This window comes from Lelliottia sp. SL45, assembly GCF_026672535.1.
Taxonomy (GTDB): Bacteria; Pseudomonadota; Gammaproteobacteria; order Enterobacterales; family Enterobacteriaceae; genus Enterobacter; species Enterobacter nimipressuralis.
The window spans coordinates 921,219-978,889 of record NZ_JAPPRH010000003.1; the positions used below are offsets into that span (position 1 = coordinate 921,219).

Here is a 57,671-nt window from a genome sequence, read left to right on the forward strand (position 1 = left end):
TAGGAAAATTATTATTTCTCATGTAGGTTGGGATGCTGCCGGACAATGGCAAGCAGTGTGGAAGATTTCAGAAGTCTATCTCAGTGTAATGACGATGGCTTTGGGGATTTATTTTTTACCACAGCTAGCGAAACTCAAATCGTACAATGATATACGAGCTGAGATTAATAATACTGCCATAATAATTATACCAATTGTTATTCTAATGGCTGTCGGTGTGTATTTGTTTCGCGACCTGGCGATCACTATTCTTTTTACTGAAAAATTTCGCGCTGCGCGAGAGCTCTTTGCTATCCAGCTTGTAGGCGATGTTCTGAAGATCACAAGTTGGCTTTATGCTTATCCGATGATATCCCGCGGTGCCACAAAATGGTTTGTAAGTAGTGAGGTGTTTTTTGCTGGGTCATTAGTGCTATTAACTTCTGCTTTGGTTCCTCATTTTGAAACAAATGGTGCTAATATTGCGTATGCAATAAATTACATCATCTATTTAGTTTTTGTTTTTTTTGCCATGAAATATATTATCCGGGATAAAAAAGATAGTTATGAATCTACCTAAAGTAAGCGTATTGATACCATGCTATAACCATGAAAAATATATTGCAAAATGTCTTGACGGTGTTAGAGCGTCGTATTCCGGGGAAATTGAAGTTATCATCTGCGATGATAAGTCAAAAGATCACTCCGTTAAAATAATTGATAACTACATTAACATTCATAATAATAGTCATATTTCTTTTATTTTTATTAAAAACCATGTAAACTTGGGGGTTACAAAAACATTAAATATTTGTGCTGGTTATGCTACTTCTGAGTATATTTATGTAATTGCCAGCGATGATTACCTCCTTGAAGGTGGCTTAACTCAGGCTATGAAGTTGTTGCTTAAAGCATGTGCAGATGCAGTTATAAGCGATTGCATCGTGGTGGATGGAGATAATGCGGTAATCTGTCAAAGTGCTTTTTTTGGATATCGGAATGCATCCATAAAAAGGCTGAAAAAAAATATAGCGGAAGAGCTAGTTTTCAATTGGGTTGTTCCTGGGCCTGCATTATTGCAAAAAAAATCCACATATGTTGAATTGAGTGGATACAATGAGACATTAAGAGCAGAGGACCGGGATTATTTTCTTAGATTATTAGCAGATAAAAAAGTTATTTTCAATAAACGGTGCATTGCTGGATATCGGGTGCATTTGCATAATGCTAGCCGCAGTGGTGACTATCTAAAAGTAGCTAATGCAGAATTTAATAAAGTAAACTATTCTGCAAGTGTTTTATATAATGGCCTTGCAAGAATATATCTTAAAACTTATTGGCTTGATTTGAAAAAATATCCTGTGTTTATAACCTCTAAAATCCGTAAGATTATTAAGATGTTATATATTCTACGAGGTTTATATGGATAAGGCTACTTTCGCGGATTTATATGCGAGTCATCTTGGTTTTGGTTTACCTATTACATTAATAACAATATTTTCTGTTTATTTCTTATTAAGAAAACAAATTTATAGCTTATTTGATCCAATAAATTTTCTGATCATTGCTGGTGGTTCAGGGTATTCAGTTGTCTTCTTTTTGTACTCTCTTGGTTATATTTCCGATTACTATTTCTATTCTTTCCTTGCCACTCAGATCGCTTTCTTTTTTGGAGTATTATCGAATAGAAAAATTCCAGCGAAAAAAATTCGATCTTCTCAATTAGCTCCACTGCCTACGTATTCTGGATTTATAACAGTAATTTATCCACTCTCCGTTATATTATTCATCGTTTGTCAATTTGTTGTGTACTATACCAGTGGTATTCCGTTATTAATGGCTTCTCGGCTAGAAATATTTTCTGGTGGTGGTGGGTTTGGCATGGTGAACCGTGTGATACAGGTAACACAAGTCATTGCTATAGCCGTCGCATTCTATCGACTCCTTTTTATTAATAAAGGAGTTTTGTATAAAATGACTGATTTCATTGTAATTATGTTTGGTTTACTTGTTGCTGTTTTAAGTGGATCAAAAGCTGCAGTACTCTTTATAATATTCAGTCTAAGCTACGTTGCAATTTTTTCACATAGGTTCGCAGTATCACCGCGAGTATTCAAAAAAATAAATACAATTTCATTTGTCTTATTCATTCTTGGTTTTTTTGGTGGTGTAATTACTATCATATATCAAACAGGGAACTCTGATCTAAACACAGCTGTTTCTGTACTTGCAATGAGATTTATTAATACGGGGGATATATATTATATGTCCTATCCGTATGGGCAAATTGAAAACATGGAATCTGGTAACTTTTTCCTGGCATTATTTAAGGATTTTTTTGGAGCTTTCAGGATATTAGATTGGGATAAACTGCCAGTTAACCTCGGGTTACAGGTGTTTTGGAGTCATTATAATACTGACATGGTTTCCGGGCCGAATCCAAGACATAATGTTTTTGGATTATTTTATTTAGGTCCTGTATTGTCTGTTTTTTATTCTTTTGTAATTGGATATCTCTTTAGTTTTATTCGGAATAAAATTTTATTGAAAACAAAGCCCGATTTTTTGGGGCTAATATTTTATGTTTTGCTCGCTTCGAATACTATTTACATGGAGCAGGATATGACCTATGCAATAGGGCAATTAATATCAATTATGATGGTGTATTTGCCCCTGTATGGAATTTCACGATTCATGGCATTTGCTAGTCAAAAACCGAGAGCTATTAATGGATAAGGTATTTTCTTTAATTACTACATATCAACCGGAAATTGAAAGTCTGAGAGTTTTAGTTGATAATTTATTAAGGCAAACTGATTTTGTAGTTATTTCAAATAATTCAAATTTTGATATTTCAGTGGATGAAATTAATACAAGCTTATCACTGCATATTATCAACTTCGGTAAAAATCTCGGTATTGCTGAGGCTCAGACTATTGGGATGAAATGGGCATTTGAAAACGGCGCTAATTTTGTTTTACAAATGGATCAAGACAGTACACCGCATGAAAATATGGTTCAAGAACTGATTAACTGTTATAACGAAATGGTTTCTGCAGGTGAAAATCCCGGTTTGGTTGGTGTACAAGATTATGATAAAATAACAGGGCAAGTGAATCAGGCTCGAGTAAAAAAAGGTACCCCTATCACTGATAGCTATTTCGATGTTGATAGTACGCTAAGTTCAGGTAGTCTTATACCAAAAAAAGCTTGGGAAGTTATTGGTGGCATGCGCGACGATCTCTTCATAGATGCGGTGGACCATGAGTACTGTTGGAGACTTAGGTATGCCGGTTTCAAGGTAATTCGTAATAAAAATGCGTTACTTGCACATCGATTAGGTGATGGCCGTTTTAAAATAATGAATGTAGTATCCGTTGGTATGCCAAGTCCTTTCAGACATTACTATGCTACACGTAATATTTTCCTTTTATTAAATGAAAAGCATGTGCCATTTTTTTGGAAAATTTCAAGTCTAATTAAGCTTTCTGGGAAAGTTATATTTTATCCAATGTTCTTACCAAAAGGCAAAGAACGCTTAAAATTTTTCATCAAAGGAATATCTGATGGTATTGCTGGGCGTAGTGGAATAATGAAATGAGTCTAGTGACAGAACAATTTTCAGTATTAATCAGCATCTACAAAGATGATGAACCTCGCTATCTTGAGGTTGCGTTAAGATCAATTTATGACATTCAAACTCGTAAGCCTGAGCAAATTGTTATTGTTGCAGACGGGCAGCTAGCGCAAGCACAAATTGATGTGATTGAAAGTTTTGGGAAAGAGGTATCAGAAAGGCTTATTACTTTTGTGCAACTTCCACAAAACGTTGGTTTAGCTGCTGCTCTGAATGCTGGCCTCCACTGTTGCCGTAATGAGTATGTTGCGCGAATGGACGCAGATGATATTTCACTGCCTGCTCGTTTTGAAAGACAAATTGATTTTTTTCAACATCATCCAGACATAGATGTATGTGGAACCTATATTGATGAAATAGATACCACTTCTGAAGAATATATTTCAACACGCAAGGTCCCTTTGAGTCATAAAGATATTGTTATCTTTGCCAAAAAGAGAAGTGCCGTTAGTCATCCGTCAGTCATGTTTAAAAAAAGTACAGTACTTTCAGTTGGGGGTTATCCATCCTTTCGAAAATCTCAGGATTTTGCGTTGTGGAGTCTATTGCTCGTCAATAATGCTAAATTTGCTAATATCCCGGAAGTATTGCTTAAGATGAGATCCGGACGTGATCTGATGGCTCGCCGTGGAATTTCCTATCTGAAATATGAGCTTCAGGTTATGAGTTTCCAGCGAAACATTAACTTTATTACAACAGCGCAATTTTTGAAATTCGCATTATTGCGAACAGTTTTCCGTATCATCCCTGGAAGAATGAAAAAAGCTTTGTATCAGATTGTTAGAAACCGTCAAGGCTAGTTTATTCGCAGATGTTGGACGATTTTTATCCACCAAATCATTAATGGCACAGTGGGTTAAACACGCTACTATCCAAAATCGAGTTTCCTGAGTTAACATCAGGCATACATTTCAAGCCGCGCATACCTTGCGCGGTGACCACACCTGACAGGAGTATGTAATGTCCAAACAACAGATCGGCGTTGTCGGTATGGCAGTGATGGGGCGCAACCTGGCGCTCAACATCGAAAGCCGTGGTTATACCGTCTCCGTTTTCAACCGTTCCCGTGAAAAAACCGAAGAAGTGATTGCCGAGAACCCAGGCAAGAAGCTGGTTCCCTTCTATACGGTGCAGGAGTTTGTTGAATCCCTGGAAACGCCGCGTCGTATCCTGTTAATGGTGAAAGCTGGCGCGGGTACTGATGCTGCTATCGACTCCCTGAAGCCTTATCTGGATAAAGGCGACATCATCATCGATGGCGGTAATACCTTCTTCCACGACACCATTCGTCGTAATCGTGAGCTTTCTGCGGAAGGTTTCAACTTCATCGGTACCGGCGTATCTGGCGGTGAAGAGGGCGCCCTGAAAGGCCCATCTATCATGCCTGGCGGTCAGAAAGAAGCGTATGAGCTGGTCGCGCCTATTTTGACTAAAATTGCCGCTGTTGCAGAAGATGGCGAACCGTGCGTGACCTATATCGGTCCAGACGGTGCGGGTCACTATGTGAAAATGGTTCACAACGGTATCGAATACGGCGACATGCAGCTGATTGCTGAAGCCTACTCGTTGCTGAAAGGCGGCCTGAATCTGTCTAACGAAGAGCTGGCGCAGACTTTCACTGAGTGGAATACCGGCGAGCTGAACAGCTACCTGATCGACATCACCAAAGACATCTTCACTAAGAAAGACGAAGAGGGTAAATACCTGGTTGATGTGATTCTGGACGAAGCGGCGAACAAAGGTACCGGTAAATGGACCAGCCAGAGCTCTCTGGATCTCGGTGAGCCACTGTCTCTCATTACTGAGTCCGTGTTTGCACGTTATATCTCTTCTCTGAAAGAGCAGCGCGTTGCAGCCTCTAAAGTGCTGTCTGGCCCACAGGCTAAACCTGCCGCTGACAAAGTTGAGTTCATCGAGAAAGTTCGTCGTGCTCTGTACCTGGGCAAAATCGTCTCTTACGCACAGGGCTTCTCTCAGCTGCGTGCTGCATCTGACGAGAATAACTGGGATCTGAACTACGGTGAGATCGCCAAGATCTTCCGCGCCGGTTGCATCATCCGCGCCCAGTTCCTGCAGAAAATCACCGATGCTTACGCGGAAAACGCAGGCATTGCTAACCTGCTGCTGGCACCGTACTTCAAGAAAATTGCTGACGACTACCAGCAAGCACTGCGTGATGTTGTTGCATACGCGGTCCAGAACGGTATTCCGGTTCCGACTTTCTCAGCTGCAGTTGCGTACTACGACAGCTACCGTGCAGCGGTGTTGCCTGCGAACCTGATTCAGGCGCAGCGTGACTACTTCGGTGCACACACGTATAAGCGCACTGACAAAGAAGGTGTGTTCCATACCGAATGGCTGGATTAATCTGATTTAACTCAGTCTGATAGCAAGGCCCGGTTATCGTTACCGGGCTTTTTTATTGTTCCTTTCCCCGTGTCTCCTCGCTTTCCACAGTCTCATGCGAAAATTGGCGAATAATTGACACTGTTATCCCGCTACGGTAGCAAGGTCTTTGCCTTGACAGTGCATAAACATAAGAGGTAAAAACCTCAACAGTTGTTTACAGCGGTGGCATTGTAGATGCCTCCTGACACTCATACTTGAAGAAGTTGAACGAATGAAAATTACAATCTCCGGAACAGGCTATGTCGGTCTATCTAACGGTATTCTGATCGCACAAAATCATGAAGTGGTGGCGCTGGATATCGTGCAGGCCAAAGTGGATATGCTTAACCAGAAGATCTCCCCGATTGCTGACAAAGAAATCGAGGAATACCTGGCTAACAAGCCGCTCAACTTCCGCGCAACAACCGATAAAGAAGACGCATACCGCGGTGCAGATTATGTGATTATCGCCACTCCAACGGATTATGATCCTAAGACCAACTACTTCAACACCTCCAGCGTAGAAGCAGTGATTAAAGATGTAGTGGCATTGAATCCTGAAGCCGTGATGATCATCAAATCGACAATACCTGTCGGGTTCACCCAGTCAATTAAAGAGAAACTGGGCATCGATAACGTGATCTTCTCTCCAGAATTTCTGCGTGAAGGCAAGGCTCTTTACGACAACCTCTATCCATCGCGTATTGTTATTGGTGAGCGTTCCGCACGTGCCGAGCGCTTTGCGGCGCTGTTGCAGGAGGGGGCGATCAAGAAAGATATTGATGTGCTGTTCACCGACACCACTGAAGCTGAGGCTATCAAGCTTTTCGCCAACACCTACCTTGCGATGCGTGTTGCCTTCTTCAACGAGCTGGACAGCTACGCGGAAAGCCTGGGCCTGAACACCAAACAGATCATTGAAGGTGTCTGTCTGGACCCGCGCATTGGCAACCACTACAACAATCCGTCATTCGGTTACGGCGGTTACTGTCTGCCAAAAGATACCAAGCAGCTGCTCGCAAACTACCAGACGGTGCCAAACAACCTGATTTCCGCGATTGTGGAAGCAAACCGTACGCGTAAAGATTTCATCTCTGACTCCATTCTGGCGCGTCAGCCGAAAGTGGTGGGGGTGTATCGTCTGATCATGAAGAGCGGGTCGGATAACTTCCGCGCATCCTCCATCCAGGGGATCATGAAGCGTATTAAGGCGAAAGGCGTGCAAGTGATTATTTATGAACCGGCGATGAAAGAAGACGAGTTCTTCCATTCACGGGTCATTCGCGATCTGGACGCATTCAAGAAAGATGCCGATGTAATTATTTCAAACCGTATGGCAGAAGAGCTGGCGGATGTGGCGGATAAAGTCTATACCCGCGATCTGTTCGGAAGTGATTAATCTTTGTTGCTAAACGCATCGAGAAAATGCCCGGCACTGCCGGGCATTGTTGTTTTTAATCCTTGTAGAAGTCACGGTACCAGTCGACGAAATTCTTCACGCCTTCTTTGACCGACGTCTGAGGTTTAAAGCCAATCACCTCGTAGAGCGCTTTGGTATCCGCACTGGTTTCCAGAACATCACCCGGCTGAATCGGCATCATATTCTTATCTGCTTCAATGCCTAACGCTTCTTCCAGCGCTGTAATGTAATCCATCAGTTCAACAGGCGAGCTATTACCGATGTTGTAGACGCGATAGGGAGCGGAGCTGGTTGCTGGCGTGCCTGCTTCAACGGTCCAGTTTTCATCCGCCTGTGGAATAACATCCTGCAGACGAATAATGGCTTCGGCAATGTCGTCAATGTATGTGAAATCACGCTTCATCTTGCCGTAGTTGTATACGTCGATGCTTTTGCCTTCGAGCATGGCTTTAGTGAACTTAAACAGCGCCATATCCGGACGGCCCCACGGCCCGTACACCGTAAAGAAGCGCAGGCCGGTGGTAGGCAAGTTATAGAGATGCGAATAGGTATGCGACATCAGCTCGTTGGCTTTCTTGGTCGCTGCGTAAAGGGATACCGGATGGTCTACCGAATCATCGGTCGAGAAGGGCATTTTACGGTTAAGGCCATAAACCGAACTTGAGGAGGCGTACAGCAGGTGCTGAACCTTATTATGGCGACAACCTTCCAGTACGTTCAGGTGGCCGGTCAGGTTGGCATCTGCATACGCATGCGGGTTTTCCAGCGAGTAACGCACGCCAGCCTGAGCGGCAAGATGGATGACGCGGTCAAACTTCTCGTTGGCAAACAGGGCTGCCATTCCTTCGCGGTCGGCCAGATCGAGTTTGTGAAAGCTGAAATTCCCGGATGTCAGCAGATCCAGGCGCGCCTGCTTCAGGTTGACATCGTAGTAGTCGTTGAGATTGTCGATACCGACAACCTGATGCCCTGCGTCTAAAAGACGCTTACTGACGTGTGAGCCGATAAAACCCGCTGCACCAGTGATCAGAAATTTCATATCCATCCTCTTTGCTATCAAAAACAGCTATCTGTTAAGCGTAAAACTTATGACGCACATCATACCTCTAAGCGTGGAGTAAGCAAAACTTCACCAGTCGACAGATTCTCATCGGATTCTTATAGAAAAATTGCCAGCAAGCGATACACTATCTAGATAATATTTTTTGTGATTTTATTGTTGAAGGATTTTATGTCCCAGAATAGCCATAACGAGGTCATTAACCGAAATGACCCGGATCAGATTGATTTCATTGATTTAGTAATGCAGCTTTGGCGTGGGAAGTGGACGATTGCTGCATTTATCGCTGTCGCTATTGTTCTCGCTGGCGTTTACTTGACCTTTGCAAAGGAGAAATGGACCTCTACTGCGATTATCACTCAGCCCGATGCCGCTCAAATTGCTACCTACACCACTGCTCTTAACATTCTTTACGGTAATGCGGCGCCGTCGATGCTGGAATCCCAACTGCGTGTAGTAGCACGTTTCAACTCAGCATTTTCTGCATTGGCACAATCTCTGGACAATCAACAAGAACCGGAAAAGTTAACTATTGATTCAGCAGTAAAGGGACAGTCTTTGCCCTTGGTTGTTACCTATGCAGGGGAAACTGCTGAAGCCGCGCAGAAACAACTGGCTCAATACATTCAGCAGGTCGATGAACAGACCGCGAAAGAGCTTGATATTGATCTTAAAGACAATATTAAACTACAAATAATTACACTGAATGATTCTCTACAAAACCAGGAAAAAGTATCTCAGGAACAAAAAGATCTACGTATCAAACAGATAAGCGAAGCTTTGAAGTTCGCTCAGGCGGCTAAAATTACTGCTCCGCAGGTTCAGCAAACCCAAGATGTTACGCAGGAAACGATGTTCCTTTTAGGTAGTGAGGCACTTAACTCTATGATTCAACATGAGTCTACACGCCCACTGGTATTCTCTTCAACCTATTATCAGACCAAACAGAATCTTCTGGACATCCAGAATCTAAATGTTGATCCCGCGACCATTCATGTTTATCGTTATGTAATGAAACCAGATCTACCTATTCGCCGCGATAGCCCTAAACGTACTATTATAATGATTCTTTCTATTTTACTCGGTGGTGCCATTGGCGCGGGATTTGTATTGGGACGTAACGCACTTCGCAATTACAGTACGAAGTCCTGACTGGTAAGTGAAGACTTTATTTAACTGAGGGATTTTGTCCAATCCCTCAGTTATAATTTATTCCCAATGAATGAAAACAGTATTAGCCAGGGATGTTGCAAGGAACATCTGGGAGACCAATTTCTTTCGTTATCTGTAATGATAAGCCAACTTAGCTTAATTCGTTGATTAGCTTCTCCAAGATCTCGCTTATATTATGTTCTGATAAGAACCAACTTGCATATGAATCTCTTCCAGTATGCCCTGAAATGAACCGTGTGGTCAGATTAAGGTTAATGAGCCCTTATGCCGTAAAGTCCCAAGCATCCAATGTAATATGATCGCACCATGACAAGCTATATTATGAATGAAATACCGTGTTATACTCAGCGAGAGTAAACTGGCTATATTCTTATTTTAGTTTACGGTGTCCAGAAGTTTGATAATATTTGAGTTAAATGATTTTAAAAAAATAAATATATAATGCCCATTTCGCTGGGCGTTATATATAACTTAGTTAAGTGAGACCGTTATACCTTTTTATGTAATATATGAAAATGTTATTTTCTTGATTACATAGCCTATTAATATTGAAATGATAATTGATCCAAACAGGTATATAGGAAAGGTATAATTATCTTGGAAATGAGAGGTTATGGCAGGTGCTTCTGGTTGCTTATATACATTAAAGATAATAAAGAAAATATCAATCATAGTAAATGAAAGCATATGGAATGTCATAATGTCTTTGCTTTTCCCACCTATTAATCCAAGTGTCTTACTATAAGTTGATGATGATAAAATACTTGATATACTGAATACAATAGCTATCCCGAGCATCGCTCCAATAGTGTGCACTATAAATCCATACGGATATCGACTGAATGACATACCCATCTCTGAAATTATTCGCATATTACTTAATGTAAAGAATGTCAAAAGAAGAAAAAGAAGAATGGATATATTGTTTAATTTAAATATTTTTTCTTTTATTATTGAGCCTAGTAAATAAAAAAAGCTCCCAACAATTATTTGACATAATATATTTAGTGAAAAGCTTTGTGTTGATAAAGCTTCTTTAGAAAGATAATTCATCGCAAAAAATGATGCGAGGGAAGGAATGGCAATAAAGACAATGACTGACACATTTTTTATAAATATTTTGTGATAAATATTGCTTATTAATATAACCAGCGGGTAACACAGAAGAAACCATCCAAAAATAAATAATGGATTATTATTGAATTTATTATCTTTAATTATTTGAATGGTTTCTAATGTTGATGATCCAAAAGGATTTCTGGCTAAAGTACCAAAGTAATGATTGAGTAACAATGCAATGAGCCCTGTTATTACATAACAGAATACGAGGTATGTAAAATATTTAATAACTGTATTTTTAACTATGTCATATAAATTTTTTGGTCTGAACACCATTCCGCCGATGAAAAAGAAAAGAGGCATGTGATAAATGTAAGGCCTGAAAATATCAGATGCTAAATTATTAAAGTGACCAATCACTACCAATATGATTCCTAGAGCCTTTGCATAATCAATACTTACTCTTTCTTGCTCTGTATACTTTATCATTAAAGCCTCAACATTCTAGATACCAATGATTTTTAATAGAAATTGATGTTAGCTGTATTTTTTGATTTTTGTCGCATGAAAGCCGTTCATCGAGCACCCAATTCATAGTGCTAGCCTGAGTTAGAGGTGATGAAACGTTATGCAAATCAGTTGATTGAGTTAACTTCCAAGTTTACCACGTCGTGAAGTCTTGGGCGACCCTCATATTTTAATGCAGCATTAGACTCTGTGATCTTTATATCACTATAGTAAACTTTAATGTCGCCTTTGTCACATCTATGAAGTAAATCTTGTAGGGTAGCTTAACTTAGCACCGAGATATTCATCTGCAAATAGATAAAGTTTAACTACTACTCAGCAATAATAAACCCAACGCGTGGACTAAGCGTCAGTGATAAGAATCAAAATGCTGTGAGAATAATTATTATAATTTACTAAATATTTGGTGAGAGTCCAAATAGGATCCCTATTTCCTGCGGATGGCTTTGAAGAAGAACGGCTTAAACCTAACAAGTTCTATTTAGTTGAAATTAACTGCAAGTTATTTGGAATGTTCTCATGCTGGGCGATAACAAATTCATCACTGAAGCCCGAGCCAGGTGAGTTTGGTTTTCCTACGTCTTGTGGGCTAAACCATTTTGATAAACGAATGGAGAATTATTGCTGCGGACATCAAGGAGACAGAAGATTATGCAGGAGATAAAAGTTGCGATTCACGGTATGATGACAATGTATAAATTATCTCTTTATAGTGAAACATAGACCTGAAATAAGAATGATGCAAATATTGAATCTTTTATTAATTTATTTTCCTTTCCGTGACCGCGGAAGCACTCAACAATAAACTCTTTCTGAGTAAATGTATATAAAACTGAGATGCAACGATCAATATTATTTCTAAATGTTAGTATCGTGTCTGCATGATTATTGATTTTCAATTAAAAATTGGTGTGTTGTTAGCAGCCTAGAAATGCAAGATTAATTTCTGTGGCAAGAACAAGGGGCCACATATTTGAATTTCCAAGTTAGTGCCTTTGGTGAAAGGTGTTACTACGCCGCCGATGATGAAATTGGATCAAGGAATAATTAAGAATAGCATACTCCCTCAGAACCCTAAAATAACAGGCTGCATACAACTAACAGCATTCGCCTCTAACATTCAACCTGCCAATTTTGAACAAGAAATGGCCAAAAAATGAAATGGGGAAGAAGATGAAACGATTAATGGTACGCCAAGAGTATCTTAAAGCTCCCTTATTTCTTTGAGGTTATCTGAATATAATTAACTAAATTTGAAAAGCTAAGGGGCAACCCTAATTAGGGCCTTGGTCGATTTTGGTCAAAAATGCAAATGAATATAGTCCAGTAACTGGAGTGATTTTTTTTGATTTTTTATCTAGTGATGCTGGTTACTCAGGTAACCAGCACAAAGATATCCCCGGTCTTTTTTTATTTATGCCGTTTTCGCAAATTCTCAATCACTGCCGTTAAATCCAGCTCCTGATCCTGGAGCAACACCAGCAGGTGATACATCAAATCTGAGGCCTCGTTGGTGAGCTCATCGCGATCGTTTACAGTTGCGGCCAGTGCCGTTTCAACGCCTTCTTCACCCACCTTCTGCGCGATACGCTTGGTTCCGCTCGCGTAAAGTTTTGCCGTATACGAGCTTTCCGGATCGGCGGTTTTACGCGCGGCGAGCAGTTGTTCGAGCTGATACAGGAACAGCCACTGGTGGCTGGCATCGCCGAAACAGCTGCTGGTGCCCAGATGGCAGGTTGGCCCGATAGGATTTGCCAGTACCAGCAGGGTGTCGTTATCGCAGTCAGGGGTAATGCTCACCACATTGAGGAAATGACCGGAGGATTCGCCTTTGGTCCACAGACGCTGTTTAGTGCGCGAGAAAAAGGTGACTTTCCCGCTCTCAAGCGTCGTGCTCAGCGCATCCTGGTTCATATAGCCCAGCATCAGGACTTCGCCTGACACGGCGTGCTGCACAACCACCGGCAATAATCCGTCCGTTTTTTCCCAGTCCAGCTGAGCCCGTTGTTGTTCAGTTAACATACCCTAATCTCCACGCCCTGGTTAATCAGGAACGTTTTTAACTCGCCAATATTGATAATCTGCTTATGGAACACCGATGCCGCAAGCGCGCCGTCGACATCCGCATCGCGGAAGGCTTCCAGAAAGTGTTCCATCGTTCCAGCACCACCAGAGGCAATCATCGGCACGCGGCACACGGCACGCACTTTTTTGAGTTGCTCCAGGTCATAGCCGTTACGCACGCCATCCTGGTTCATCATGTTCAGTACGATTTCACCCGCGCCGCGTTTTTGCACTTCCTGCACCCAGTCCAGCGTTTCCCATTGCGTCATACGGGTGCGGTTTTCATCGCCCGTATATTGATTCACGTGATACTTGCCGGTTACCGCGTCAAACCAGGTATCAATCCCCACCACGATACACTGTACGCCAAAGCGATCCGCCAGCCGGGTAATCAGCTCTGGATCTGCCAGGGCAGGGGAGTTGATGGAAATTTTGTCTGCGCCGAAGGAGAGGATCTGCGCAGCGTCTTCCGCCGATTTAATTCCACCCGCCACGCAAAACGGAATATCGATCACTTCCGCTACGCGCTCGACCCAGCTTTTGTCCACCACACGGCCATCGCTGGAGGCGGTGATATCGTAAAAGACCAGTTCGTCTGCGCCTTCGTCAGCATAGCGTTTTGCGAGGGGGACGATGTCGCCGATGATTTCGTGATTGCGGAATTGCACGCCTTTCACCACCTGGCCATCACGCACGTCCAGACACGGGATTATCCGTTTTGCCAGCATTGAATCGCCTCCGTCACAGTAAACTTCTCTTCCAGTAAAGCGCGTCCCACGATGACGCCGCGTACGCCGGTGCCGCGCAGAGCGGCGACATCCGCTAAATCGCCAATACCGCCCGATGACTGGAAAGCCACCTGCGGATAGCGGGCGCACACTTCCTGATACAGCGAGACGTTAGAACCAGCCAGCGTCCCGTCGCGGGAGATATCCGTGCAAAGGACATGTTTCAGCCCTACGGGGAGATAAATTTCAACCAGCTCTTCCAGCGTCACGCCGGAATTTTCCTGCCAGCCGCTGACCGCTACCTGCTTGTTACCCTGCTCATCAATGCGCACATCCAGCGCCAGCACCAGCGCGTCGGGGCCAAAGCGGCGGAACCAGCCTTTAACCTGCTCCGGGTTTTTGACCGCCGTCGAGCCGACCACCACCCGCGCCACACCGGCTTCGAGCAGGGCGGCAACATCCTCTTCAGAACGCACACCACCGCCCACCTGCACGGGAACGTTAACGCCCGCGACCAGGGTTTTCAGCAGTGCGATCTGACGTTTCGCCGGATCTTTTGCGCCCGTGAGATCGACCAGGTGCAGCACTTCTGCGCCCTGCGCCGCATAATCCTGCAAACGCGGCAGGGGATCGTTGCCATAGTCGCGCTGCTGGCCGTAATCGCCCTGATGGAGACGGACAACGGTGCCGTCAATTAAATCTAATGCGGGAATAATCATCACATCTCCAGGAAGTTTTTCAGCAACTGCGCACCCGCAGCACCCGAACGTTCCGGGTGGAACTGCACGCCAAAGAAATTATCTTTGTTGACCGCTGCCGTGAATGGCTCGCCGTAATTGCACTGGGCGATGGTGTACGGGTTCAGCGGCATGGCGTAGCTGTGCACAAAGTAGAAATAGGCCCCGTCTTCGATACCGCGAAACAGCCGGTCACCCGCTTTCGGGTAAACGCGGTTCCAGCCCATATGCGGTAGCGGCAGGCCAAAATCGGTCATCTTTGGCACATCTTCTTCGATGATGCCCAGCAGGTCCACGCCATTGCTCTCTTCGCTGCGACGCCCCAGGATCTGCATCCCCAGGCAAATGCCCAGCACCGGCTGTGTGCAGGCTTTAATCAACTCGACCAGCTCACGCTCGTGGATCTGATCCATCGCCGCCTGCGCGGTTCCGACGCCCGGTAAAAAGAGTTTGTCGGCGCGCAGCACGACGTCCGGATCGCGGCTGACCACCGGATCATAGCCGTGGCGCGCGATGGCTGATTTCACCGAGTTGAGATTCGCGCAACCGGTATCCAGAATAACCACGTTCATCACAACACCCCTTTCGATGAAGGCAGCGTATCGCCCTCCACGCGGATCGCCTGGCGCAGCGTGCGGCCAAAGACTTTAAACAGGCTCTCGACGCGGTGGTGATCGTTTTTGCCTTTGGTTTTCAGGTGCAGCGTCACGCCCATGGTGTACGAGAGCGAGCGGAAGAAGTGCTCAACCATCTCGGTACTCAGATCGCCGACGCGCTGATAGGTAAAGTCGGCTTTATATTCCAGGTGTGGACGGCCGGAGATATCTAGCGCGCAGCGGGCCAGACATTCGTCCATCGGCAGTACAAAACCAAAACGGTTAATGCCGCGCTTATCGCCGAGCGCCAGCTTCAGGGCTTCGCCCAATGCCAGGCCGGTATCTTCAACGGTGTGGTGATCGTCGATGTACAGATCGCCCTTCACGTTGATCTCCATGCGAAATCCGCCATGGGTCGAAATCTGATCCAGCATGTGATCGAAGAAACCGACGCCGGTGTGAATTTTGCTGCCGCCTTCGCGGTCCAGCCACACTTTTACGTCAATCTGCGTCTCTTTCGTGTTGCGCTCGACGTGGGAGTAACGGTCACGCTTGGTGAGCTGATCGCCAATCGTCGCCCAGTCCAGCTCATTGCGATTAAAACGCAGCCCCTGAATGCCCATGTTTTCGGCAAGCTGGATATCGGTTGCGCGATCGCCAATCACATAGCTGTTTGCTTTATCCAGCACGCCATCAGCAAGATAGCGCTCAACCAGCTTTACTTTCGGTTTGCGGCAGTCGCAATTATCCGCTGGCAGGTGCGGGCAGATCAGCACGTCATCGAAGGTAATACCCTGCGAGGTGAGGATCTGCATCATCAGGTTGTGCGGGCCATCGAAATCGGCCTGCGGGAAGCTGTCGGTGCCCAGTCCGTCCTGGTTGGTGATCATCACCAGCTTATAGCCCGCTTTCTGCAGCTTAAGCAGAACCGGGATCACGTCAGCTTCAAAAGCCAGTTTGTCGAATCGATCGACCTGATAATCACTTGGTGGCTCAGCAATAATAGTGCCGTCGCGATCGATAAAAAGGGTCTTCTGGCTCATACTTTCTCCGCTTTCAGGGCGTCAATCACGCGCTGACTCTCTTCCCGGGTGCCCACGGTAATGCGCAGACAGCCGCTCAGGGAGGGTTGTTTGTTTTGGTCTCGTAAGATAATGCCCTGATCCCACAAAGATTTAAATATGGCGCTGGAGGCAGTGAAGCGCACCAGGATGTAATTGGTTTCCGAGTCAAAAACCTGCTCCACGCAGGGCAACGTTTTCAGGGCAGCGACGAGATACTGACGCTCCACCAGAATCTGCGCTACGCGCTCACGCATGGCGTTGATGCCCTGGGGTGCCAGCGCCTGCGCGGCGATATCGGCGACCGGCGTTGACAGCGGGTAAGGGGCGATCACTTTCATCAGCAGATCGATGACCTCTTTATTCGCCAGCGTAAATCCGCAGCGCAGACCGGCCAGTGCGAAGGCTTTCGACAGCGTACGCAGCACCACCAGATTTGGATACTCTTCCAGCCAGCCCGCCAGCGTCGCCTGAGGACAAAATTCGATATAGGCCTCATCGGCAACAACCAGCGCTTTGCCGCGCGTCATCTCAAGCAGGGTGCGGATATCCTGCGGATTAATGAGTTGGCCGGTCGGGTTATTCGGGCTGCAGACGAAAATCACTTTCACGCCGTCAAGATTCTCGGCGATGGTCGGGAGATCAAGCTGCCAGTCATCCAGCGCCAGCACGTTGCGACACGCCACGCCAAACGTTTCGGCGCTTACGCTGTACATGCCGTAAGTCGGCTGGCAATAGAGCACCGCGTCTTTGCCCGGCTCGCAGAAGGCGCGGATCAGCAGTTCGATACCTTCATCAGCCCCACGGCTGACCAGCACCTGCTCCGGCTTCACGCCCGCGTACTGCGCGTAATTCTCAATTACCGCCTTTGGCTGGCACTCCGGATAACGGTTCAGCGTCTGCTGGGAAAGCTCGAACGCGACTGCCGTCGGGAATTCATTGGCATTTAGCCAGACATCACCATTCCCCCCCAGGCGACGAGCAGATTGATAGGGTGTCAGTCGACGAACGTTTTCGCGGGCTAATTCTTCAATGCTCATGCTTGCTCCTTCAGGGCGGCAACGCGCAGCGTCACGGCGTTTTTGTGGGCGGTCAGGCGCTCGGCGGCGGCCAGCGTTTCAATCGTGGAGGCGAGGGCGGCAAAACCTTCACGGGACAACTCCTGCACGGTCATGCGTTTCTGGAAATCAGCCAGCCCCAGGCTTGAACAGGTTGCTGTGTAGCCGTAGGTTGGCAGCACGTGGTTAGTGCCAGAGGCGTAATCGCCTGCGGATTCAGGCGACCAGTCACCGAGGAACACGGAACCGGCGCTGGTGATGCCATCGACCAGAGAACGGGCGTCGCGGGTTTGAATAATCAGGTGCTCCGGGCCGTACTGGTTAGAGATGGCGATGCACTGCTCGAGCGAATTCGCCACGATCAGGCGGCTGGCAGAGAGCGCCTGGCGTGCCGTGTCGGCTCGCGGCAGTTCTGCCAGTTGGCGTTCTACCGCTTCGCCCACGCGCTGTGCCATGTCGGCGTCCGGCGTCAGCAAAATCACCTGGGAATCGGGACCGTGTTCGGCCTGAGAGAGCAGGTCAGAGGCCACAAAGTCCGGCGTCGCGCCGCTGTCGGCAATCACCAGCACTTCCGACGGGCCCGCAGGCATGTCAATCGCCGCACCGTCCAGACGCTGGCTGACCTGGCGTTTGGCTTCAGTGACGTAGGCATTCCCCGGCCCAAAAATCTTATCGACTTTCGGCACGGATTCGGTGCCAAACGCGAGGGCGGAGATGGCCTGCGCCCCGCCTGCTTTAAAGACGTCCTGCACGCCGCACAGTTTTGCCGCGTAGAGGATCTCATCGGCAATCGGCGGTGGCGAGCAGAGCACCACTTTCTGACAACCGGCGATACGCGCCGGCGTGGCGAGCATCAAGACGGTGGAAAACAGCGGGGCGGAGCCACCGGGAATGTAGAGTCCGACGGAGGCCACCGGGCGCGTCACCTGTTGGCAGCGCACGCCCGGCAGGGTTTCGACGTCCACCACCTGCAGTTTCTGCGCGGTGTGGAAGGTGTCGATGTTTTTGACCGCCACGGCCATCGCCTGTTTGATGTCATCGCCAAGACGGTTGCAGGCGTCATCAATTTCTTGCGCCGTCACTTTCAGCGCACCGACGTCGGTTTTGTCAAACCTGGCGCTGTATTCACGCAGTGCGTCGTCGCCGCGGGCTTTCACGTTATCCAGGATTTCCGCCACGGTGCGGGTAATGCTGTCCGAAGCCGAAATGGCCGGGCGCGTCAGCAGTTCACGCTGTTGTTCAGTGCTGCAGGTATTCCAGTCGATGATTGTATTAAAGCTCATATCACTTTCCTTTTGCCGGATGCGCGAACGCTGACCGGGCACTGTTCGCGGAATTATTCCATCATCTTCTCAATCGGCAGCACCAGAATGGAGCTGGCACCCAGGGCTTTCAGTTTTTCCATGGTTTCCCAGAACAGGGTTTCGCTGCTGACCATATGCATCGCTACGCGCTGCTGATCGCCCGCCAGCGGCAGAATGGTTGGGCGTTCCGCGCCTGGCAGCAGAGCAATCACTTCATCCAGACGTTCGGTTGGCGCATGCATCATGATGTATTTCGATTCGCGAGCCTGAATCACACCCTGAATACGGGTCAGCAGACGGTCAATCAGCTGCTGCTTGGCATCCGGCATGTCGCCATCGCGCTGGATCAGGCAGGCTTTCGAGCGGTAAATCACTTCCACTTCGCGCAGGCCGTTTGCTTCGAGGGTCGCGCCGGTAGAGACCAGGTCACAAATGGCGTCCGCCAGCCCGGCGCGTGGGGCCACTTCGACGGAACCGTTCAACAGACAGGATTTAAACTGCACGCCTTTCTGATCGAGGTAGCGTTTCAGCAGGTGAGGGTAAGAGGTGGCAATGCGCTTGCCGTTCAGCCCAGCCGGGCCGTCCCAGGCTTCATCCACTGCGGTGGCGAGGGAGAGACGGCAACCGCCAAAGTCCAGACGACGCAGGGTGAAATAGCGCGGGTCTTCGCCCTGCGCGCGGCGGGTCAGCAGCTCTTCTTCCAGCACGTTTTCGCCGATGATGCCAAGATCAACCACGCCATCCATCACCAGGCCCGGAATATCGTCATCGCGAACGCGCAGGATATCGATCGGCATATTTTCAGCGAGGGCAATCAGGCGCTGCGTATGCAGGTTAATTTTAATCCCGCAGCGGGAGAGTAATTCGCGTGAATCGTCGCTCAGGCGGCCTGATTTTTGAATAGCTATGCGTAAACGTGAGTTATCTAACATTCTGTTGTCCTTATTACCCTGTCTGGATACGGTCCAAAAAAAAGCCCCCGGAAGATGATCTTCCGGGGGCTCTCTCTTGCGTTCTCGCACCACTGGAAGATCTGAATGTCTTCCAGCACACATCGCCTGAAAGACTAGTCAGGATGATGGTGATGATGGTGGTTTTTAAAAGGAACGCGTGTCATATAAATTCTCTGTGAATGCTTATGCATCTGATGTCTTTTAACCTAAACCACATTCACGGTGTAAAGCAAGGGCTTTTTTTAATCATTAATTCATTTCATATTGATGCTATGAATTGTCAGTTCCTCAGCGCTGGCGTAGCCTTAAGTCAGACGCGTGCAAGCCAGGAGAAAACGCATGAAAAAGGTCGCAATTGTCGGTTTAGGATGGTTAGGCATGCCGCTGGCGATGTCGTTAACGGCGCGAGGCTGGCAGGTGACCGGCAGCAAAACCACGGTGGACGGCGTTGAAGCCGCGCGAATGTGCGGCATCGAGGGCGTCGAGTTACGCCTGGAACCGGAGCTGGTGTGCGATACGGACGATCTCGACAGCTTGATGAATGTGGATGCGCTGGTGATAACATTGCCCGCACGCCGCAGCGGGCCGGGCGAGGAGTTTTATCATCAGGCCGTGCAGGAGATTGTCGACAGCGCCCTGGCGCATCACATTCCGCGCATTATTTTCACCAGCTCGACGTCGGTGTACGGCGATGTGGAAGGCACGGTAAAAGAGAGTACCGAGCGCAAGCCCGTCACCGCCAGTGGGCGCGTGCTGAAAGAGCTGGAAGACTGGCTGCACAATTTACCGGGTACCCAGGTGGACATTTTACGCCTCGCCGGTTTAGTTGGGCCAGAACGTCATCCGGGGCGCTTCTTTGCCGGGAAAACGGCACCGAACGGGCAACATGGCGTCAATCTTGTTCATCTTGAAGACGTGATCGGCGCAATTACGCTCCTGTTACAGGCCCCGAAGGGCGGTCACATCTATAATATATGTGCGCCCTCTCATCCGGCGCGAAGTCAGTTTTATCCCGTGATGGCCCGACAGCTTGGGCTTGAGCCGCCGCAATTTCGCGACGCATCTGGGGAAGGGCAAGGCAAAGTGATTGATGGCAATCGTATTTGTCGTGAACTGGGATTTGAGTATCAATATCCCGATCCGCTGGTGATGCCAATGGAATAACCCTGCCAGCGGGTTTGATCGCACACCGTTTTGGGGGCGACATGAAACCGCTGCTGGATGTTCTCATTATCCTCGATGCACTCGAAAAAGAGGGGAGTTTTGCTGCCGCGTCAGCGAAGCTCTTCAAAACTCCCTCGGCGTTAAGCTACACCGTCCATAAGCTCGAAAGTGACCTTAATATTCAGCTGCTCGATCGCAGCGGTCACCGCGCGCGTTTCACCCGAACAGGGCAGATGCTGCTCGAGAAGGGGCGCGAGGTACTTCACACGGTGCGCGAGCTGGAAAAACAGGCGATCAAGCTTCATCAGGGCTGGGAAAATGAGCTTATCATCGGCGTGGATGATACGTTTCCCTTCTCATTACTCTCTCCCCTGATCGAAGCGTTTTATCAGCGTCACAGCGTCACCCGACTCAAATTTATCAACGGTGTGCTGGGCGGCTCCTGGGAGGCACTTACTCAGGGGAGGGCGGATATCATCGTCGGTGCCCTTCGCGATCCACCCCAGTCGAGCGATTTTGGGTTTGCGCGTATCGGTACCCTTGAACAGGTTTTCGTGGTCGCTCCGCATCATCCTCTTGCTCAGGAGCCAGAGCCGATTCCGCGACGCGTCATTAAAGGCTGTCGCGCAATCGTCGTGGGCGACAGCTCGCTGCCCGAGTGCGCCGCCTCTTCGCAACTGCTCGACGATCAGGAAGCAATTACCGTTTTCGACTTTAAAACCAAGCTGGAGCTGCAAATCAGCGGCCTGGGCTGCGGGTATTTACCGCGTTATCTCGCCCAGCGATTCATTGAAAGTGGAGCGCTGGTTGAGAAGCAAGTGCTGGCGCAAACCAACAGCGAATCGGTGTGGGTGGGGTGGAATGAACAGACGGCTGGGCTTGCCAGCGCATGGTGGCGGGATGAGATTTTAGCAAATAGTGCTATCGCTGCCGTTTACACTTTACCTGAGGGCGGAATATCAACCGCTTAGTAAAAAGAAAATCGCGAAGGGGTTCTGAATCTATTGCCTTTTATGCCAAAGATGGGGCAAAATGCGCCGCTGCAAAAAAATGAGATTAACCGACGATATAAAAGGCGTCGGTTATTTTTTTTGCATGTAACAAACGCCATTTAAAAACAAAGAGGCCGGGCTTCGTACCGGATAGATACTTACTAAAATCCGACAGTTGTTGTCGCTGAGGAATCCAGAAAATGGGGCAATCTTTTGCTTACGTGGCGGTTTTCACCGTAAAGGAGAATAACCATGTCGCATAACGCTACTCCAAAAACCTCTCGCGTGGAATTACGTAAAACACTTACGTTGATTCCGGTTGTCATGATGGGCCTCGCCTATATGCAGCCGATGACGCTGTTCGATACGTTTGGTATCGTTTCAGGCCTCACTGACGGTCACGTTGCAACGGCTTACGCCTTTGCGCTGGTCGCTATTCTCTTTACTGCGTTGAGCTACGGTAAACTGGTCCGCCGTTTCCCGTCCGCTGGCTCTGCGTACACCTATGCTCAGAAATCCATTAGCCCGGCTGTTGGCTTTATGGTGGGTTGGTCATCTCTGCTGGACTACCTGTTCATGCCGATGATCAACATTCTGCTGGCAAAAATTTACTTTGAAGCGCTGGTGCCTTCCGTACCGTCGTGGATCTTCGTTGTCGCGCTGGTGGCCTTTATGACCATCTCTAACCTGCGCAGCATCAAGACCGTGGCCAACTTCAATACCCTGATTGTTATTCTGCAGATGGGTATCGTGGCCGTTATCGTCGGCATGATCATCTACGGTGTGGCACACGGTGAAGGCGCAGGTACGCTGACCAGCACCCGTCCGTTCTGGTCTGAAGGCGCACACGTGGTGCCGATGATTACTGGCGCGACAATTCTGTGCTTCTCGTTCCTCGGCTTTGACGGCATCTCTTCTCTGTCTGAAGAGACCAAAGACGCAGAGCGTGTCATTCCGCGCGCGATTCTGCTGACTGCGCTGCTGGGCGGCATGGTGTTTATCGGTGCCTCTTACTTCCTGCAGCTGTACTTCCCGGATATCTCTCGCTTTAAAGATCCGGACGCGTCTCAGCCTGAAATCATGCTGTACGTGGCGGGTAAAACTTTCCAGTGGGGCGTGCTGATCTTCTCAAGCGTCACCGTACTGGCCTCCGGCATGGCCGCTCACGCAGGCGTTTCTCGTCTGATGTACGTGATGGGTCGCGACGGCGTGTTCCCGACTCGCTTCTTCGGCTACATTCATCCGAAATGGCGTACCCCGGCATGGAACGTGCTGCTGGTAGGCGCTATCGCGCTGCTGGCGATTAAATTTGACCTGGTAACCGCAACGGCGCTGATTAACTTCGGTGCGCTGGTGGCCTTTACCTTTGTTAACCTCTCCGTGATCTCTCAGTTCTGGATCCGTGAGAAGCGCAACAAAACGCTGAAAGACCACTTCAACTACCTGTTCCTGCCGATGTGTGGTGCGATGACGGTGGGTGCGCTGTGGATTAACCTGGAAGAAAGCTCAATGATTCTGGGCCTGATCTGGGGTGGTATCGGCCTGGTGTACCTGGCTTGCGTGACCAAAAGCTTCCGCAACCCGGTTCCACAGTACGAAGATATCGCCTGATCCTGAGCGATGACGAAAAAAAAACCGGAGCATATGTCTCCGGTTTTTTTATGCCTGAAACCCTCAGACAATCTCTTGCGCGTACTGGTACAGCGCTTTAAGCAGCGCCTGTTTCTCCGCGTTCCCTTCATACTGCGTATACAGCATTTCCAGCTCATCGGCGTACTGCTGCAAAAACTCCGGCGTAAAGACGTTACGACGGTGCTGCAACCAGCGCTCCTGCTCGGCTTCATCGAGGGTGCCAGGGAAGTTACGTGCCCGATAGTTAAACATCAGCTTCTCGATACGCTTATCGGCAAAGGTGATATCCAGCGCCGGTAAATTTTGTGGATCTGTCTGCAATACGATATTCATGGCAGCGCGGTCGGCATCGCTGAAAAAACCGTTATAGAGCTGCGCATCGACGTTATCCGACGGCACAAAAGGCTCGGCTTCAGCAAAGATCGCCACGACTTTTTCACGCACTTGCGGGTTGTCGCGCAGCACTTTCAGGTTATCGAGGCAACGCTGGCGGTTCACACCCAGCCTGTCGGCATCTTCCGGGCGCAGCGTATTCGCCTGCGCCAGCACCGGGCATTTGTTGATATGCACCAGCTTAACCGGAACGGCGGCGTTATCGCCCAGCTCACTCTTCGGCGTATATAAACGCTCGCGCAAGGCGTCGCTGTCCAGTTCAAGCAGGGGGGAAATATCGCCCGCCAGATCGACCATAATCACCGCATTGCGGTTATCAGGGTGCCACGCCAGCGGCGCGACCCAACTGGTATTACCACGCCATGCGCCGAACATGCCGGAGATATGCACCAGCGGTTTCATCTGCGGGACGTCAATCAGGGTCATCAGTTTCTGTTTGCTGCGATGGCTGAGCAAATAGTCGAACAGTTTAGGTTGCGCGGTTTTTACCAGCTTCGCCATGGCGATGGTAGCGTACACATCGGCCATTGCATCGTGCGCATTGCTGTGCTCAATGCCGTTGGCGCGGGTCAAATGCTCAAGACGGAAGCTGGGTAACCCGTCGTCATTCTCAGGCCAGTTGATCCCCTCAGGGCGCAAAGCGTAGCAGGCGCGCATCACGTCCAGCAGGTCCCAGCGCGAATTGCGGTTCTGCCAGCTCCAGGCGTACGGATCGTAGAAATTGCGGTAGAGGATATTGCGGGTAACTTCATCATCGAAACGGATGTTGTTATAGCCCACCACGCAGGTATTTGGCACGGTAAACAGGTCATGAACGCGACGGGCAAACTCGGCTTCGTTCACGCCTTTCTCACGCGCTTCCTGTGGCGTAATGCCGGTCACCATCACGGCACCGGGCTGGGGCAGATAGTCGTCGGGAGGCTTACAGTAAAAAACGTCCGGCTCGCCAATGATGTTGAAATCAGCGTCGGTGCGGATCGCCGCGAACTGCGAAGGCCTGTCCAGCGACGGGCTGGTGCCAAAGGTTTCGTAATCGTGAAAGAGAAATGTGGGAAGCGCGGCGGAATCAGACACCAGTAATACCATCCTGTTAAAAAGTGACACTGCTATGGTAAACGATCGGCGGCGACACGCCGAATAAAAAGCGTTTTTCAGTGCCAGAATTGCGCGCGGCCTTCCGCTAAATCTCTGCGTTACGTCACATTTTTTTGCAATTTAAACAGGTAATGGAGCGAGAACTTCCGTAAAAAGGGCAACGATTTTAAATGACCTGAGGAAATTTCGTTGAAACGCCGTCTGTTTATTGCTGTTTCTTTACTCGCTTCGAGTATTACGTCTGCCCTGGCTGCCGATCCCATGGACTACTCGCCGCAGCCGCCGGCCATTCAGGCAGGCTCCTGGGTGCTGATGGATTACACTACTGGTCAAATTTTAACAGCGGGCAACGAGCACCAACAGCGCAATCCGGCCAGCCTTACCAAGCTAATGACGGGCTACGTGGTCGACCGCGCGATCGACAGCCATCGTATTACCCCCGATGACATCGTGACCGTCGGGCGCGACGCGTGGGCGAAAGGCAATCCGGTGTTCGACGGGTCGTCGCTGATGTTCCTGAAAGCGGGGGATCGCGTCACCGTTCGCGACCTGAGCCGTGGCCTGATTGTGGATTCCGGTAACGACGCCTGTGTCGCCTTAGCCGACCACGTTGCAGGCGGCCAGCCGCAGTTTGTCAACATGATGAACGACTACGTGCAAAAGCTGAACCTGCGTGATACGCACTTTGAAACCGTGCACGGCCTGGACGCTCCGGGTCAGCACAGTTCGGCTTACGATCTGGCGGTGCTGTCGCGGGCGATTATTCACGGCGAGCCGGACTTCTACCACATGTACAGTGAAAAGAGTCTTACGTGGAACGGGATCACCCAGCAAAACCGTAACGGGCTGCTGTGGGATAAAACCATGAATGTCGACGGGCTGAAGACCGGGCACACTTCCGGGGCGGGCTTTAACCTGATTGCGTCGGCGGTGGACGGTCAGCGTCGCCTGATTGCTGTAGTGATGGGGGCGGACAGCCCGAAAGGGCGCGAAGATCAGGCCCGCAAGCTGCTCCACTGGGGTCAGCAAAACTTCGATACCGTGCAGATTCTGCGCAGTGGAAAACAGGTCGGCACGGAGCGCATCTGGTACGGCGATAAAGAGCAAATTTCCCTCGGTACGGATCAGGATTTCTGGCTGGCGCTGCCAAAATCAGAAGTGGCGAACATTAAAGCCAAATATGTACTCGATAAAAAAGAGCTGGAGGCGCCTATCGCCGCGCATCAGCGCGTGGGTGAAATTGAGCTGTATGACCGCGATAAAGTCGTTGCACACTGGCCGCTGGTGACGCTGGAGAAGGTCAACAAGGGCGGTCTTTTCTCACGTCTGAGCGACTATCTGCACCACAAAGCCTGACGGCCCAAAGAGCAGACTGGCACTCCTGCGAGTCTGCTCACATAATAAACATCTCGCATTTGCCGGACATAACGAATCTGCTTTATAGTGTATAAATATACAGTAATAAACGGAGGCAGTATGGACTACAGCATCAAGCAGCAACCGAAACGTAAAATCGCTGGTTTTCATATGGTTGGCCCTTGGGAGCAAACGGTCAAACAGGGTTTTGAACAGCTGGCGATGTGGGTCGATGGCAACCACATCCAGCCCCTCGAATGGGTGGCGGTCTATTACGACAATCCCGATGAAGTCCCCGCCGAAAAACTGCGCTGCGATACGGCGGTGACGGTCCCGGAAGATTTTCAGATCCCCGCGAACAGTGAAGGGGTGATCCTCACGGAAATCGCTGCGGGCGACTATGCCGTCGCCGTTGCGCGTGTCGAAAACCACGATTTTGCCACGCCGTGGTATAGCTTCTTCAACAGTCTTCTTGAAGATCACCATTACCAGATCGCTCCCAAGCCGTGCTTTGAGCGCTACCTGAACGATGGCAATGTCGATGGTTACTGGGATATCGAAATGTACGTCGCGGTGCAAAATAAAGTGGGTTGAGCAGCAATCCTGTTATTTGTGTGGTTTTTCTGTCGGACGTGATGCGTCCGGCAGAAAACACAGTACAATTGTGATTTGCCGTGTAGCTGGAGAGCGGGTGTGCGTCCCGACAAATCATTAACTCCTTTTGAAATCCGTTTATACCGACACTATCGCGTTGTGCATGGTTGTCGTATCGCGCTGGCGTTTATTCTCACTTTCCTGCTGGTGAGACTGCTGCACATCCCTGAAGGGACCTGGCCGTTAATCACGCTGGTGGTGATCATGGGGCCAATCTCTTTTTGGGGAAACGTGGTTCCGCGCGCCTTTGAGCGTATTGGCGGCACCATTTTTGGCTCCGCGCTTGGGTTGATTGCATTAAAACTGGAGCTGATTTCACTTCCCGTGATGTTGCTGTGGTGCGCAGGGGCGATGTTCCTGTGCGGCTGGCTGGCGCTCGGTAAAAAGCCCTATCAGGCGCTGTTGATTGGGATTACCCTTTCGGTGGTCGTTGGCGCCCCGGCGGGGGATATGGCCACTGCGCTCTGGCGAAGCGGCGACGTCATCCTGGGATCGCTTCTGGCGATGCTCTTCACCGGCATCTGGCCGCAGCGTGCATTCCTGCACTGGCGTATTCAGATGGCGAACTACGTGACCGCCGTCAACCGTGTCTATCAGGCGGGATTTTCCCCGAATCTGGTGGAACGCCCACGCCTCGAAAAGCATCTGCAAAAAATTCTCAACGATATCGTCAAAATGCGCGGAATTATTGCCCCCGCCAGCAAAGAGACGCATATTCAAAAGTCTATCTTTGAGGCGATTCAGACGGTCAGTCGTAATCTGGTGTGTATGCTCGAATTGCAGATCAATGCCCACTGGGCGTCGCGCGCCAGCCACTTTGTGCTGCTGAATGCCCATACGCTCAAGGAAACGCAGCAGATGACGCAGCAAACGCTGCTGACTATTGCTCACGCGCTGTATGAGGGGAACCCGCAGCCGATTCTCGCCAACAGCGAGCGGCTGAATGAGATCACCGCCGAGTTAAGAGAGCTGATTAACGAACATCAGGGCGACGGCGTGGCGGAAACGCCTATCCACGGCTATGTATGGTTGAGCATGGAAATGGCGCGGCAACTGGAGCTTTTGTCGCATCTTATCTGCCGGGCGCTGCGCAAATAAAAAGCAGCTATCTCCCGTTGTGACGCCTGCTGCTTCGATTCAGCAGCGATTGGGGTTATGATAGGATCAAACGATATAGTCATTGTCATTCGCAGCGGCTGTCAGTAAGGTTATCTGCACAGTGGTTGCTTAAACGAATCCGAATCTTACATTAGCAGGGGTATCAAAATGGAAACTACTAAGCCTTCGTTCCAGGATGTTCTGGAATTCGTCCGCCTGTTCCGCCGCAAAAACAAACTGCAGCGTGAAATCCAGGACGTTGAGAAGAAGATCCGTGACAACCAGAAACGCGTTCTGCTGCTTGATAACCTGAGCGACTACATCAAGCCAGGTATGAGCGTTGAAGCCATTCAGGGCATTATCGCCAGCATGAAAACCGACTACGAAGATCGCGTAGACGACTACATCATCAAAAATGCTGAGCTGTCCAAAGAGCGTCGTGACATCTCCAAGAAGCTGAAAGTGATTGGCGAAATCAAAAACGGCGAAGCGAAAAGCGAGTAACTGTCGCGAAGATTGATACGGCCTCTCTGCGAAAGCAGGGGGGCTTTTTTTTGGGTATTTTACAGACCCAGAAAAGCAAAAAGCCTGCTTTAAAAGCAGGCTTTTCAAATTTGGCTCCTCTGACTGGACTCGAACCAGTGACATACGGATTAACAGTCCGCCGTTCTACCGACTGAACTACAGAGGAATCGGTTAGGAGGCTTATCTTAGCGGCGAAAAAACTTTTGTCAAACCTGATCTTACACTCAATGGCTCAACTGCTGATTCTGTCGACAGTTTGTCGTCATTCTCTACAATTTTTTGTGGAAAATACTTTGCAGGATTAGCGTTTCTCCCTCATTATTTGAAATGGAGTTTCAACTTTCTCTCGTTAAGGTCCATTTTGAACGTCACTTCCGCTCTGCGCCATGCCGTCATGCGTACGCCCTGGTATGCCAAACGTAAAAGCTATCGTGTTCTGTTCTGGCGTGAAATCACCCCTCTTGCTGTGCCTATCTTTTTGGAAAACACCTGCGTCCTGCTGATGGGCGTTCTCAGCACGTTCCTCGTGAGCTGGCTGGGTAAAGAGGCGATGGCGGGCGTGGGGCTGGCGGACAGTTTTAACATGGTCGTGATGTCTTTCTTTGCGGCCATCGATCTCGGTACCACGGTGGTGGTGGCCTTTAGTCTCGGTAAACTCGACCCGAAACGCGCGCGCGAGGCGGCGAGACAATCCCTGATGATCATGACCATTTTCTCGATCATCCTGGCGGCGGTGATCCACTATTTCGGTAAAGAGATTATCGATATCGTGGCGGGGGAGGCGACCAGTGAAGTGAAAGGCCTGGCGCTGACGTACCTCGAAATGACGGTGCTGAGCTATCCGGCGGCGGCCATTACGCTCATTGGCAGCGGCGCGCTGCGCGGTGCGGGCAATACCAAAATTCCTCTGCTCATTAACGGCGGGATGAACATCCTCAATATCATCATCAGCAGCATTTTGATTTACGGGCTTTTCTCCTGGGATGGTATGGGATTTGTGGGTGCCGGGCTGGGGCTGACTATCTCCCGCTACATCGGTGCGGCTGCGATTGTTGCGGTGCTGATGATTGGTCTCAATCCCGCGCTGCGTATTTCATTGAAAAGCTACTTCCGCCCGCTGAATTTCGCCATTATCTGGGAAGTGATGGGAATCGGTATTCCTGCCAGCATTGAGTCGGTGCTGTTTAACGGCGGGAAACTGCTGACCCAGATGTTTGTCGCCGGAATGGGCACCGATGTCATCGCCGGTAACTTCATCGCGTTTTCAATCGCCTCGCTGATTAACCTGCCGGGGAACGCCCTCGGTTCGGCCTCCACAATCATCACCGGCAAACGGCTCGGCAAAGGGCAGATTGCCCAGGCGGAGCGTCAGCTGCGCCATGTGTTCTGGCTGTCAACGATTGGCCTGACGATTATCGCCTGGGGAACCGCGCCGTTCGCAGGGCTGATGGCCTCGTTCTATACCCATGAGGATGACGTTAAAGAGGTGGTTAAAATCCTCATCTGGCTGAACGCGGCCTTTATGCCGATTTGGGCGGCCTCCTGGGTGCTTCCTGCGGGGCTGAAAGGGGCGCGTGATGCGCGCTTTGCGATGTGGGTGTCGATGCTGGGCATGTGGGGCTGTCGCGTGGTGGCGGGCTATGGACTCGGGATTATGCTCGGGATGGGCGTGGTGGGCGTCTGGCTGGGGATGTTCCTCGACTGGGCGGTGCGCGGCGCACTGTTCTACTGGCGAATGGTCAGCGGCCGCTGGCTATGGAAATATCCACGCAACAAGACCACGAATGCTGCTCCTGACGTGTCAGAACGGATGACAAATGTGCGAACTGAGGAATAAAGCAGCAATCGAACGATTTTCTGCAATCTGTCTTTGACAACGAAAGGTGGCGTCGATAATATGCGCCCCGTTCACACGATTCCTCTGTAGTTCAGTCGGTAGAACGGCGGACTGTTAATCCGTATGTCACTGGTTCGAGTCCAGTCAGAGGAGCCAAATTTGAAAAGCCTGCTTTTACAGCAGGCTTTTTGCTTTTCTGCGTTCAGGGAAATTGCCCGATAGCGACTTCGCTTACCGGGCAACACGCCACGCTATCGGTTCACGCGAATCGGAGCCGTTGCTTCAAACAGCCACGGACGCGCATCGCTGTTCACCCGTGGCGATAACACATCCCGCACCTGCTGATGGTAATCATCCAGCCACTGCTTCTCTTGCTCGGTCAGGAGCGCGAGTTCCACCTGGCTCAAATCAATCGGGATCAGTGTCAGCGAGGCAAACTTGCAGAAGCCCGGCATGCTCTCCACGATCTCCACCTGATTCTCAATGCGAATACCGTGGCTGTCGGCCTGATAATATCCTGGCTCGATGGTAATGATATTCCCGGCCACCAGCGGCCACGGATTCACTTTTTTGGCGATACGCTGTGGATTTTCATGGATCAGTAGCTGATGCCCTACGCCATGGCCGGTACCGTGATCGTAATCCAGCCCCAGCTCCCACAGCGGACGGCGGGCGAACGCATCGAGCTGATGCCCCTGCGTGCCCGACGGGAACTGCAGTGAAATCAGGGATAAAAAGCCTTTCAACACGGCGGTATAGTGCAGGCGCTGCTGCGGGTCCAGCTTGCTGTACGCGAGCGTGCGGGTCGCATCGGTGGTGCCGTTCTGATACTGACCACCCGAATCATTGAGGTAGAAATGCCCGCTGGTGATCGCTTTGTTCGATGCTGCGCTGGAGTGGTAGTGACACATCGCGGCGTTACTGGCGGAGGCCGAAATCGTCTCGAAGCTCTGCTCGATAAAACCAGGCTGCTGTTCGCGGAAGACCAGCTGCTGCGCCTGCGCTTCCAGCTCGGTCAGCGGCTTGCCTGCGGCCTCGCGCTGAGGGACTTCATGAGACAGCCAGGCGAGGAAATTCACCCAGGCGGCACCGTCCTGCTGGTGGCATTCGCGATAGCCTTCCAGCTCGACCGGATTCTTATTCGCCTTCATCAGCGTCACCGGATCGGCCTGCCAGAGGATCTCTCCCTGCGGCTCAATCGCAAAACGCAGCGCGACAGGCGCGGAATCCGCATCCAGCCACACGCGCTTGCCTTCACCCAGCTGCTTGCAGCGAGGCACAAAATCATCCTGCGGCGAGACGACAATCCCCTCCAGGGCAGAGGCGGGGAGATCGCGGATTTTGTCCCCATTAACGAACCATTCCACGTCGCCCGTGCGGCTCAACAACGCAAACGAAAGCGGCACCGGGCTGGTGGGGATGTCGCAGCCACGCACGTTCAACAGCCAGGCGATGTTATCCGGCATGGTTACTGCCAGATAATCCGCGCCGTTATCCTGTAGCAACTGCGCCACACGACGACGTTTGTCGGCGCTGCTTTCACCGCTGATTGCCACCGGCATTTCGCGGATCAAGCCTGCCGGGGCGGCAGGGCGATCGGTCCAGAGCGTGTCGAAAGGCGATGTCTCAAGCGGGACAAATTCACAGGCGGTGGCGGCAAGCTGCTGATACTCGTTGTGGGTCATCAGCAGAGGATCAAAGGCGATGCGCACGCCTGCGCTCGCGTTGTTTTCCAGCCACTGGGCCAGCGGTTCGTTGTGCAGATGATGGATCGCAAAATCATCCATATTGACCTGCACACGGGCCTGCACCTGATAGCGGCCATCGACGAACAGCAGGGCGCGATCTTTAAGGACCAGCGCCAGCCCCGCAGAGCCGTCAAAGCCGGTCAGCCACGCCAGTTTTTCGAAATGTGGTGCGCAGTATTCGCTCTGCCACGCATCCGTGCGCGGCACGATCATGCCGTCGAGGCTGTTTTCCTGTAGCCACTGGCGAAGCGCCGTAAGGGGTGATGAGGTGTGCATGAGAAATCCTTGTTTTTAGCGGAACGGCGGCTCGTTAAAGGTACGCAGTTTGCGCGAATGCAGCTTGTCGCCTTCCGCACGCAGTAAATCAATCGCGCGGATACCGATCTGCAGATGTTCGGAAATCGCCCCCTCGTAGAAGCGGTTAGCCTGGCCCGGAAGTTTAATCTCACCGTGCAGCGGTTTATCGGAAACGCACAGCAGCGTGCCGTAGGGAACGCGGAAACGGTAGCCCTGGGCGGCAATGGTGGCGCTTTCCATGTCGATCGCCACCGCGCGGCTTAAGTTAAAGCGCAGGGAGGAGGCGGAGTAACGCAACTCCCAGTTACGGTCATCGGTCGTCACCACGGTGCCGGTGCGCAGGCGTTGTTTGACCTCTTCACCCGGCATTCCGCTCACCTGTTTGGTGGCGTCGTACAGGGCGCGCTGGACTTCGGCGATGCTTGGAATGGGGATATCTGGCGGCAGCACAGCGTCGAGAACATGATCGTCACGCAGATACGCGTGTGCCAGCACGTAGTCGCCAATCAGCTGGCTTTCACGCAGCCCACCGCAGTGGCCGATCATCAGCCACACGTCCGGGCGCAGCACCGCCAGATGGTCGCAAATGGTTTTAGCATTTGACGGGCCGACGCCGATGTTGATCAGGGTAATCCCCTGGCCGTCAGCGGTGATCAGGTGCCAGGCGGGCATCTGGTGCTTTTTCCACGCCAGATCGGAAATCGCCATTTCAGGCGCTTCGGTCTCGGCGGTGATCCAGATCCCACCCGCGCAGGAGAGCGCCACGTACGGGCTGTCCGGGTCGAGGATCTGGCTGCAGCCCCAGCGCACAAACTCATCTACATAGCGGGTGTAGTTGGTGAACAGCACAAAGGGCTGGAAATGTTCAACCGGGGTCCCGGTGTAGTGACGCAGGCGTGCCAGGGAGAAATCGACGCGTCGGGCATCGAAGTGCGACAGCGGAGAAAACTCCGCAGGATGGTAAATCCCATCGGCGGTCTCATCGCCAATCTGCGACAGCTCAGTGGTTGGGAAATGGCGCGTCAGCCCGGCGCTCATGGAACGGTCCAGCGTCAGCGCTGAGCCGTCGATGACGTACGGGTAAGGAATTTCATGCAGCGACGGCTCTACGGCGATATGGGCGCCGTAATCCTGATACAGCAGCGTCAGTTGCTCTTCCAGATAAGGGCGGAACAGGGAAGGGCGGGTAACGGTGGTGGAGTAGCATCCAGAATGGGTAAAGCGTGCGTAGGCGCGGGTTTTTGGCGTGGTGGTGGTGCCGCCGTCCCAGGTCACCGAAAGCGAGGGATAAACAAAAAGGCCATCGATTCTGGCCTTTTCATCAGGAAGCGTTCCGTTCTCAATATACTCGCTAATGGCGTTGCGCAGGGCGTTAACCGATTGATCGTACAACGCCTCCAGCTTTTCCAGAGCCTGAGCAGGTGTCAGGCTTAAGCCCTTATTATTCATGTCTGTCTCCTTGATCCACAGATGTGCGACGTCACTCGATAGTATGTCACCCACATGTGAAAAAAAAGTCAGGACATCATTCGTGAGACTCTTTCATCAGCAGCGCCGTCATCGCGGAGATCAGGCAGCCCGCCAGCAGATAGACCGCCACGCTCTGCCAGTTTCCGCCGGAGAAGGTCACGAGGGCGGCGGCGATAAATGGCGTAAATCCGCCGCCCACCACGCTCGCCACCTGATAGCCGACGCCCGCACCGCTGTAGCGATAGCTTGCGCCAAACATCTCAGTAAACATCGGCTGCTGCACGCACACCACCATGTCATGGGCGACATTGGCCAGCATAATGGCGAAGAACACAATCCAGAACATTGACTGGGCTTCCAGCGCCATAAAGAACGGCCAGGCGCTGAGGCTGCCAATCAGCGCCCCGGTGATGTACACGCGGCGACGACCAAAGCGATCCGCCAGCCAGGCAAAACAGGGGATCGTCAGACAGCTGATTCCGCCGACCAGCAGACCAATATTCAGAAAAAGCTCACGCGGCAGGCCGAGGTTTTGTGTCGAATAATTGAGGGCAAAGGCGGTGACGATATACATCGTCAGCAGTTCGCACAGGCGCAGGGCGATAATTTTCATGAAGGCGCCGGGATGCTGCAGCAACGCTTCCATCACCGGCAGGCGTTTTTTCGCCACCGGCGGTTCGCTCTTCTGCTTTTCAAATTCGGCGGACTCTTCCATGCCGTTGCGGATCCACAGGGCGGCCAGCACCAGCACAATGCTGAACAGGAACGGAATGCGCCAGCCCCAGCTCAGGAACTGCTCGTCGGTGGTGAGCGAACTGATGAGTGACACCAGCCCTGTTGAGAGCAACAGGCCAACGCCATACCCCACCTGCACGCCGCTGCTGTAAAAGGCTTTTTTATGTTTCGGCGCGCTTTCGACGGACAACAGCGCCGCACCGCCCCATTCGCCGCCCACGGCAAAGCCCTGAATCGCGCGCAGGGTCACCAGCAACACCGGTGCCCACCAGCCGATGGTGTCGAAGGAGGGCAGAATGCCGATCAGTGCGGTGGCGATGCCCATCATCCAGACCGTGAGCATTAACATCCGTTTGCGGCCCAGTTTGTCACCGAAGTGGCCGAAAATCACACCGCCTAACGGACGGAACAGGAAGCCGACGCCAAAGGTGGCAAACGCGGCGAGCGTGCCCATCGCCGGGCTGACCTGGGGGAAAAATTCGCGGTTAAACACCAGAGCGGCAGTGATGCCGTAGAGCAGAAAGTCATACCAGTCGACGACGGCACCGGCAAAGCTACCAAGAGCAGCGCGTCGGGCGCGGTTAAGCGATGGTGTCTCCTCGTTGGGGCGTTCGGAGATGAGGGTGGAGTCCATTTTTTGTCCTGTCAGTACCAAATTTCTAATTATTAGTATGCTAAAAGGTTGCTCACATCGTCCCCGTCAGAGAGACGGGAACAATGAGACTACCCCGACAGGCAGCAGGCGAAAACAATTTTATCCGTACTGGGCGGTAAAATTTCCAAAACGCGGCGAAGGAGTTTCCAGAAAGGGGTTACAGTAATACTTATCGCAGAACGATTTTGCTGAGGGAATGATGATGCACCCGATTCGGATTGTCTTACTCATTATGCTGATGTGGTTTGTGGCTCCCCTGTATGCTGAACCGGGCGTTTACGGGGAACAGCGCATTACCGGCTGGTGGAACAATCTTACCAGCGATGTCTCCCAGACGTGGAACGACCCGCAAAACTACGATCTCTATCTGCCCTTTTTGAGCTGGCACGCGCGCTTTATGTACGATAAAGAGAAAACCGATAAATACAATGAAATGCCGTGGGGCGGTGGGTTTGGCGTGTCCCGTTATAACGAAGCGGGGAACTGGAGTTCCCTCTACGCGATGATGTTTAAAGACTCTCATAACGAATGGCAGCCGATTATCGGCTACGGCTGGGAGAAGGGCTGGTATCTCGATAATGCGCGCGATTTTCGCCTCGGACTGGGCGTGACGGCGGGGATCACCGCCCGCCAGGACTTTGCCAACTATGTGCCGCTGCCGATTATTTTGCCGCTGTTCTCGGCCGGGTATAAACGGCTAAACGTGCAGTTCACCTATATTCCCGGTACCTATAACAACGGCAACGTGCTGTTTGCCTGGTTGCGCTACGGGTTTTAGGTGCGAGGCGCAGCGCCACCTCGCATTAAAGGGTGATGATCTTTTTCACCACCGAGTTTGACAGGGCCAGCATCGAAATCAGCACCGAGGCGATAAACGTCAGCGCAATCAGCAGCAGTTTGGTGGTGAGCGACGTCACCGGGATCAGCGAGGTGAGCAGATGAAACACGGAGTAGTGAAGAATATACACCCCGGTCATCGTTTTGCTGACGGCGGCTAAAATGGCCTCTTTGAATTCGATATTTTTCCGAAAACGCACGCCGTTGGCGGCAATCACCAGCGCCACAATCAGGATATAAATCTGGGAGCCGGTCAGAATGAACGCGTTTCGATCCGCCTTGAACAGGGCGAAAAAGAAGTGCCGCTCATAAAACCAGGTGAACAGATAAATCACCGGAATAGCCGCAATGGCCGTTTTCACGACCTTACCCTTGCTGATCCAGGCAGAAATAACCGGGTCGAAGAAGATCTGGCCGGTGAGATAGAACAGCAGCCAGGTCCAGAGCCGGTACTGCGGGGCCAGCGAGAGCAAATGTTTGTTCGGGTAGAGTGCCGACAGCAAATCATAGCTATAGGCAAAGATCAGCAGCGCGAAGGCCACGCCAATCAACAGGTTGCGCCGCTGGCTTAGCCACTCGATCAGCGGATGGAAGGTGTAAATCACGATAAAGGTGAAAACAAACCACGGCTGGATTAAATACCCGCGCTGATACGGCTCCCACAGGTAATAGACCGTCATCCAGAACAGAAAAACCATCACCACGGCTTTGATTTTATCGAGCTGCCAGCGCGAGCCGTGGCGCGACTGGGCATCCAGATATCCCGCAACCACAAAAAACAGCGGGGTGGCGATGGTCGAGATAAAGGTGAGAAAGCCAAGGATCCAGTGGTAATCGTAATCGTAGCGATCCCAGGTGTGGTACAGCGTGAAAAACGTTACCGCCGTCATGCATCCCAGCGTTTTAATGATGTTCAGCCCTGTGGGGTTCATTGGGGTCGTTCCCTCTCCGTGGGGTGGAAGCAGGCATAAATAACCGGAAGGACCAGCAGGGTCAAGACGGTTGCAAAGCCCAGGCCGAACATAATCACCACCGCCATGCTCTGGAAGAAGACATCGCGCAGCAGCGGAGCGAGGCCCAGCACCGTGGTGAAGGCGGTGAGCAGGATAGGGCGCAAACGTGACGTAGCGGCATCAACAATCGCCTGGTACTGCGCTTTGTGCTCTTTCTGCTGCTCGATCTCTTCCACCAGCACGATGCCGTTACGAATGAGCATCCCGCTCAGACTCAGCAGCCCAATGAGCGCCATAAAGCCAAAGGGAATGCCGGTGAGTAAAAAGCCCGGCGTCACGCCAATCAGCGCCAGCGGCACCGTCAGCCAGATCGCCACCGCGTTTTTCACCGAGCTAAACATCAGAATGGTGATGATAAACATCACCAGGAAACCCAGCGGCAGCGTGGTAAAAATACCCTGCTGCGCCTCGCTGGAGTTTTCCGCGTCGCCGCCCCACTCGATGCTGTAGCCGTGCGGCAACGGCAGGGCGTCAATGTCAGGTTTGACCCGCGCCAGAATATCGCCGGAGGTCTCCTGACTGAGCGGATCGGGATCGGTCTGCACCGTCAGCACCCGGCTGCGGTCCCGGCGCAGGATCAGCGGATCTTCCCACTCAAGGGCAAAGCCGCTCACCACGTTGCTCAGGGGAATATACTGCTGACGGTTTTGACTCCAGACCAGCACGTTATTCAGATGGTTTGCGTCCTGGCGCTCGCTTTCCGGCGGGCGCACGATGACCGGCAGCAGATCGGAGCCTTCCCGATACAGCCCGACGCGGCTGCCGGAGAAATTCATCTCCAGTGCGCTGTCGATATCCTGTTTATCCACCCCCAGCTCGCGCCCGGATGCCGCAACGTACTGCGGGCGAATCACTTTGCTGCGGTTTTGCCAATCATTGCGCACGCTGTCGGTAGCCGGATCGCGGGCGAGAATCGCATCCACCTGGCTTGCGATCAGGCGCAGCCGGTCCGGGTCCGGCCCTTTGATGCGCACTTCGATGGCGCTGTCGCCGGACGGGCCAAACATCACCCGTTTGGTACTGGCGTTAATTTCGGGATAGTGCCGGGCAATATCGTCGTCAACGTGGCGCGTGAGGGCGGCGATATTTCTCTGATCGTCCATGCGCACCATGATCTGCGCGTAATTGCTGTACTGGCGCTGGCCGCTGTAGGTCAGAATAAAACGCATGCTCCCCTGACCAATCGTTGAGACGGTGGTCACCACGCCGGGCTGGCCATTGATCGAGTTTTCAATCTCGCTGGTGATCTTTTCGGTCTGCGCGATATCTGTGCCGTAGGGCAGCCACAGGTCGACAAAGAAGATGGGCGTATTCGACGACGGGAAGAAGTTTTGCCGGACCGCGCCAAACCCCCAGATAGCGGCCGCCAGCAGGACCACCATCAGCGCCAGAGTGATGGCTTTGCGCTGCAGCAGGGCGTTGAGCATATGCTGATACAGGCGGTAAAACCGCTGATTATAGGGATCGGCATCCGCAGGGGCGTCAGCGGTTTTCTGCCCCTTAAACAGCCACCACTTGATCATCACCGGCGTGATGGTGAGCGCCGAGAACCAGCTCAGCAGCAGGGAGATCAGCAGCACCTGGAACAGGGATTTACAGTATTCGCCTGTTGAATCCTGGGATAAGCCAATCGGCGCAAAGGCGAGAATGGCGATCACCGTCGCGCCCAGCAGGGGTAGGGCCGAGCGGCGAATGACGTAGTTAATCGCGGTCATCAGCGTGGAGCCGCGCTGGCGTGCAATCAGCACCCCTTCGACGATCACAATCGCATTATCGACCAGCATACTCAGGGCAATAATCAGCGCGCCCAGGGAAATTCGCTGTAGCTCAATACCCCAGAGGTACATGATCAGCAACGTCCCCAGCACGTTCAGGGCCAGCGAGAGGGCGATAATGATGCCGCTGCGTAATCCCATAAAAATCAGCAGCACGCCGATCACGATTGCCAGCGCCATCAGAAAGTTAATGATAAAACCGTTCACCGAGTGGCCCACTTCGGCGGCCTGATCGTAAAACAGATCGATGTTGATGCCCGCCGGTTTTTCCGCTGACATCTGCTGCAGTTTGGCCTCCAGCGCGTGGCCCACGTCGATCACATTGACGCCCGGAATGAAGGAAACGCCCATGGTCACGGCCTGGCGGCCATTGGCATGGTAAATACTCGACGGCGAAACCGTCAGCCCGCGAGAAAGAGTGGCGATATCGCGCAGACGCGTCGCGGCCCCGACGCCGGGCGGGGTGATAATCATGTCGCCGAGTTCGTCGAGATTTTCAAATTCGCCCGTCGGGTGCAGGCGAATGGATTCGCTGCCGGAAATGATCTCCCCGGCGTTGGCGACGCTGTTTACCCGCCCCAGCAGAGTTGAAATCTGCCCGAGAGTGATCCCGCGCCCCGCCATTTTGGGGAGCGAAATGTCGACGTTAATCTGCTGCGGAACCGCACCGCCAATCGCCACTTTCCCGACGCCGGGGATGAGCACCAGCTCGCGGCGCAGCTGATCGGCATACTGGGCCAGCTCAGGGTTGGTAAAATTGTCGCCGGAGAGGGCAAAGAAAAAACCAAACACATCGCCGAAGTCGTCATTCACGAACGGTGTCACCACGCCCGGTGGAAACTGACGCGAGGCGTCGCCCACTCGGCGGCGCAGCTCATCCCAGATTTGCGGCAGTTCGTTGGAGTGGTAGCGCGAGGCGATATTCACGGTGATCTGCGACAGCCCGTTTGACGAGATCGAACTGATGTTATCGAGGTAGGGCAGCTGTTGCAGGGCATTTTCCAGCGGAAGCGTGACCTCTTCTTCCACCTGCTGGGCCGAGGCGCCGGGATAGTGGGTAATGACAACCGCCGTTTTAATAGCAAACGTGGGATCTTCGAGGCGACCAATGTTCAGCAGCGCAAAAATACCGCCGACGCCCAGCAGCAGAACCGTCAGCCAGACGCGAATGGGGTTATCGATAAACTGGCGAGAGATATCCATTACAGGCCTCGCTCGCGGGTCCAGATCCGCACCGGCTGTTGGGCGTGAAGTTCGCCGACGCCCGCAGCCACCACGCGCTCTCCGGCGCTCAGCCCTTCGGTAATGATAACCCCCTGAGCGGTAACTTGTCCGACCGCGACTTTGCGGTCTTCCAGCTGCAACGTATCACCCTCGCCTTTGACCACCCACACGTGCGGCTCGTTGCGCGGGCTGTTATCCGGATTGAACACCGCTTCCACCGGCACAACCAGCGCATTGCGCCCCGCGCCCGCCGGAAGATTCGCCAGATTGACCGTTACGGTGCCGCTAACGCCGCCGACAGCCGGGAAATCATCCGGGCGCGGCATGGTTAAAATCACCTGCCAGGTGAGGGTATTACTGTCACTGCTGCCCGTATGCTCTTTGTAAACCGCGCTGAATTCGCGCCCCGGCAGGGCGTTAATTTTCACCAGTGGGCGGTAATCAGCGTTACGGATATCCAGGGTTTTGAACAGGTTTTCGGGAATGCTAAACACCACATCGAGCAGATCCGTTCGGGTCAGGGTCACGATCGGCTGCCCGGCAGCAACCACCTGATGATTACGTACCTGAACGCTTGCCGCGGTGCCTGCAAAAGGGGCGGTGAGCGTCATCTGACTCAGCTCTTCCTGGGCGATTTTTAGGGCGGCATTGGCGGAATCACGGGTGGCGCGCTGCACGTCCATCTCGGCTTTGGAGATCGCCTGGCGTCCGGCCAGCGTCTGAAAACGATCGAACTGGCGCTGGGCAAGCGTGGCCGAGGTCTGTCGGTCTCTTACCCGCTGCTGGGCTTCGCGCGCATTGAGGCTCGCCAGCTGCTGGCCCTGTTTCACCGGGGTGCCCTGGCGGATATCGAGCGTTTCAATCTGTCCGCCGCGCTTAAAGGAGAGGTCGGTGGCATCGCCGGACTCAATTCTTGCCGGAAAGACGCGCTGTTGCGCCTGGCCTGCATCCATCACCGTGGCGACTTTCACCATTCTCGGCTGAGGCGGAACATCTGGTGCTTTTTGATCGCAGGCGGTAATACCAAGAATAAGGACCGGTATAAGCGAAACGTAACGATTCACACTATTCCCCTAATAAATAAAAACGCCATTTATTACGAATACTTACCTTGAACGGTTTTATTCGGCGAAGGCGGATACCATTAGATACGTAAAGAGTCCTACCGCGGCACTGGACACAATGGCCAGCACAATAAACAACGCGAGGCGAATCAGGCTATATCCAAACATCATTCCTCCCAGGATCTCAACGCCGGTGAGCCAGGGCGGCTCATGCAGCGTCAGTCGCAGATGTTTAAGCAAAGCATAGCCTGTGAAGCGGGAAAAGGTTAAACAGCGCCTAAAATTGGCAGGCAGATGAAATTGCTACCTTTGAATGAGATATGCGAAAGAACTCAACGTTAATTTATTATTTTTCATGAGATTAGTCAGTCGTCAGAAAATACCGAGTGTCCTGTGCTACGTTTAATAGCATCCCGTTCATTTCTTTGTACCCGGTTGTGGTGCTTATTCCCCTGTGTGTCATGACCCGTAGCGTTATTCATTACATATTCTGTTGGTAATTAAAGGATGCTCACTATGTACAGAAATATTCTGGTCCCGGTCGATGTCTATGAAATCGGGCTGGCCGATAAGGCGCTGGCTCACGCACAGTTTCTCGCCGAGGCGGCTTCCGCTGATATCCATTTACTGCATGTGATTCCAAAATTCTCGCCGGAACTGACGCGCGGGTTTATTTCCGACGCGCGAAAGATGGACGACTATATGATTAATAACGCAAAAGAAAAACTCACTGTTCTGGCGCAGAAAACCGCTTTCGCAGCCGATCGGCTCCATTTTCACGTGCGCAGCGGCAACGTGCGCGATGAGGTCACCAAACTCGCCGACGAGCTGATGGCAGAGGTGATCATTATCGGTTCGCGCAACCCGAATATTCAGACCCATTTGCTCGGCTCGGATGCGGCCAATATTGTTCGCTATGCCCACGTTCCGGTTTTTGTCGTGCGCTGAGAGCGAAAGTGACAGTGTGCGTTTTTCGTTGCAGGACTTGAGGACGGAAGAATGAATACAGAAAAACCGGTCCAGCCCTTTTACCGGCTCTCCGTAGAAGAAACCCTGGCACAAACAAACAGTACCCCAGACGGCATCAGCGGGGCGGACGCAACGGCGCGCCTGTCGCAGTACGGTGAAAATGCCCTGCCGCAGAAACCCGGCAAACCCGCCTGGCTGCGCTTTTTAGCGCACTTTAAAGATGTCCTGATCTATGTCCTGCTGGCGGCGGCGCTGCTGACCGCCGTAATGGGGCATTGGGTTGATACGCTGGTGATTCTGGGCGTGGCGGTAATCAACGCCCTCATCGGTCACATTCAGGAAAGTAATGCGGAAAAATCCCTGCAGAGCATTCGCAATATGCTCTCCAGCGAAGCGGTGGTGGTTCGTCACGGCAATCATGAAACGGTCCCGACCACCGCGCTGGTGCCGGGGGATATCGTGGTGATCCGCGCGGGTGATCGAATTCCTGCCGATTTAAGGCTGCTTGAAGCGCACAACCTGCGGGTGGAGGAGGCGATTCTGACGGGGGAATCTACCGTCGTGGAAAAAAGCACCGAGAGACTGGAAGGGGAGCTGCCGCTGGGGGATCGCACCAATCTGCTGTTCTCCGGGACCACGGTCAGTGCCGGTGGCGGCAAAGGCATTGTGGTGGCGACGGGCGGCGACACGGAGCTGGGCCATATCAACCAGATGATGGCAGATATTGAACAGCACCGCACGCCGCTGCTGGTGCAGATGGATAAGCTCGGCAAAGCCATTTTCATTATTATCCTGGTGATGATGGCGGCGCTGTTCGTCTTCAGCCTGCTGTTCCGCGATATGCCGGTTTCCGAACTCATGCTGTCGCTCATCAGTCTGGCGGTGGCGTCGGTCCCGGAAGGTTTGCCTGCGATTATCTCGATTATTCTCTCCCTGGGCGTGCAGACCATGGCGCGGCAGAAAGCCATTATCCGCAAACTGCCGACGGTCGAAACCCTGGGGGCGATGACGGTAATCTGCTCAGATAAAACCGGCACCCTGACCATGAATGAGATGACGGTGAAAGCGGTGATCACGGCGGAGAAAATCTATCGCGTCGAAGGCGATAGCTATGAGCCGATGGGGAATATTCACCCGATTGACGATCCGACACCGGTGGCGGTGACTCATGGCTCGCTGCTTGAGCGCTATCTGCGCACGATCGATCTCTGCAATGACAGCCAGCTGATGAAAGACGAACAGGGGCTGTGGAAAATCACCGGTGGCCCAACGGAAGGGGCGCTGAAGGTGCTGGCCGCTAAAGTGCCGCTGCCGCCTTTGCAGACAGAGCTGCGCAGCAAAATCCCGTTTGATTCCCAGTATAAATACATGTCGACCCTCCATCGCATCGGCGATGAAGAGATGATCCTGATTACCGGTGCGCCGGACGTGCTGTTCAGGCTGTGCCAGCATCAGCAGACGGAAAGCGGGCTGCAACCGCTGAATCAACCTTACTGGGAAGCGCAGATTGAAGAGTATGCGCGGGAAGGTTTACGTATGGTGGCGGCAGCCTGGAAGACCGCAGGTGTTGATCAAACGACGCTGGACCATCCGGATTTGCAGCAGGGGGTGATTCTGCTCGGTATTGCCGGAATGATGGACCCGCCGCGTCCGGAAGCCATTACCGCTATTGGCGAATGCCTGCAGGCGGGCATTCGCGTGAAAATGATCACCGGCGACCACCCGCAAACGGCAATGAGCATCGGCAAAATGCTGGGAATTGGCAATGCCGGGAACGCGATTACCGGACGTGAGCTGGAGGTCATGGATGATCAGCAGCTGAGCGAAGCGGCGCAGAGCTATGATATTTTTGCCCGTACCAGCCCGGAGGATAAATTCCGCCTGGTGCAGGCGCTGCAAAGTAAGAAAGAGGTGGTCGGGATGACCGGCGATGGGGTTAACGATGCGCCTGCGCTGAAACAGGCTGACGTCGGTATCGCTATGGGTATCAAAGGGACGGAGGTGACCAAAGAGGCGGCGGATATGGTGCTCACGGATGATAACTTCGCCACCATCGCCAGCGCGGTTCGCGAAGGCCGTCGGGTTTACGATAACCTGAAAAAAACCATTCTCTTTATTATGCCCACTAACCTGGCGCAGGGCTTACTGATTATCATCGCTCTGCTTGCCGGGAACTTAATTCCGCTGACGCCGGTACTGATCCTGTGGATGAACATGGCGACATCCGCCACGCTGTCGTTTGGCCTGGCGTTTGAGGCGGGCGAGCGGAATATCATGAAACGCCCACCGCGTAACCCAAACCTGCATGTCATGGACGGGTTTGCTATCTGGCGCGTGGTATTTGTCGGCTCGATGATCGCCGTGAGTGCCTTTGTGCTGGAAGCCTGGCTACAACCGCGCGGCTATTCACCGGAGTTTATTCGCACCGTCCTGTTGCAGACCCTGGTGACCGCCCAATGGTTCTACATGCTGAACTGCCGTGTCTCCGACGGCTTCTCCCTGAGTAAAGGCCTGCTGGCCAATCGCGGGATCTGGATAGTCAGCGGGGTGCTGCTGGTACTTCAACTGCTGATTATCTACGCGCCGTTTATGCAGATGCTGTTCGGCACCGAGTCACTTCCGTTCCGCTATTGGGTCATTACCTTTATTATCGGCTTCGCGATGTTCCTGATTGTCGAAATCGAAAAACCGTTGACCCGTAGATGGCGGGTGGATGCGACAGGTTAGCCCTGTGGTCGGGTAAGGTGCAGCCGCCGCCCGGTAATTTCCCTGAACGCAGAAAAGCAAAAAGCCTGCTTTAAAAGCAGGCTTTTCAAATTTGGCTCCTCTGACTGGACTCGAACCAGTGACATACGGATTAACAGTCCGCCGTTCTACCGACTGAACTACAGAGGAATCGTGTGAACGGGGCGCATATTATCGACCCCAATAACGCTTGTCAAAGGGGAGATCGATCCCTTGTGATCGTTTGCTGACAAAATCAGCAAAGTGCTTTCTTTCCCGGCAAAATGCACACTTCTGGTGCAGGCTTACCCCTTATGGGGCAGATCGTAAACCGCTGTTTCAGTAATAAAACGGAGCAGGGTGATTAGATTTCCTTATTTTCAGCCGCTTAGCGCACTCATCCGTCCTCTTTTAAAAACTGGCATCCATATTGCAAAAACTCTTTCAACAATGAGCGCCAGTACCGGCACTGTATTTTAACAGGGGGCAAAATGAACTTAAGACGACTGAAATACTTCGTAAAAATCGTCGATATCGGTAGCCTGACCCAGGCCGCGGAAGTGTTGCATATCGCGCAGCCTGCGCTGAGCCAGCAGGTGGCCACTCTGGAAGGTGAACTGGACCAGCAGCTGTTGATCCGCACCAAGCGTGGCGTGACGCCAACGGAAGCCGGTAAGATTCTTTACACCCATGCGCGCACTATTCTGCGCCAGTGCGAACAAGCGCAGCTGGCCGTATGTAACGTCGGACACACCCTGAGCGGACAGGTGTCGATTGGTCTTGCGCCAGGCACTGCCGCGTCTTCCATTACCATGCCGCTGCTGCAGGCCGTTCGCGCCGAGCTGCCGGAGGTGCTGGTCTATCTGCATGAAAATAGCGGGTCGGTCCTTAACGATAAACTGCTCAACGGTCAGCTCGACATGGCGGTCCTGTACGATCGCTCACCGATTGCGGGGATCACCAGCCAGCCGTTGCTGAAAGAAGATCTCTATCTCGTAGGGACGCGCGATTGTCCGGGCCAGAGCATTGATTTAACCGCTGTGGCAGAGATGAATCTGTTCCTGCCGCGCGATTACAGCGCCGTGCGCCTGCGCGTCGACGAAGCTTTCTCTCTGCGTCGCCTGACGGCAAAAATCATCGGTGAGATCGACTCTATCTCGACGCTGACCGCCGCGATTGCCAGCGGAATGGGCGTCACGGTGCTGCCGGAATCCGCCGCGCGTTCTCTTTGCAGCGCCGCGAACGGCTGGATGGCGCGGATCACCACGCCATCCATGAGCCTGCCGCTGTCTCTGAATATGTCTGCCCGCGGCTCTCTGTCGCCACAGGCGCAGGCGGTGAAAGAGATCCTGATGTCGCTGGTCAGCCGTCCATCGCTGGAGAATCGTGAACTGCAGCTCGTGAGCTGATATTCCATAAAGGAATAAGATGCTGGTTTTTATTATTTGTTCTGCAGGTCTGCTGACTCTAACAATAGGGCTATGTCAGATGCGCCGGAGTGAATCGTGAATTTCCAGCAACTTAAAATTATCCGTGAGGCGGCCAGGCGGGACTACAACCTGACCGAAGTCGCCAACATGCTTTATACCTCTCAGTCAGGCGTCAGCCGCCACATACGCGAGCTGGAAGAAGAGCTGGGCATTGAGATTTTCATCCGCCGCGGCAAACGCCTGCTGGGGATGACGGAGCCAGGTAAAGCGTTACTGACCATCGCTGAGCGAATACTCAACGAAGCCAGCAACGTTCGACGCCTGGCAGATCTCTTTACTAACGACGCGTCCGGGGTGCTGACAATCGCCACCACCCATACGCAGGCGCGCTACAGTTTACCGCCGGTGATCAAGGCATTTCGTGAGCTATTTCCGGACGTCCGGCTGGAGCTGATTCAGGGCACTCCGCAGGAGATCGAAGTGTTGCTGCAAAACGGCGGGGCGGATATCGGTATCGCCAGTGAACGCCTGAGTAACGATCCACTGCTGGTGGCGTTCCCCTGGTTCCGCTGGCATCACAGCCTGCTATTGCCCGTCGACCATCCACTTCATCAGGTTTCGCCCCTCACGCTCGAAGATATTGTCAAATGGCCGCTGATTACCTATCGGCAGGGTATTACCGGCCGTTCGCGTATCGACGAAGCCTTTAATCGCAAAGGGCTGACGCCGGATATCGTGCTGAGTGCACAGGATTCGGATGTGATCAAAACCTATGTAGAGCTGGGGCTTGGCATCGGCCTGGTGGCGGAACAGTCCGGCGGCGAGCGCGAACTGGGAGATTTGGTGCGCCTGGATACCCGCCATCTGTTTGATGCCAACACCGTCTGGCTGGGGCTTAAGCGCGGACAGCTGCAACGCAACTATGTCTGGCGCTTTATCGAGCTGTGCAATGCCGGTTTGTCGGTGGATGAAATTAAGCGCCAGGTAATGGAAACGGAAGAAGTGGCGATTGATTATCAGATTTGAGGGTGAAATGCGGAAAAGCAAAAAGCCTGCTGTAAAAGCAGGCTTTTCAAATTTGGCTCCTCTGACTGGACTCGAACCAGTGACATACGGATTAACAGTCCGCCGTTCTACCGACTGAACTACAGAGGAATCGTGTGAACGAGGCGCATGTTAATGGCCTCGCTATTTTGTGTCAACTCTAAATTCAACTTGCTGATTCAAATGATTAATTAAGAGCCAACCTGCTGTTTTAGTGTACTTGGGAGGACGAATGTCCACCTGGTCCCGCATTTTCACGTAGACGCTGCAGGGGATCTTGCTGGTAAAAATAGCAAAAACGCTGCCACAGCGCCGGGAAGCGGGGTGCGAACAGTTCGGGTGCGCTGAAGAAATATTCCGACAACACCGCAAAACACTCTGCCGGATCGGTCGCTGCGTAGGCATCAATGCTGGCTGCGCTTTCACCCACCAGATCGATCTCATCCTGGATATTGTTCATTGCCGCATGGAGATCGTGCTCCCAGCTCGCAACTTCCCGCAGAGGGATAAATGGCACGCCGCTGGCGCGATCGCCGTTGCGGGTATCCAGCTTATGGGCGACTTCGTGAATAATCAGATTAAAACCGGAGGCGTCAAAGGAGTCCTGAATATCCAGCCAGTTGAGGATAATCGGGCCTTGCTGCCAGCTTTGTCCGGACTGCACGACGCGCTGATTATGCACCAGCCCAATGTCATCTTCCCATTCGTCGTCCACCACGAAAGGCGCCGGGTAGATCAGCACTTCATGGAAGCCGTCGAGCCACTCAAAGCCCAACTCCAGCACAGGCAAACAGAAGAGCAGGGCGATACGCGCGCTTTTAAGGGCGTCCAGCTCAAAACCCTGAAGCGGGACGAGGCGTTTTTGCTGTAAAAAACGATCGGCTAACTGAACCAGTCGGGTTTGCTCATCGGGGTCGAGACTGGCGAGTACCGGAATAGCCAGCGCCTCTTCCCACGGAAAAGTCGTGTTCGGTGCGGTTTCGTTCGATTTCCAGGGCCACTTAATCATCGCTTCGCTCGCAAACTCATCACTTGAACAAAAATGCAGGATAAGGATCTGTTAAAATGCCAAATTACCTGGCATCATGGCAACCACTATAACGGAGAGATGCCGGAGCGGCTGAACGGACTAGTCTCGAAAACTAGAGTAGGGGCAACTCTACCGGGGGTTCAAATCCCCCTCTCTCCGCCACTTCACTGCTTTAGCGTCATCATTTCTCATCGGACACCTTCCAGCGCCCTCATTCTGACTGAGGTCAGCATCAAGATGCACCTGAAGTTCGCAGGAGTCTAGCCTTAGTGCTTTTTCAAGTCATTGATGTTTTATGCAACTTGAGAGAGATATCTCGCTCTTAGCGCTTTTCCCCCTTTCAAACTGCCCGTTTATCATACTGATGCCGACATAGCGTCCCGACATTGCGGTTGTTGCTTTTCGCGCCAGTATGCAGATAAAGCGGTTTTGCCTCATGTACCCAAAAGCTGTCACCTGCCTGCATTTGTTGATTAAAAATCGTTGCCTCTGGATACAGATCGCGTAACCGACCGCTGCTAAGACCAAACCACTGCCGCGATAGGGTTCTGAACTCCTGCGTGCTCAGGAGCTTGCCGCCAAGACGTGCGCAGTGCTCGCGCGCGCGGGCAAAATTTTTATCCAGTTCGCCATCACCCGTAAGCCAGGTTTCGACGAAAAAGTCATGGCGCTGCGTATTGCCGGTCTTGAGGTTTTTCAGCGTCAGCGTCATGGCTCTCTCCTCTGCACGCGGTTGCCTGATCATCATAAGCTGGATCCGTCCCTCCACGGGCTGCGGCTTTATCACTATCCAGTCATGGTTAACGCTAAATTTCAGATCGTTGAGATTAAGAGACTCACTGTTGCTGCTCATCGTGACATAGGCACTCGTAAACCCGGTGCTTAACATCTCTGCCGTTCGAAATCCTGGCATGCTGGGGGAGTGAAAACTGATCTTACTGAGATAATCCGCTTTGTCGGGAGGCACAGGATCAGCCGATACGGTCAGCGGCAGCAGTAGGGGGAGAGTCGCGACGGTCCGCAGTAAAATAGTCATTATCGGCACCCCAACGGTATTAAGTGTGGGCCAGCAAACGGCCGGTTAAGATTTCCTGGTCAAGCTTCAGCGCTTCTTTATTCTGAATAGTGCCTGCGGATTTCAGAGCAATAAAGATCAGCAGCGAGCAGGCGATAAAGGCTGCTAAATAATAGCCGCTCATCAGGAGGTATCCGGCAAGGGAGATATAAATAAGGCCTGTTACGGCACTTGTTAGTGCGACTTTAAGAGCCACTTTTTCGCTCCGCCTGAATGAGACGCCCATGAGCGTGGCGAAAAAGATCATACTCAGAATGACACCGACGGCGGGAATACTGCAGACAGCCGCCGCGACGATAAACAGAAGGGTCTGGTATTTGCGTAGCAGCGGCTTACGGGCAAAAAAGTCCGTTTCATACAGGGTTTGCGTCGAGACGTTGAACAGTCGCACCAGCCGCTGTTTACGTAATAACAGACGCACGACATGACCTGTTTTCAGATGCAGCAGCACATTAGCCGGGATGTCGAAGACTTCTCTCGTATCGCCGCATTTAAGGACAACAGAATTCCACTGAATCTTTTCAATCTCGCCGAGCAGGAGTTTTTTTTCCATTTACCCTTATCATCGTCTCTGAATAACTGCCTGAATTTCCTGCGCCAGATTGTAGGCAATAGAGCCTGTAGAAATGTAAATAACTCTGCGGGATTCATAAGGTATTGTGGATATTATTCAGCCCTGTGCAATGGGCATAACATAAATAGGGTCTTTTATGCAGGTATAAGACGGGAATCCAGCATGGCCTGTGAGGGGAGCGCAAGGTAAAAACAGGTAAATGAGTCGTTGCAGAAATTAATGATAAGTTAAAATTATTTTTTATGCTCAGGGGGCAATATGCACATACTGGATGCTTTACTGGCCTTTTCGGCCTATTTTTTTATCGGCGTGGCCATGGTGATTGTTTTTCTTTTTGTTTACACCAAAGTGACGCCGCACGATGAATGGCAACTGATCAAAGATGACAATGCGGCGGCTGCGCTGGCTTTCAGCGGTACGCTGTTAGGTTTTGTCATTCCGCTCTCCAGCGCGGCAGTGAATTCCGTGGGGATCCTGGACTACTGCATCTGGGGTGGAGTGGCTTTTGTCGTCCAGCTTCTGATTTATGCCGGCGTGCGGCTCTACATGCCGACACTGGGTGACAAGATTTCCAGTAACAACATCGCTGCGGGGGTGTTCATGGGCATTTTTGCGTTGGCAGGGGGTATCCTCAACGCGGCCTGTATGACCTGGTAGTGACGACACATTGCGGAAATAAAAAAGCCAGGCCTTACGCCTGGCTTTTTACTTTACAGACTCAATCAACGCTGCGCGCAACCCGCGCACTGTTTGTTCTGGATCTGCTGGAAGAAGTCATTCCCTTTGTCATCCACCAGGATAAACGCCGGGAAGTTTTCTACTTCGATTTTCCAGATAGCTTCCATACCCAGTTCAGGCCAGGCGACACACTCCAGACTCTTAATGCTGTTTTGCGCCAGCACCGCTGCCGGGCCGCCGATGCTGCCCAGATAGAAACCGCCGTGCTTGTGGCAGGCATCCGTGACCTGCTGGCTGCGGTTACCTTTCGCCAGCATGACCATACTTGCACCGTGCGATTGCAGTAAATCCACATACGAGTCCATACGACCGGCCGTGGTTGGGCCTAACGAGCCAGAAGCATACCCCTCCGGTGTCTTCGCCGGGCCGGCGTAATAGATCGGGTGATCTTTGACGTATTGCGGCAGTTCTTCACCGTTATCCAGCAGCTCTTTCAGCTTGGCATGGGCGATATCACGGGCCACGATAATGGTGCCGTTCAGGGACAGACGGGTCGAAACCGGATGAGCTGAGAGCTGTGCCAGGATCTCGTGCATCGGCTGGTTCAGGTTAATGCTGACCACCTCGCCTTCACCCTGTTGACGCAGTGATTCAGGAATGTACTGGCCCGGATTGTGTTCCAGTTTCTCAATCCAGATCCCGTCGCGGTTGATTTTCGCTTTGATGTTACGGTCAGCTGAGCACGACACGCCCATACCGACCGGGCAGGAGGCGCCGTGGCGCGGCAAGCGGATTACGCGAATATCGTGGGCGAAATATTTCCCGCCGAACTGAGCGCCCAGGCCCAGATTTTGCGCTTCCAGCAGCAGTTCCTGCTCCAGCTGAACATCGCGGAACGCCTGGCCGTGTTCGTTACCTTCTGTCGGCAGGCCGTCGTAGTAGCGCGTTGACGCCAGTTTCACGGTTTTCAGGGTGCTTTCAGCAGAGGTTCCGCCAATCACAAAGGCGATATGGTAAGGCGGGCAGGCCGCCGTACCCAGGGAACGCATCTTCTCGACCAGGTAATTTTTCAGTTTAGCCGGGGTGATGAGCGCTTTGGTTTCCTGATACAGATAGGTTTTGTTGGCGGAACCGCCGCCTTTCGCCATGCACAGGAACTTGTACTCATCGCCGTCGACGCTGTAGAGGTCGATCTGCGCGGGCAGGTTGGTGCCGGTATTCACCTCTTTATACATATCCAGCGCGGCGTTCTGGGAGTAGCGCAGGTTATCTTCGATGTAAGTGTTGTACACACCCTGGCTCAGCGCGGCTTCGTCGCCACCGCCGGTCCAGACACGCTGGCCTTTTTTGCCCATGATGATCGCTGTACCCGTATCCTGGCAGGTCGGCAGGACGCCTTTGGCCGCGATTTCAGAGTTGCGCAGGAACTGCAGGGCGACATATTTATCGTTTTCGCTGGCTTCCGGGTCGTTGAGGATCGCCGCAACCTGTTTCTGGTGCGACGGGCGCAGCATAAAGGCCGCATCGTGGAACGCCTGCTGAGCGAGCAGGGTCAGGGCCTCTGGCTCGACCTGGAGAATCTCCTGGCCGTTAAATTCCGCCACGGAGACGTGCTCTTTGGTCAGCAGATAATATTCGGTGTCGTCATGTGCGAGAGGGAAGGGATTCTGATAGTAAAAGGTTTTGTTCGACATTGCGTATCACTCCATAAAATTAAACCGCCGGAGGGTACCCTCCGGCGGTTATGAATCAGAACATCATGGACATCCACGGATAACCAATCAGCAGCAGGGCCGCCAGGAAGATGGCGCCAAAGATGGTGCCGAGGCGCCAGTAGTCTTTGGTTGGCAGGTAGCCGCTCCCGTAGTAAATCGGGCTTGGGCCGGTGCCGTATGGGGTGATGATCCCCATGATACCCAGAGAGGTCACCATCAGCAGGACGAACACTTCCATGTTAATACCCGGAATGGTGGCGGCGATGGTCAGCATCGCAGGCAGCAGCGCAGTGGTGTGCGCGGTGGTGCTGGCAAACAGGTAGTGCAGCAGGTAGAACGCCAGCAGCAGGACCACCGTTGCGACACCCGGCGAGATACCGCTCATTAGCAGGCCGCCTTCTTTACCCAGCCAGGCGATGAAGCCGGTGGAAGAGAGGCCGTCTGCAAGTGCCACCAAAGTGGCGAACCAGACAAAGGTGTTCCATGCGGCTTTGTTGCCGGTGATGTCGTTCCACTCCAGCACGCCGGTCCACAGCATTAGGCCAACAATCAGCAGGGCGGCCAGCGCAGGTTCAATCCACGCGGCGGCGAAAATCCACATCATCAGCGCACAGCAGACAAAGACCAGCAGCAGAATTTCATTGCGCGACAGTTTGCCCAGTTTCTCCAGCTCACGACACGCCCACAGCGGCACTTCGTCGTTGATTTTCACTTCTGGCGGATAGAACCAGTAGGCCAGCAGCGGCATCACCAGAATCAGCAGCACACCCACCGGCAGGAAGGCAATAAACCAGGTGCCCCAGGAGATGTTGATCCCGACGATGCTTTTCACCAGCGCCAGAGCGAGCAGGTTTGGCGCCAGCGCAGAGAGGAACATGGAGCTGGTGATACAGGCGGCGGTAATGGCTACCCACATCAGGTAGGAGCCAATTTTACGCGCGCTTGGGTCGTTCGGTTTTGAACCATACAGCGGCGGCAGGTTAGCGATGATCGGGTAGATAGTCCCGCCGCTACGCGCCGTGTTAGACGGTGTGAACGGGGCCAGCAGCAGGTCCGCGAAGGTGATTGCATAACCCAGCGTCAGGCTGCGGCGGCCAAGATATTTCACCAGAATCAGCGCCAGACGCCGGCCAAAACGGGTTTTGTCATAGCCCGCGGCAAACATAAAGGCACCGAAAATCAGCCAGACGGTGGAGTTACCGAAGCCGCTCACCGCCCATTTAAAGGAGGCACCTGCCAGCTTGAATTTCGGGTCAGCCAGCTGTTCCGGGCTAAACAGCACCCACTGGCTGCACAGGGCGATGGCGACGACCCCGGTCAGGCCAATCACGGCACCCGGCAGCGGTTCGAAGATCAGACCAACGATCACGCCAACAAAGATAGCGAAGTAGTGCCAGGCATAAGGCGGTAACCCTTCAGGAACCGGCACAAACAGGAGGAGCACTGCGACAATAATGGGCAGTGCCATCATCAGCAGACGTTTGTTGCTTCCGTCTTTTGGCTTGCTCGCCACTGGAGGCGTTACAGCTGTTTTATCATTCATAGGTTTGCTTCTTAAGTTGTCAAAAATTCGGTTTAGCAGAAATAACATCGCGACTTTTTTAATTACTTTGCTTTCTTTAGTTATTTAAAGTGCTTTCAGGTTATTTCTTGAATAGCTATTTAGCGCGCTTTTGGAGGCGGTAAATTAAAAATTGATGATGTTTATATAGTGCGCCTTTAGAGGCTAGTGGAATTGATCGCGATCAATAAAATAGAATTGCGGTGTTATTTTTATCCATATTTTAATAACCCTATTGAGTTATGTGGATATTATCCGTTTGATAGGTTTTATTTGACGGGGTTGATATTTTACGCAAACGATATTCAATTAAAAAGCACATATAAATCATATGCTTGTTTGATCCATTCTCCCGCAAGTAAAGTAATGAAAACGTTAACGGAATTGATATTATTGTGAACGCGGTATCCTAATATCAATAACACCAATGTAGTAATAATGTTATTGCAGGGATTAAATAGTTTATTAACTAACGTAATAACTTTAGTAACTAAAAATAGCGTTATATTAATACCATGACATCGGCAAAAAAATTAACCAGAACATAATCCGATAAAGAATTCTCAGATTTCAATTTTAAAAGTTTGGAGTTTCTATTATGAGCACTAACGAACGAATTCTTAGTCCTTTCACCTTACCGAATGGTACGGAACTCAAAAACCGTCTGTTGATGGCGCCGATGACCACCTGCACCGGTTATTACGACGGCACGGTGACCAGCGAGCTGGTGGAATACTACCGCGCGCGCTCCGGCAGCATCGGCACCATCATTGTTGAGTGCTGTTTTGTTGACGATCTGGGTCTGGCTTTCCCCGGCGCCATCGGTATCGACAACGACGAGAAAATCGCCGGGCTGGCAAAAATTGCCGAGGCCATCAAATCCAAAGGCTCTAAAGCGCTGCTGCAGATCTACCACGGCGGCCGCATGGTGGACCCGAAACTGATCGGTGGCCGCACGCCTGTCGGCCCAAGCGCGGTGGCCGCACCGCGTGAAGGTGCCGCGACCCCGGTGGCATTAACCGGCGAAGAAGTCGAAGGCATGATCGGGAAATTTGGCGAAGCGGTTCGTCGTGCGATTCAGGCGGGCTTCGACGGCGTCGAAATTCACGGTGCAAATACCTATCTGATCCAGCAGTTTTACTCCCCGAACTCCAACCAGCGCGACGACGAGTGGGGCGGCAGCCGTGACAACCGCGCCAGATTCCCGCTGGCGGTCCTGGACATCACCCATAAAATGGTCCGTCAGTACGCCGACGACGCTTTTATTATCGGCTATCGCTTCTCGCCGGAAGAGATGGAAGTTCCGGGCATCCGTTTTGACGACACGTTGTACCTGCTGGAAAAACTGGCCGCCCGTGGCCTGGATTACCTGCACTTCTCCGTGGGTGCAACGCTGCGCCCATCCATCGTAGATACGCAAGACCCAACCCCTTTGATCGAGAAATACCACGCCATGCGTTCCGAAACGCTCGCGCAAATTCCGGTGATGGGTGTGGGTGGCGTTGTGAACGCCGCAGACGTTAACGAGGCGCTGGACCACGGTTACGATCTGATTGCTGTGGGTCGCGCGACCATCGCCTATCCGGACTGGACCGACCGCATCCGTGACGGCGAAACCCTGGAGCTGTTTATGGACAGCACCCAGCGTGAAGCGCTGCACATCCCTGAGCCGCTGTGGCGCTTTTCGCTGGTGGAAGCGATGATTCGCGACATGAGCATGGGCGAATCAAAATTCAAAGCGGGTGTGTTTGTCGAAACGGTGCAGGATGACACCAACGAGCTGGTGATTAACGTCAGCCTCGAAACCGACCGTATCGCCGACATCGAACTGGCGTCTGGCCCAACGCAGGACGTTGAGTTCATCTCCAGCTTCGAAGAGATCCGCAGCCGCATTCTCGACGCGAACACTCCGCACGTGGACGCCATCACCGGCGCGACCAGCCAGAGTGAAGCCGTGAAAAAAGCGGTATCTAAAGCGATGGTCAAATCGAGTAAAGTGCTGGCGGCAGAAGAGGGCGTCGACCCGAACGCTGCCAAAGCGTTTGACGTGGTGGTTGTCGGCAGCGGCGGTGCCGGTCTGGCGGCGGCGATTCAGGCTCACGACGAAGGGGCAAGCGTCCTGATTGTCGAGAAAATGCCGACCATCGGCGGGAACACCATTAAAGCTTCTGCCGGGATGAACGCCGCAGAAACCCGCTTCCAGCGTGTAAAAGGCATCCAGGACAGCAAAGAACTGTTCTACCAGGAATCCCTGAAAGGCGGCCATAACAAGAACAACCCGGAACTGCTGCGTCGCTTTGTCGAAAACGCACCAGAGGCGATCGAATGGCTGGCAACGCGCGGGATCATGCTGAATGACATCACCACCACGGGCGGAATGAGCATCGACCGTACCCACCGTCCAAAAGATGGTTCTGCGGTGGGTGGCTACCTGATTAGCGGCCTGGTGCGTAACGTCAACAAACGCCACATCGAGGTGATGCTCGATACCTCCGTGAGCGACATTATCGTTGAAAATGGCGAAGTGACCGGCGTACGTCTGACCACCGAAGAGAACGAAACCCTGACCGTAGCCACCCGCAGCATTGTGATGGCGACCGGCGGTTTCAGCGCCAACAGCAGCATGGTCGTGAAATATCGTCCGGATCTGGACGGTTTCGTCACCACCAACCATAAAGGGGCTACCGGTGGCGGTATCGCGCTGCTGGAACGTATTGGCGCAGGCACCGTCGATATGGGCGAGATTCAGATTCACCCGACCGTTGAGCAAAACACCTCGTACCTGATTTCCGAATCTATCCGTGGCGGCGGCGCTATCCTGGTGAGCCAGAAGGGCAGCCGTTTCTTCAACGAAATGGAGACCCGCGACAAAGTCTCGGCGCAGATTATCGCGCTGCCAGAGAAATACGCTTACATCGTCTTTGATGAGCACGTTCGCGCGAAAAACAAAGCGGCGGATGAGTACATAGCCAAAGGCCTGGTGACCAGTGCCAGCTCGCCAAAAGCGCTGGCTGAAACCCTGGGGATGGATTACCACACCTTCCTCGACACCCTGGAGCGTTACAACGGCTTTGTGGAAAAACAGCACGACGATGATTTTGGTCGCACCACTGCGCTGCGCGCCCCGATCAACGAAGGCCCGTTCCATGCCATTCGCATCGCACCGGGCGTGCACCACACCATGGGCGGCGTGACCATCAACACCGAAACTTGCGTGCTGAACGGCGAACACCAGGTCATTCCGGGTGCCTTCGCGGCGGGTGAAGTGGTCGGCGGTATCCACGGCGGCAACCGTATCGGCGGTAACGCAGTGGCAGATATCATTATTTTTGGTACCCTTGCCGGACACCACGCCGCGATGCGCGCAAAACAGTAGTCTCAATGCCCGGTGGCGCTTGCGCTTGCCGGGCACGGTTTTGTCGGCCGGATACGCGCAGCGCCATCCGGCACTCTAACCGAGGAGCGATTCCATGTCTGACGACCATCGTGTCTACAGCTATTCCGCCACACTCATGGGCTCCCCCATTCTTTTGAAGCTCTTTTCGAATAACGAAGCCCTCGC

General features: G+C 52.2%; 49 protein-coding genes, 5 tRNA genes, 1 pseudogene and 1 other annotated feature (2 of these 56 cut by a window edge). Of the genes and pseudogenes, 28 read left to right on the forward strand and 27 right to left on the reverse strand.

The window, feature by feature from the left end:
- The 7 genes from OVA10_RS10275 to ugd all read left to right on the forward strand — a co-directional run.
- On the forward strand, positions 1-559 hold the 3' portion of the coding sequence (locus OVA10_RS10275; protein WP_102104076.1) for an O-antigen translocase. It extends 719 nt beyond the left edge of the window; only the last 559 of its 1,278 coding nucleotides appear in the window; its start codon lies off the left edge, out of view; the stop codon is at positions 557-559.
- Positions 546-1,409 (forward strand): glycosyltransferase family 2 protein, encoded by an 864-nt coding sequence (locus tag OVA10_RS10280; RefSeq protein WP_268195868.1) that lies wholly within the window; start codon positions 546-548, stop codon positions 1,407-1,409. The genes OVA10_RS10275 and OVA10_RS10280 overlap by 14 nt, the downstream gene beginning before the upstream one ends.
- Entirely contained in the window at positions 1,402-2,715 is a 1,314-nt protein-coding gene (locus OVA10_RS10285; protein WP_146003466.1) for an O-antigen polymerase, read from the forward strand. Before OVA10_RS10280 ends, OVA10_RS10285 begins: the two co-directional genes overlap by 8 nt.
- Complete coding sequence (locus OVA10_RS10290; protein ID WP_102104073.1) at positions 2,708-3,580, forward strand: glycosyltransferase family 2 protein; 873 nt, start codon at positions 2,708-2,710, stop codon at positions 3,578-3,580. The genes OVA10_RS10285 and OVA10_RS10290 overlap by 8 nt, the downstream gene beginning before the upstream one ends.
- Positions 3,577-4,416, forward strand: a complete 840-nt coding sequence (locus OVA10_RS10295; protein WP_268195869.1) for a glycosyltransferase — start codon at positions 3,577-3,579, stop codon at positions 4,414-4,416. Before OVA10_RS10290 ends, OVA10_RS10295 begins: the two co-directional genes overlap by 4 nt.
- Positions 4,417-4,576: 160 nt before the next feature.
- A complete protein-coding gene (gene gndA / locus OVA10_RS10300) occupies positions 4,577-5,983 on the forward strand; it encodes an NADP-dependent phosphogluconate dehydrogenase (RefSeq protein ID WP_100779638.1) in 1,407 nt (468 codons plus the stop codon).
- A 253-nt stretch (positions 5,984-6,236) separates the two neighbouring features.
- Positions 6,237-7,403: a UDP-glucose 6-dehydrogenase gene (gene ugd / locus OVA10_RS10305; RefSeq protein ID WP_102104071.1), complete on the forward strand. Its 1,167-nt coding sequence runs from the start codon at positions 6,237-6,239 to the stop codon at positions 7,401-7,403.
- A gap of 55 nt (positions 7,404-7,458) precedes the next feature.
- On the opposite strand, the gene OVA10_RS10310 is transcribed toward ugd, so the two are convergent.
- On the reverse strand, positions 7,459-8,463 hold the full coding sequence (locus OVA10_RS10310) for an NAD-dependent epimerase (protein ID WP_268195870.1): 1,005 nt from the start codon (positions 8,461-8,463) through the stop codon (positions 7,459-7,461).
- Positions 8,464-8,655: 192 nt separating this feature from the next.
- Between OVA10_RS10310 and wzzB the strand changes: the two genes are divergently transcribed.
- Positions 8,656-9,636 (forward strand): LPS O-antigen chain length determinant protein WzzB, encoded by a 981-nt coding sequence (gene wzzB / locus OVA10_RS10315; protein WP_102104069.1) that lies wholly within the window; start codon positions 8,656-8,658, stop codon positions 9,634-9,636.
- Between the two features lie 519 nt (positions 9,637-10,155).
- On the opposite strand, the gene OVA10_RS10320 is transcribed toward wzzB, so the two are convergent.
- The 10 genes from OVA10_RS10320 to hisL all read right to left on the reverse strand — a co-directional run bounded on the left by OVA10_RS10320 (position 10,156) and on the right by hisL (position 19,909).
- Positions 10,156-11,205, reverse strand: coding sequence for an acyltransferase family protein (locus OVA10_RS10320; protein ID WP_268195871.1), 1,050 nt, complete (start codon positions 11,203-11,205; stop codon positions 10,156-10,158).
- 1,449 nt (positions 11,206-12,654) lie between these two features.
- The gene (gene hisIE, locus OVA10_RS10325) at positions 12,655-13,266 is read right to left on the reverse strand and encodes a bifunctional phosphoribosyl-AMP cyclohydrolase/phosphoribosyl-ATP diphosphatase HisIE (RefSeq protein ID WP_129035961.1); all 612 of its coding nucleotides are present in this window, start codon (positions 13,264-13,266) and stop codon (positions 12,655-12,657) included.
- Entirely contained in the window at positions 13,260-14,036 is a 777-nt protein-coding gene (gene hisF / locus OVA10_RS10330) for an imidazole glycerol phosphate synthase subunit HisF (RefSeq protein ID WP_268195872.1), read from the reverse strand. Before hisF ends, hisIE begins: the two co-directional genes overlap by 7 nt.
- Positions 14,018-14,755: a 1-(5-phosphoribosyl)-5-[(5-phosphoribosylamino)methylideneamino]imidazole-4-carboxamide isomerase gene (hisA, locus tag OVA10_RS10335; protein WP_107703290.1), complete on the reverse strand. Its 738-nt coding sequence runs from the start codon at positions 14,753-14,755 to the stop codon at positions 14,018-14,020. Before hisA ends, hisF begins: the two co-directional genes overlap by 19 nt.
- Entirely contained in the window at positions 14,755-15,345 is a 591-nt protein-coding gene (gene hisH, locus OVA10_RS10340) for an imidazole glycerol phosphate synthase subunit HisH (protein WP_107703291.1), read from the reverse strand. Before hisH ends, hisA begins: the two co-directional genes overlap by 1 nt.
- Positions 15,345-16,412 (reverse strand): bifunctional histidinol-phosphatase/imidazoleglycerol-phosphate dehydratase HisB, encoded by a 1,068-nt coding sequence (gene hisB, locus OVA10_RS10345; protein ID WP_268195874.1) that lies wholly within the window; start codon positions 16,410-16,412, stop codon positions 15,345-15,347. The genes hisH and hisB overlap by 1 nt, the downstream gene beginning before the upstream one ends.
- The gene (gene hisC / locus OVA10_RS10350) at positions 16,409-17,470 is read right to left on the reverse strand and encodes a histidinol-phosphate transaminase (RefSeq protein WP_107703293.1); all 1,062 of its coding nucleotides are present in this window, start codon (positions 17,468-17,470) and stop codon (positions 16,409-16,411) included. Before hisC ends, hisB begins: the two co-directional genes overlap by 4 nt.
- The gene (gene hisD / locus OVA10_RS10355) at positions 17,467-18,771 is read right to left on the reverse strand and encodes a histidinol dehydrogenase (protein WP_102104062.1); all 1,305 of its coding nucleotides are present in this window, start codon (positions 18,769-18,771) and stop codon (positions 17,467-17,469) included. Before hisD ends, hisC begins: the two co-directional genes overlap by 4 nt.
- A gap of 53 nt (positions 18,772-18,824) precedes the next feature.
- Positions 18,825-19,724, reverse strand: coding sequence for an ATP phosphoribosyltransferase (gene hisG / locus OVA10_RS10360; RefSeq protein WP_100779649.1), 900 nt, complete (start codon positions 19,722-19,724; stop codon positions 18,825-18,827).
- Between the two features lie 35 nt (positions 19,725-19,759).
- Positions 19,760-19,883: a sequence feature (His leader region), on the reverse strand.
- The gene (gene hisL / locus OVA10_RS10365; protein ID WP_099516347.1) at positions 19,859-19,909 is read right to left on the reverse strand and encodes a his operon leader peptide; all 51 of its coding nucleotides are present in this window, start codon (positions 19,907-19,909) and stop codon (positions 19,859-19,861) included. Its footprint overlaps the feature before it by 25 nt.
- A 175-nt stretch (positions 19,910-20,084) precedes the next feature.
- Here hisL and OVA10_RS10370 point away from each other — a divergent pair, with 175 nt between their 5' ends.
- The 4 genes from OVA10_RS10370 to OVA10_RS10380 all read left to right on the forward strand — a co-directional run bounded on the left by OVA10_RS10370 (position 20,085) and on the right by OVA10_RS10380 (position 23,512).
- Positions 20,085-20,909 (forward strand): SDR family oxidoreductase, encoded by an 825-nt coding sequence (locus OVA10_RS10370; RefSeq protein WP_102104061.1) that lies wholly within the window; start codon positions 20,085-20,087, stop codon positions 20,907-20,909.
- 41 nt (positions 20,910-20,950) lie between these two features.
- Positions 20,951-21,880: a LysR substrate-binding domain-containing protein gene (locus tag OVA10_RS10375; protein WP_100780849.1), complete on the forward strand. Its 930-nt coding sequence runs from the start codon at positions 20,951-20,953 to the stop codon at positions 21,878-21,880.
- A 221-nt stretch (positions 21,881-22,101) separates the two neighbouring features.
- Positions 22,102-22,164, forward strand: a complete 63-nt coding sequence (yoeI, locus tag OVA10_RS26120) for a membrane protein YoeI (protein ID WP_100780850.1) — start codon at positions 22,102-22,104, stop codon at positions 22,162-22,164.
- Positions 22,154-23,512 carry an APC family permease gene (locus tag OVA10_RS10380; RefSeq protein WP_181826542.1) on the forward strand — a complete coding sequence of 453 codons (1,359 nt, stop codon included), beginning with the start codon at positions 22,154-22,156 and terminating at the stop codon, positions 23,510-23,512. The genes yoeI and OVA10_RS10380 overlap by 11 nt, the downstream gene beginning before the upstream one ends.
- Positions 23,513-23,575: 63 nt before the next feature.
- Here the strand turns inward: OVA10_RS10380 and sbcB are convergent, their stop codons facing one another.
- Positions 23,576-25,012 (reverse strand): exodeoxyribonuclease I, encoded by a 1,437-nt coding sequence (sbcB, locus tag OVA10_RS10385; protein WP_181826541.1) that lies wholly within the window; start codon positions 25,010-25,012, stop codon positions 23,576-23,578.
- Positions 25,013-25,210: 198 nt separating this feature from the next.
- On the opposite strand from sbcB, the gene dacD reads away from it, so the two are divergent.
- From dacD to OVA10_RS10405, 4 genes are all read left to right on the forward strand, one after another.
- A complete protein-coding gene (gene dacD / locus OVA10_RS10390) occupies positions 25,211-26,377 on the forward strand; it encodes a serine-type D-Ala-D-Ala carboxypeptidase DacD (protein ID WP_100779654.1) in 1,167 nt (388 codons plus the stop codon).
- A 120-nt stretch (positions 26,378-26,497) separates the two neighbouring features.
- Positions 26,498-26,971 (forward strand): DNA gyrase inhibitor SbmC, encoded by a 474-nt coding sequence (sbmC, locus tag OVA10_RS10395; protein WP_100779655.1) that lies wholly within the window; start codon positions 26,498-26,500, stop codon positions 26,969-26,971.
- A gap of 99 nt (positions 26,972-27,070) precedes the next feature.
- On the forward strand, positions 27,071-28,129 hold the full coding sequence (locus tag OVA10_RS10400; protein WP_100779656.1) for an FUSC family protein: 1,059 nt from the start codon (positions 27,071-27,073) through the stop codon (positions 28,127-28,129).
- 168 nt (positions 28,130-28,297) lie between these two features.
- Positions 28,298-28,633, forward strand: coding sequence for a DUF496 family protein (locus OVA10_RS10405; protein ID WP_095282548.1), 336 nt, complete (start codon positions 28,298-28,300; stop codon positions 28,631-28,633).
- A 111-nt stretch (positions 28,634-28,744) separates the two neighbouring features.
- Here OVA10_RS10405 and OVA10_RS10410 read toward each other — a convergent pair.
- Positions 28,745-28,820 (reverse strand) — tRNA-Asn (locus OVA10_RS10410).
- A 21-nt stretch (positions 28,821-28,841) separates the two neighbouring features.
- On the opposite strand from OVA10_RS10410, the pseudogene OVA10_RS26125 reads away from it, so the two are divergent.
- From OVA10_RS26125 to OVA10_RS10420, 3 genes and pseudogenes are all read left to right on the forward strand, one after another.
- Positions 28,842-28,922, forward strand: a pseudogene (locus OVA10_RS26125) (DUF5951 family protein); the annotation flags it as partial.
- 126 nt (positions 28,923-29,048) lie between these two features.
- Positions 29,049-30,491 (forward strand): multidrug efflux MATE transporter EmmdR, encoded by a 1,443-nt coding sequence (gene emmdR / locus OVA10_RS10415; protein WP_268196880.1) that lies wholly within the window; start codon positions 29,049-29,051, stop codon positions 30,489-30,491.
- Between the two features lie 80 nt (positions 30,492-30,571).
- A tRNA-Asn gene (locus OVA10_RS10420) sits at positions 30,572-30,647 on the forward strand.
- 95 nt (positions 30,648-30,742) lie between these two features.
- On the opposite strand, the gene OVA10_RS10425 is transcribed toward OVA10_RS10420, so the two are convergent.
- The 3 genes from OVA10_RS10425 to shiA all read right to left on the reverse strand — a co-directional run bounded on the left by OVA10_RS10425 (position 30,743) and on the right by shiA (position 35,375).
- Entirely contained in the window at positions 30,743-32,515 is a 1,773-nt protein-coding gene (locus OVA10_RS10425) for an aminopeptidase P family protein (protein ID WP_268195875.1), read from the reverse strand.
- Positions 32,516-32,530: 15 nt separating this feature from the next.
- Positions 32,531-33,985 (reverse strand): AMP nucleosidase, encoded by a 1,455-nt coding sequence (locus tag OVA10_RS10430; RefSeq protein ID WP_107703302.1) that lies wholly within the window; start codon positions 33,983-33,985, stop codon positions 32,531-32,533.
- Between the two features lie 76 nt (positions 33,986-34,061).
- Positions 34,062-35,375, reverse strand: a complete 1,314-nt coding sequence (gene shiA, locus OVA10_RS10435; RefSeq protein ID WP_107703303.1) for a shikimate transporter — start codon at positions 35,373-35,375, stop codon at positions 34,062-34,064.
- 223 nt (positions 35,376-35,598) lie between these two features.
- Here shiA and pagP point away from each other — a divergent pair, with 223 nt between their 5' ends.
- The gene (pagP, locus tag OVA10_RS10440) at positions 35,599-36,174 is read left to right on the forward strand and encodes a lipid IV(A) palmitoyltransferase PagP (protein WP_416079026.1); all 576 of its coding nucleotides are present in this window, start codon (positions 35,599-35,601) and stop codon (positions 36,172-36,174) included.
- A 25-nt stretch (positions 36,175-36,199) separates the two neighbouring features.
- On the opposite strand, the gene OVA10_RS10445 is transcribed toward pagP, so the two are convergent.
- The 4 genes from OVA10_RS10445 to OVA10_RS10460 are packed head-to-tail and all read right to left on the reverse strand — an operon-like array spanning position 36,200 to position 41,549.
- A complete protein-coding gene (locus OVA10_RS10445) occupies positions 36,200-37,165 on the reverse strand; it encodes an acyltransferase (protein ID WP_268195876.1) in 966 nt (321 codons plus the stop codon).
- On the reverse strand, positions 37,162-40,224 hold the full coding sequence (locus OVA10_RS10450; protein ID WP_268195877.1) for an efflux RND transporter permease subunit: 3,063 nt from the start codon (positions 40,222-40,224) through the stop codon (positions 37,162-37,164). The genes OVA10_RS10445 and OVA10_RS10450 overlap by 4 nt, the downstream gene beginning before the upstream one ends.
- A complete protein-coding gene (locus tag OVA10_RS10455; RefSeq protein ID WP_268195878.1) occupies positions 40,224-41,309 on the reverse strand; it encodes an efflux RND transporter periplasmic adaptor subunit in 1,086 nt (361 codons plus the stop codon). Before OVA10_RS10455 ends, OVA10_RS10450 begins: the two co-directional genes overlap by 1 nt.
- 57 nt (positions 41,310-41,366) lie before the next feature.
- Positions 41,367-41,549, reverse strand: a complete 183-nt coding sequence (locus OVA10_RS10460; RefSeq protein ID WP_181827987.1) for a hypothetical protein — start codon at positions 41,547-41,549, stop codon at positions 41,367-41,369.
- A gap of 276 nt (positions 41,550-41,825) precedes the next feature.
- On the opposite strand from OVA10_RS10460, the gene OVA10_RS10465 reads away from it, so the two are divergent.
- Both OVA10_RS10465 and OVA10_RS10470 read left to right on the forward strand, forming a co-directional pair.
- Positions 41,826-42,257 carry a universal stress protein gene (locus tag OVA10_RS10465; RefSeq protein WP_123427489.1) on the forward strand — a complete coding sequence of 144 codons (432 nt, stop codon included), beginning with the start codon at positions 41,826-41,828 and terminating at the stop codon, positions 42,255-42,257.
- 51 nt (positions 42,258-42,308) lie between these two features.
- Positions 42,309-45,005, forward strand: a complete 2,697-nt coding sequence (locus OVA10_RS10470) for a cation-transporting P-type ATPase (protein WP_268195879.1) — start codon at positions 42,309-42,311, stop codon at positions 45,003-45,005.
- 92 nt (positions 45,006-45,097) lie between these two features.
- On the opposite strand, the gene OVA10_RS10475 is transcribed toward OVA10_RS10470, so the two are convergent.
- Positions 45,098-45,173 (reverse strand) — tRNA-Asn (locus OVA10_RS10475).
- Positions 45,174-45,493: 320 nt separating this feature from the next.
- Here OVA10_RS10475 and nac point away from each other — a divergent pair.
- Positions 45,494-46,411 carry a nitrogen assimilation transcriptional regulator NAC gene (nac, locus tag OVA10_RS10480; RefSeq protein WP_095282537.1) on the forward strand — a complete coding sequence of 306 codons (918 nt, stop codon included), beginning with the start codon at positions 45,494-45,496 and terminating at the stop codon, positions 46,409-46,411.
- A 96-nt stretch (positions 46,412-46,507) separates the two neighbouring features.
- Positions 46,508-47,458, forward strand: coding sequence for an HTH-type transcriptional regulator Cbl (gene cbl / locus OVA10_RS10485; RefSeq protein ID WP_100779667.1), 951 nt, complete (start codon positions 46,508-46,510; stop codon positions 47,456-47,458).
- A 53-nt stretch (positions 47,459-47,511) separates the two neighbouring features.
- Here cbl and OVA10_RS10490 read toward each other — a convergent pair.
- A tRNA-Asn gene (locus OVA10_RS10490) sits at positions 47,512-47,587 on the reverse strand.
- Between the two features lie 100 nt (positions 47,588-47,687).
- Positions 47,688-48,485 carry a DgsA anti-repressor MtfA gene (mtfA, locus tag OVA10_RS10495; protein WP_268195880.1) on the reverse strand — a complete coding sequence of 266 codons (798 nt, stop codon included), beginning with the start codon at positions 48,483-48,485 and terminating at the stop codon, positions 47,688-47,690.
- 93 nt (positions 48,486-48,578) lie between these two features.
- On the opposite strand from mtfA, the gene OVA10_RS10500 reads away from it, so the two are divergent.
- Positions 48,579-48,668 (forward strand) — tRNA-Ser (locus OVA10_RS10500).
- Between the two features lie 178 nt (positions 48,669-48,846).
- Here OVA10_RS10500 and OVA10_RS10505 read toward each other — a convergent pair.
- Positions 48,847-49,542, reverse strand: coding sequence for a hypothetical protein (locus OVA10_RS10505; RefSeq protein ID WP_268195881.1), 696 nt, complete (start codon positions 49,540-49,542; stop codon positions 48,847-48,849).
- Between the two features lie 19 nt (positions 49,543-49,561).
- Positions 49,562-50,134 (reverse strand): hypothetical protein, encoded by a 573-nt coding sequence (locus tag OVA10_RS10510; protein ID WP_268195882.1) that lies wholly within the window; start codon positions 50,132-50,134, stop codon positions 49,562-49,564.
- A 279-nt stretch (positions 50,135-50,413) separates the two neighbouring features.
- Between OVA10_RS10510 and OVA10_RS10515 the strand changes: the two genes are divergently transcribed.
- Positions 50,414-50,812 carry a DUF350 domain-containing protein gene (locus tag OVA10_RS10515; protein WP_268195883.1) on the forward strand — a complete coding sequence of 133 codons (399 nt, stop codon included), beginning with the start codon at positions 50,414-50,416 and terminating at the stop codon, positions 50,810-50,812.
- 65 nt (positions 50,813-50,877) lie between these two features.
- On the opposite strand, the gene fumA is transcribed toward OVA10_RS10515, so the two are convergent.
- Both fumA and OVA10_RS10525 read right to left on the reverse strand, forming a co-directional pair.
- Positions 50,878-52,527: a class I fumarate hydratase FumA gene (gene fumA, locus OVA10_RS10520; RefSeq protein WP_102104043.1), complete on the reverse strand. Its 1,650-nt coding sequence runs from the start codon at positions 52,525-52,527 to the stop codon at positions 50,878-50,880.
- 55 nt (positions 52,528-52,582) lie between these two features.
- Complete coding sequence (locus tag OVA10_RS10525; RefSeq protein ID WP_187469907.1) at positions 52,583-54,091, reverse strand: anion permease; 1,509 nt, start codon at positions 54,089-54,091, stop codon at positions 52,583-52,585.
- Positions 54,092-54,707: 616 nt separating this feature from the next.
- On the opposite strand from OVA10_RS10525, the gene OVA10_RS10530 reads away from it, so the two are divergent.
- A complete protein-coding gene (locus OVA10_RS10530) occupies positions 54,708-57,485 on the forward strand; it encodes a flavocytochrome c (protein ID WP_102104042.1) in 2,778 nt (925 codons plus the stop codon).
- Positions 57,486-57,579: 94 nt separating this feature from the next.
- Positions 57,580-57,671, forward strand: partial view of an FAD:protein FMN transferase gene (locus OVA10_RS10535; protein ID WP_268195885.1) — the 5' portion only. Its footprint extends 874 nt past the window's final position; only the first 92 of its 966 coding nucleotides appear in the window; the start codon lies at positions 57,580-57,582; its stop codon lies beyond the right edge, outside the window.

Bases quoted from the DNA above. Each gene is read 5' to 3' on its own strand.
- OVA10_RS10280 (WP_268195868.1), top strand. From the start codon at position 546: ATGAATCTACCTAAAGTAAGCGTATTGATACCATGCTATAACCATGAA.
- OVA10_RS10285 (WP_146003466.1), top strand. From the start codon at position 1,402: ATGGATAAGGCTACTTTCGCGGATTTATATGCGAGTCATCTTGGTTTT.
- OVA10_RS10290 (WP_102104073.1), top strand. From the start codon at position 2,708: ATGGATAAGGTATTTTCTTTAATTACTACATATCAACCGGAAATTGAA.
- OVA10_RS10295 (WP_268195869.1), top strand. From the start codon at position 3,577: ATGAGTCTAGTGACAGAACAATTTTCAGTATTAATCAGCATCTACAAA.
- gndA (WP_100779638.1), top strand. From the start codon at position 4,577: ATGTCCAAACAACAGATCGGCGTTGTCGGTATGGCAGTGATGGGGCGC.
- ugd (WP_102104071.1), top strand. From the start codon at position 6,237: ATGAAAATTACAATCTCCGGAACAGGCTATGTCGGTCTATCTAACGGT.
- OVA10_RS10310 (WP_268195870.1), bottom strand. From the start codon at position 8,463: ATGAAATTTCTGATCACTGGTGCAGCGGGTTTTATCGGCTCACACGTC.
- wzzB (WP_102104069.1), top strand. From the start codon at position 8,656: ATGTCCCAGAATAGCCATAACGAGGTCATTAACCGAAATGACCCGGAT.
- OVA10_RS10320 (WP_268195871.1), bottom strand. From the start codon at position 11,205: ATGATAAAGTATACAGAGCAAGAAAGAGTAAGTATTGATTATGCAAAG.
- hisIE (WP_129035961.1), bottom strand. From the start codon at position 13,266: ATGTTAACTGAACAACAACGGGCTCAGCTGGACTGGGAAAAAACGGAC.
- hisF (WP_268195872.1), bottom strand. From the start codon at position 14,036: ATGCTGGCAAAACGGATAATCCCGTGTCTGGACGTGCGTGATGGCCAG.
- hisA (WP_107703290.1), bottom strand. From the start codon at position 14,755: ATGATTATTCCCGCATTAGATTTAATTGACGGCACCGTTGTCCGTCTC.
- hisH (WP_107703291.1), bottom strand. From the start codon at position 15,345: ATGAACGTGGTTATTCTGGATACCGGTTGCGCGAATCTCAACTCGGTG.
- hisB (WP_268195874.1), bottom strand. From the start codon at position 16,412: ATGAGCCAGAAGACCCTTTTTATCGATCGCGACGGCACTATTATTGCT.
- hisC (WP_107703293.1), bottom strand. From the start codon at position 17,470: ATGAGCATTGAAGAATTAGCCCGCGAAAACGTTCGTCGACTGACACCC.
- hisD (WP_102104062.1), bottom strand. From the start codon at position 18,771: ATGAGCTTTAATACAATCATCGACTGGAATACCTGCAGCACTGAACAA.
- hisG (WP_100779649.1), bottom strand. From the start codon at position 19,724: ATGTTAGATAACTCACGTTTACGCATAGCTATTCAAAAATCAGGCCGC.
- OVA10_RS10370 (WP_102104061.1), top strand. From the start codon at position 20,085: ATGAAAAAGGTCGCAATTGTCGGTTTAGGATGGTTAGGCATGCCGCTG.
- OVA10_RS10375 (WP_100780849.1), top strand. From the start codon at position 20,951: ATGAAACCGCTGCTGGATGTTCTCATTATCCTCGATGCACTCGAAAAA.
- OVA10_RS10380 (WP_181826542.1), top strand. From the start codon at position 22,154: ATGTCGCATAACGCTACTCCAAAAACCTCTCGCGTGGAATTACGTAAA.
- sbcB (WP_181826541.1), bottom strand. From the start codon at position 25,012: ATGGTATTACTGGTGTCTGATTCCGCCGCGCTTCCCACATTTCTCTTT.
- sbmC (WP_100779655.1), top strand. From the start codon at position 26,498: ATGGACTACAGCATCAAGCAGCAACCGAAACGTAAAATCGCTGGTTTT.
- OVA10_RS10405 (WP_095282548.1), top strand. From the start codon at position 28,298: ATGGAAACTACTAAGCCTTCGTTCCAGGATGTTCTGGAATTCGTCCGC.
- emmdR (WP_268196880.1), top strand. From the start codon at position 29,049: ATGCGTACGCCCTGGTATGCCAAACGTAAAAGCTATCGTGTTCTGTTC.
- OVA10_RS10425 (WP_268195875.1), bottom strand. From the start codon at position 32,515: ATGCACACCTCATCACCCCTTACGGCGCTTCGCCAGTGGCTACAGGAA.
- OVA10_RS10430 (WP_107703302.1), bottom strand. From the start codon at position 33,985: ATGAATAATAAGGGCTTAAGCCTGACACCTGCTCAGGCTCTGGAAAAG.
- shiA (WP_107703303.1), bottom strand. From the start codon at position 35,375: ATGGACTCCACCCTCATCTCCGAACGCCCCAACGAGGAGACACCATCG.
- pagP (WP_416079026.1), top strand. From the start codon at position 35,599: ATGCACCCGATTCGGATTGTCTTACTCATTATGCTGATGTGGTTTGTG.
- OVA10_RS10445 (WP_268195876.1), bottom strand. From the start codon at position 37,165: ATGAACCCCACAGGGCTGAACATCATTAAAACGCTGGGATGCATGACG.
- OVA10_RS10450 (WP_268195877.1), bottom strand. From the start codon at position 40,224: ATGGATATCTCTCGCCAGTTTATCGATAACCCCATTCGCGTCTGGCTG.
- OVA10_RS10465 (WP_123427489.1), top strand. From the start codon at position 41,826: ATGTACAGAAATATTCTGGTCCCGGTCGATGTCTATGAAATCGGGCTG.
- OVA10_RS10470 (WP_268195879.1), top strand. From the start codon at position 42,309: ATGAATACAGAAAAACCGGTCCAGCCCTTTTACCGGCTCTCCGTAGAA.
- nac (WP_095282537.1), top strand. From the start codon at position 45,494: ATGAACTTAAGACGACTGAAATACTTCGTAAAAATCGTCGATATCGGT.
- mtfA (WP_268195880.1), bottom strand. From the start codon at position 48,485: ATGATTAAGTGGCCCTGGAAATCGAACGAAACCGCACCGAACACGACT.
- OVA10_RS10505 (WP_268195881.1), bottom strand. From the start codon at position 49,542: ATGACTATTTTACTGCGGACCGTCGCGACTCTCCCCCTACTGCTGCCG.
- OVA10_RS10510 (WP_268195882.1), bottom strand. From the start codon at position 50,134: ATGGAAAAAAAACTCCTGCTCGGCGAGATTGAAAAGATTCAGTGGAAT.
- OVA10_RS10515 (WP_268195883.1), top strand. From the start codon at position 50,414: ATGCACATACTGGATGCTTTACTGGCCTTTTCGGCCTATTTTTTTATC.
- fumA (WP_102104043.1), bottom strand. From the start codon at position 52,527: ATGTCGAACAAAACCTTTTACTATCAGAATCCCTTCCCTCTCGCACAT.
- OVA10_RS10525 (WP_187469907.1), bottom strand. From the start codon at position 54,091: ATGAATGATAAAACAGCTGTAACGCCTCCAGTGGCGAGCAAGCCAAAA.
- OVA10_RS10530 (WP_102104042.1), top strand. From the start codon at position 54,708: ATGAGCACTAACGAACGAATTCTTAGTCCTTTCACCTTACCGAATGGT.